This is a genomic window from Thioalkalivibrio thiocyanodenitrificans ARhD 1, assembly GCF_000378965.1.
GTDB lineage: Bacteria > Pseudomonadota > Gammaproteobacteria > Ectothiorhodospirales > Ectothiorhodospiraceae > Thioalkalivibrio_A > Thioalkalivibrio_A thiocyanodenitrificans.
On the sequence record NZ_KB900536.1, the window covers coordinates 3,303,049 to 3,360,051 of the forward strand.

56 protein-coding genes and 2 tRNA genes (2 of these 58 cut by a window edge) are annotated in these 57,003 nt (G+C 64.2%); 52 read left to right on the forward strand and 6 right to left on the reverse strand.

The window, feature by feature from the left end; translation table 11 throughout:
• From THITHI_RS0115685 to THITHI_RS0115735, 11 genes are all read left to right on the forward strand, one after another.
• Positions 1-133 carry the final stretch of a PhzF family phenazine biosynthesis protein gene (locus THITHI_RS0115685; RefSeq protein ID WP_018234052.1) on the forward strand. It extends 749 nt beyond the left edge of the window, so the window shows 133 of its 882 coding nt (coding positions 750-882); its start codon lies beyond the left edge, outside the window; its stop codon occupies positions 131-133.
• A gap of 67 nt (positions 134-200) precedes the next feature.
• Positions 201-1,022: a methyltransferase domain-containing protein gene (locus THITHI_RS19890; protein ID WP_051079953.1), complete on the forward strand. Its 822-nt coding sequence runs from the start codon at positions 201-203 to the stop codon at positions 1,020-1,022.
• 48 nt (positions 1,023-1,070) lie between these two features.
• A complete protein-coding gene (locus THITHI_RS0115695) occupies positions 1,071-1,499 on the forward strand; it encodes a VOC family protein (protein WP_026186419.1) in 429 nt (142 codons plus the stop codon).
• Positions 1,500-1,790: 291 nt separating this feature from the next.
• Positions 1,791-2,051: a DUF4282 domain-containing protein gene (locus tag THITHI_RS0115700; protein ID WP_018234054.1), complete on the forward strand. Its 261-nt coding sequence runs from the start codon at positions 1,791-1,793 to the stop codon at positions 2,049-2,051.
• A 94-nt stretch (positions 2,052-2,145) separates the two neighbouring features.
• Positions 2,146-2,937 carry a glutathione S-transferase family protein gene (locus THITHI_RS0115705; RefSeq protein WP_018234055.1) on the forward strand — a complete coding sequence of 264 codons (792 nt, stop codon included), beginning with the start codon at positions 2,146-2,148 and terminating at the stop codon, positions 2,935-2,937.
• A gap of 90 nt (positions 2,938-3,027) precedes the next feature.
• Positions 3,028-3,270 carry a hypothetical protein gene (locus THITHI_RS19650; RefSeq protein WP_018234056.1) on the forward strand — a complete coding sequence of 81 codons (243 nt, stop codon included), beginning with the start codon at positions 3,028-3,030 and terminating at the stop codon, positions 3,268-3,270.
• A 332-nt stretch (positions 3,271-3,602) separates the two neighbouring features.
• Entirely contained in the window at positions 3,603-4,223 is a 621-nt protein-coding gene (locus tag THITHI_RS0115715; RefSeq protein ID WP_026186420.1) for a class I SAM-dependent methyltransferase, read from the forward strand.
• Positions 4,224-4,352: 129 nt separating this feature from the next.
• A complete protein-coding gene (locus THITHI_RS0115720; RefSeq protein WP_018234058.1) occupies positions 4,353-5,231 on the forward strand; it encodes an alpha/beta fold hydrolase in 879 nt (292 codons plus the stop codon).
• Between the two features lie 16 nt (positions 5,232-5,247).
• The gene (locus THITHI_RS0115725; RefSeq protein WP_018234059.1) at positions 5,248-5,694 is read left to right on the forward strand and encodes a GNAT family N-acetyltransferase; all 447 of its coding nucleotides are present in this window, start codon (positions 5,248-5,250) and stop codon (positions 5,692-5,694) included.
• 234 nt (positions 5,695-5,928) lie between these two features.
• The gene (locus tag THITHI_RS0115730) at positions 5,929-6,609 is read left to right on the forward strand and encodes a type 1 glutamine amidotransferase domain-containing protein (protein ID WP_026186423.1); all 681 of its coding nucleotides are present in this window, start codon (positions 5,929-5,931) and stop codon (positions 6,607-6,609) included.
• 14 nt (positions 6,610-6,623) lie between these two features.
• The gene (locus THITHI_RS0115735; protein ID WP_026186424.1) at positions 6,624-7,136 is read left to right on the forward strand and encodes a GNAT family N-acetyltransferase; all 513 of its coding nucleotides are present in this window, start codon (positions 6,624-6,626) and stop codon (positions 7,134-7,136) included.
• A gap of 146 nt (positions 7,137-7,282) precedes the next feature.
• Here THITHI_RS0115735 and smpB read toward each other — a convergent pair whose 3' ends face one another.
• On the reverse strand, positions 7,283-7,756 hold the full coding sequence (gene smpB, locus THITHI_RS0115740; RefSeq protein ID WP_018234062.1) for an SsrA-binding protein SmpB: 474 nt from the start codon (positions 7,754-7,756) through the stop codon (positions 7,283-7,285).
• 86 nt (positions 7,757-7,842) lie between these two features.
• Here smpB and THITHI_RS0115745 point away from each other — a divergent pair, with 86 nt between their 5' ends.
• Genes THITHI_RS0115745 through THITHI_RS0115755 form a run of 3 tightly spaced genes read left to right on the forward strand, consistent with a single transcriptional unit; the run spans position 7,843 to position 9,977 of the window.
• On the forward strand, positions 7,843-9,201 hold the full coding sequence (locus tag THITHI_RS0115745) for a sodium-dependent transporter (RefSeq protein ID WP_018234063.1): 1,359 nt from the start codon (positions 7,843-7,845) through the stop codon (positions 9,199-9,201).
• Between the two features lie 7 nt (positions 9,202-9,208).
• Positions 9,209-9,646 carry a type II toxin-antitoxin system RatA family toxin gene (locus THITHI_RS0115750; protein WP_018234064.1) on the forward strand — a complete coding sequence of 146 codons (438 nt, stop codon included), beginning with the start codon at positions 9,209-9,211 and terminating at the stop codon, positions 9,644-9,646.
• Complete coding sequence (locus tag THITHI_RS0115755) at positions 9,636-9,977, forward strand: RnfH family protein (protein WP_018234065.1); 342 nt, start codon at positions 9,636-9,638, stop codon at positions 9,975-9,977. Before THITHI_RS0115750 ends, THITHI_RS0115755 begins: the two co-directional genes overlap by 11 nt.
• A 114-nt stretch (positions 9,978-10,091) precedes the next feature.
• Here the strand turns inward: THITHI_RS0115755 and THITHI_RS19280 are convergent, their stop codons facing one another.
• Entirely contained in the window at positions 10,092-10,427 is a 336-nt protein-coding gene (locus tag THITHI_RS19280; protein WP_033336967.1) for an outer membrane protein assembly factor BamE, read from the reverse strand.
• Positions 10,428-10,519: 92 nt separating this feature from the next.
• Between THITHI_RS19280 and fur the strand changes: the two genes are divergently transcribed.
• Positions 10,520-10,948, forward strand: coding sequence for a ferric iron uptake transcriptional regulator (fur, locus tag THITHI_RS0115765; RefSeq protein WP_018234067.1), 429 nt, complete (start codon positions 10,520-10,522; stop codon positions 10,946-10,948).
• 81 nt (positions 10,949-11,029) lie between these two features.
• Here fur and recN read toward each other — a convergent pair whose 3' ends face one another.
• Complete coding sequence (recN, locus tag THITHI_RS0115770) at positions 11,030-12,733, reverse strand: DNA repair protein RecN (protein ID WP_018234068.1); 1,704 nt, start codon at positions 12,731-12,733, stop codon at positions 11,030-11,032.
• 169 nt (positions 12,734-12,902) lie between these two features.
• Positions 12,903-13,787 carry an NAD(+) kinase gene (locus THITHI_RS0115775; RefSeq protein WP_018234069.1) on the reverse strand — a complete coding sequence of 295 codons (885 nt, stop codon included), beginning with the start codon at positions 13,785-13,787 and terminating at the stop codon, positions 12,903-12,905.
• 231 nt (positions 13,788-14,018) lie between these two features.
• Here THITHI_RS0115775 and hrcA point away from each other — a divergent pair, with 231 nt between their 5' ends.
• The 8 genes from hrcA to greA all read left to right on the forward strand — a co-directional run bounded on the left by hrcA (position 14,019) and on the right by greA (position 25,234).
• Entirely contained in the window at positions 14,019-15,071 is a 1,053-nt protein-coding gene (hrcA, locus tag THITHI_RS0115780; protein WP_018234070.1) for a heat-inducible transcriptional repressor HrcA, read from the forward strand.
• A gap of 168 nt (positions 15,072-15,239) precedes the next feature.
• Positions 15,240-15,800, forward strand: coding sequence for a nucleotide exchange factor GrpE (grpE, locus tag THITHI_RS0115785; protein WP_018234071.1), 561 nt, complete (start codon positions 15,240-15,242; stop codon positions 15,798-15,800).
• A 120-nt stretch (positions 15,801-15,920) separates the two neighbouring features.
• Positions 15,921-17,858, forward strand: coding sequence for a molecular chaperone DnaK (gene dnaK, locus THITHI_RS0115790; RefSeq protein ID WP_018234072.1), 1,938 nt, complete (start codon positions 15,921-15,923; stop codon positions 17,856-17,858).
• Between the two features lie 175 nt (positions 17,859-18,033).
• Positions 18,034-19,173 carry a molecular chaperone DnaJ gene (gene dnaJ, locus THITHI_RS0115795; protein ID WP_018234073.1) on the forward strand — a complete coding sequence of 380 codons (1,140 nt, stop codon included), beginning with the start codon at positions 18,034-18,036 and terminating at the stop codon, positions 19,171-19,173.
• Between the two features lie 143 nt (positions 19,174-19,316).
• A complete protein-coding gene (gene dapB, locus THITHI_RS0115800) occupies positions 19,317-20,120 on the forward strand; it encodes a 4-hydroxy-tetrahydrodipicolinate reductase (protein ID WP_018234074.1) in 804 nt (267 codons plus the stop codon).
• A gap of 201 nt (positions 20,121-20,321) precedes the next feature.
• The gene (gene carA / locus THITHI_RS0115805; protein ID WP_026186425.1) at positions 20,322-21,449 is read left to right on the forward strand and encodes a glutamine-hydrolyzing carbamoyl-phosphate synthase small subunit; all 1,128 of its coding nucleotides are present in this window, start codon (positions 20,322-20,324) and stop codon (positions 21,447-21,449) included.
• A gap of 90 nt (positions 21,450-21,539) precedes the next feature.
• Positions 21,540-24,761, forward strand: a complete 3,222-nt coding sequence (gene carB, locus THITHI_RS0115810; protein WP_018234076.1) for a carbamoyl-phosphate synthase large subunit — start codon at positions 21,540-21,542, stop codon at positions 24,759-24,761.
• The gene (gene greA / locus THITHI_RS0115815; protein ID WP_018234077.1) at positions 24,758-25,234 is read left to right on the forward strand and encodes a transcription elongation factor GreA; all 477 of its coding nucleotides are present in this window, start codon (positions 24,758-24,760) and stop codon (positions 25,232-25,234) included. The genes carB and greA overlap by 4 nt, the downstream gene beginning before the upstream one ends.
• A gap of 80 nt (positions 25,235-25,314) precedes the next feature.
• On the opposite strand, the gene THITHI_RS0115820 is transcribed toward greA, so the two are convergent.
• On the reverse strand, positions 25,315-25,614 hold the full coding sequence (locus THITHI_RS0115820) for a YhbY family RNA-binding protein (protein WP_018234078.1): 300 nt from the start codon (positions 25,612-25,614) through the stop codon (positions 25,315-25,317).
• 197 nt (positions 25,615-25,811) lie between these two features.
• Here THITHI_RS0115820 and rlmE point away from each other — a divergent pair, with 197 nt between their 5' ends.
• The 29 genes from rlmE to pnp all read left to right on the forward strand — a co-directional run bounded on the left by rlmE (position 25,812) and on the right by pnp (position 55,948).
• The gene (gene rlmE / locus THITHI_RS0115825) at positions 25,812-26,435 is read left to right on the forward strand and encodes a 23S rRNA (uridine(2552)-2'-O)-methyltransferase RlmE (protein WP_018234079.1); all 624 of its coding nucleotides are present in this window, start codon (positions 25,812-25,814) and stop codon (positions 26,433-26,435) included.
• A 101-nt stretch (positions 26,436-26,536) separates the two neighbouring features.
• A complete protein-coding gene (ftsH, locus tag THITHI_RS0115830; protein ID WP_018234080.1) occupies positions 26,537-28,447 on the forward strand; it encodes an ATP-dependent zinc metalloprotease FtsH in 1,911 nt (636 codons plus the stop codon).
• Between the two features lie 326 nt (positions 28,448-28,773).
• Entirely contained in the window at positions 28,774-30,120 is a 1,347-nt protein-coding gene (glmM, locus tag THITHI_RS0115835) for a phosphoglucosamine mutase (RefSeq protein ID WP_026186426.1), read from the forward strand.
• A gap of 132 nt (positions 30,121-30,252) precedes the next feature.
• Complete coding sequence (gene tpiA, locus THITHI_RS0115840) at positions 30,253-31,014, forward strand: triose-phosphate isomerase (protein WP_026186427.1); 762 nt, start codon at positions 30,253-30,255, stop codon at positions 31,012-31,014.
• Between the two features lie 4 nt (positions 31,015-31,018).
• The gene (secG, locus tag THITHI_RS0115845; protein ID WP_018234083.1) at positions 31,019-31,378 is read left to right on the forward strand and encodes a preprotein translocase subunit SecG; all 360 of its coding nucleotides are present in this window, start codon (positions 31,019-31,021) and stop codon (positions 31,376-31,378) included.
• A gap of 15 nt (positions 31,379-31,393) precedes the next feature.
• Positions 31,394-31,478 (forward strand) — tRNA-Leu (locus THITHI_RS0115850).
• Between the two features lie 213 nt (positions 31,479-31,691).
• On the forward strand, positions 31,692-32,048 hold the full coding sequence (locus tag THITHI_RS0115855) for an NADH-quinone oxidoreductase subunit A (RefSeq protein ID WP_018234084.1): 357 nt from the start codon (positions 31,692-31,694) through the stop codon (positions 32,046-32,048).
• The gene (locus THITHI_RS0115860) at positions 32,039-32,515 is read left to right on the forward strand and encodes a NuoB/complex I 20 kDa subunit family protein (RefSeq protein WP_018234085.1); all 477 of its coding nucleotides are present in this window, start codon (positions 32,039-32,041) and stop codon (positions 32,513-32,515) included. Before THITHI_RS0115855 ends, THITHI_RS0115860 begins: the two co-directional genes overlap by 10 nt.
• 26 nt (positions 32,516-32,541) lie before the next feature.
• Positions 32,542-33,267, forward strand: a complete 726-nt coding sequence (locus THITHI_RS0115865; protein ID WP_018234086.1) for an NADH-quinone oxidoreductase subunit C — start codon at positions 32,542-32,544, stop codon at positions 33,265-33,267.
• Positions 33,260-34,513 carry an NADH-quinone oxidoreductase subunit D gene (locus THITHI_RS0115870; RefSeq protein ID WP_018234087.1) on the forward strand — a complete coding sequence of 418 codons (1,254 nt, stop codon included), beginning with the start codon at positions 33,260-33,262 and terminating at the stop codon, positions 34,511-34,513. Before THITHI_RS0115865 ends, THITHI_RS0115870 begins: the two co-directional genes overlap by 8 nt.
• Positions 34,513-35,019 carry an NADH-quinone oxidoreductase subunit NuoE family protein gene (locus THITHI_RS0115875; RefSeq protein ID WP_018234088.1) on the forward strand — a complete coding sequence of 169 codons (507 nt, stop codon included), beginning with the start codon at positions 34,513-34,515 and terminating at the stop codon, positions 35,017-35,019. Before THITHI_RS0115870 ends, THITHI_RS0115875 begins: the two co-directional genes overlap by 1 nt.
• 7 nt (positions 35,020-35,026) lie before the next feature.
• Positions 35,027-36,304, forward strand: a complete 1,278-nt coding sequence (nuoF, locus tag THITHI_RS0115880) for an NADH-quinone oxidoreductase subunit NuoF (protein WP_018234089.1) — start codon at positions 35,027-35,029, stop codon at positions 36,302-36,304.
• Positions 36,305-36,341: 37 nt separating this feature from the next.
• Positions 36,342-38,717: an NADH-quinone oxidoreductase subunit NuoG gene (gene nuoG, locus THITHI_RS0115885; RefSeq protein ID WP_018234090.1), complete on the forward strand. Its 2,376-nt coding sequence runs from the start codon at positions 36,342-36,344 to the stop codon at positions 38,715-38,717.
• A 19-nt stretch (positions 38,718-38,736) separates the two neighbouring features.
• Positions 38,737-39,804 (forward strand): NADH-quinone oxidoreductase subunit NuoH, encoded by a 1,068-nt coding sequence (gene nuoH / locus THITHI_RS0115890; RefSeq protein ID WP_018234091.1) that lies wholly within the window; start codon positions 38,737-38,739, stop codon positions 39,802-39,804.
• A 10-nt stretch (positions 39,805-39,814) separates the two neighbouring features.
• Positions 39,815-40,303, forward strand: coding sequence for an NADH-quinone oxidoreductase subunit NuoI (nuoI, locus tag THITHI_RS0115895; protein WP_018234092.1), 489 nt, complete (start codon positions 39,815-39,817; stop codon positions 40,301-40,303).
• 24 nt (positions 40,304-40,327) lie between these two features.
• Positions 40,328-40,921: an NADH-quinone oxidoreductase subunit J gene (locus tag THITHI_RS0115900; protein ID WP_018234093.1), complete on the forward strand. Its 594-nt coding sequence runs from the start codon at positions 40,328-40,330 to the stop codon at positions 40,919-40,921.
• Between the two features lie 82 nt (positions 40,922-41,003).
• Complete coding sequence (nuoK, locus tag THITHI_RS0115905) at positions 41,004-41,309, forward strand: NADH-quinone oxidoreductase subunit NuoK (RefSeq protein WP_018234094.1); 306 nt, start codon at positions 41,004-41,006, stop codon at positions 41,307-41,309.
• Positions 41,310-41,313: 4 nt separating this feature from the next.
• On the forward strand, positions 41,314-43,299 hold the full coding sequence (gene nuoL, locus THITHI_RS0115910) for an NADH-quinone oxidoreductase subunit L (protein WP_018234095.1): 1,986 nt from the start codon (positions 41,314-41,316) through the stop codon (positions 43,297-43,299).
• Between the two features lie 63 nt (positions 43,300-43,362).
• Entirely contained in the window at positions 43,363-44,877 is a 1,515-nt protein-coding gene (locus THITHI_RS0115915) for an NADH-quinone oxidoreductase subunit M (RefSeq protein WP_026186428.1), read from the forward strand.
• Between the two features lie 16 nt (positions 44,878-44,893).
• On the forward strand, positions 44,894-46,336 hold the full coding sequence (gene nuoN, locus THITHI_RS0115920; protein ID WP_018234097.1) for an NADH-quinone oxidoreductase subunit NuoN: 1,443 nt from the start codon (positions 44,894-44,896) through the stop codon (positions 46,334-46,336).
• A gap of 9 nt (positions 46,337-46,345) precedes the next feature.
• A complete protein-coding gene (locus tag THITHI_RS0115925) occupies positions 46,346-46,663 on the forward strand; it encodes a DUF2818 family protein (protein ID WP_018234098.1) in 318 nt (105 codons plus the stop codon).
• 218 nt (positions 46,664-46,881) lie between these two features.
• Positions 46,882-46,958, forward strand: a tRNA-Met gene (locus tag THITHI_RS0115930).
• A 148-nt stretch (positions 46,959-47,106) separates the two neighbouring features.
• On the forward strand, positions 47,107-47,565 hold the full coding sequence (rimP, locus tag THITHI_RS0115935; RefSeq protein WP_018234099.1) for a ribosome maturation factor RimP: 459 nt from the start codon (positions 47,107-47,109) through the stop codon (positions 47,563-47,565).
• A gap of 124 nt (positions 47,566-47,689) precedes the next feature.
• The gene (nusA, locus tag THITHI_RS0115940) at positions 47,690-49,192 is read left to right on the forward strand and encodes a transcription termination factor NusA (RefSeq protein ID WP_018234100.1); all 1,503 of its coding nucleotides are present in this window, start codon (positions 47,690-47,692) and stop codon (positions 49,190-49,192) included.
• A gap of 126 nt (positions 49,193-49,318) precedes the next feature.
• A complete protein-coding gene (gene infB / locus THITHI_RS0115945; protein WP_026186429.1) occupies positions 49,319-51,868 on the forward strand; it encodes a translation initiation factor IF-2 in 2,550 nt (849 codons plus the stop codon).
• 22 nt (positions 51,869-51,890) lie between these two features.
• Positions 51,891-52,277: a 30S ribosome-binding factor RbfA gene (gene rbfA / locus THITHI_RS0115950; protein WP_018234102.1), complete on the forward strand. Its 387-nt coding sequence runs from the start codon at positions 51,891-51,893 to the stop codon at positions 52,275-52,277.
• Positions 52,278-52,361: 84 nt separating this feature from the next.
• The gene (gene truB / locus THITHI_RS0115955; RefSeq protein WP_018234103.1) at positions 52,362-53,291 is read left to right on the forward strand and encodes a tRNA pseudouridine(55) synthase TruB; all 930 of its coding nucleotides are present in this window, start codon (positions 52,362-52,364) and stop codon (positions 53,289-53,291) included.
• A gap of 275 nt (positions 53,292-53,566) precedes the next feature.
• Positions 53,567-53,836 carry a 30S ribosomal protein S15 gene (gene rpsO, locus THITHI_RS0115960; RefSeq protein ID WP_018234104.1) on the forward strand — a complete coding sequence of 90 codons (270 nt, stop codon included), beginning with the start codon at positions 53,567-53,569 and terminating at the stop codon, positions 53,834-53,836.
• 30 nt (positions 53,837-53,866) lie between these two features.
• The gene (pnp, locus tag THITHI_RS0115965) at positions 53,867-55,948 is read left to right on the forward strand and encodes a polyribonucleotide nucleotidyltransferase (RefSeq protein ID WP_018234105.1); all 2,082 of its coding nucleotides are present in this window, start codon (positions 53,867-53,869) and stop codon (positions 55,946-55,948) included.
• A 929-nt stretch (positions 55,949-56,877) separates the two neighbouring features.
• Here the strand turns inward: pnp and THITHI_RS0115970 are convergent.
• On the reverse strand, positions 56,878-57,003 hold the end of the coding sequence (locus THITHI_RS0115970; RefSeq protein ID WP_018234106.1) for a hydrolase. It continues 831 nt past the right edge of the window; the window shows 126 of its 957 coding nt (coding positions 832-957); its start codon lies off the right edge, out of view; its stop codon occupies positions 56,878-56,880.

Here is a 57,003-nt window from a genome sequence, read left to right on the forward strand (position 1 = left end):
ATTGCGCATCGAGCAGGGATACGAGATCCGCCGCCCGTCACTGGTGCGGCTGCGCGTCCGGGCCGGCGGCGATGCGCCGGAGGTGAACGTCGGCGGCTCCGTGATTCCCGTGGTCAGGGGCGAACTGCTCTGATCCGAAGGCAGGGGCCTGATGACGCAGGTAACACCCATAAACATTGAGTCTGTTGAGGAGATGACCCGTGGCTGCACGTGATCCGCACCGCTTTGTGAACGAACTCGATGATGCCGCGCTCGAGCGCATCGTCGCGCGCCTCGAGAACCGGGCAAAGGACCAGGTCTTCGCCCGCCTGTTCGACAAGTATGCGGAGCGCCTGGATCTGCCGCCTGTCGCTCAGGTCCTGGAGGTGGGTTGCGGCACGGGCGCCATGATGCGCTTTCTCGCCCGCCGGATGGATTTTTCGGGCACGGGACTTGGTGTCGATCAGAGTCCCGTGCTGATCGAGGCCGCGAAGAAGTATGCACGGGACGAAGCAGTCGCCGATCGGGTGGACTTCCGGGTCGGTGATGCCCACAGCCTGGATCTTCCCGGCGATACATTCGATGCGGTGATCGCACACACGCTGATCAGTCACGTGACGGACCCCGCCGAAGTGATCGGCGAGATGGCCCGGGTGGTGAAGCCGGGCGGCACCGTGGTCATCTTTGACGGCGATTATTCCTCGTTGACCTACGGCTGTCCCGATCATGATCTCGGTCAGCGGATGGATGCGGCACTGGCGACGGCGACCTTCAACAATCCGCTGATCATGCGGGATCTTCCACGCCTGCTGCCGGAGTTGGGGCTGGTGATCCACGAGGCCTGGGGCGATGCCGTGGTGGAGATCGGCGGCGGCAGTTTCTTCAAATCGTTCGCGGAGACGTATGCGCCGGCCGTCATCAAGGCCGGTCTTGTGCCGGCAGAGGCGGTGGAGTCCTGGCTGAAGGCCCAGCTGCAGGCCATGGATGAGGGGAAGTTCTTCGGGGCGTGCAACTACTATACGTATATGGCTCGCCGTTCCTAGCCGGTTTGCGGATCTCATGGAATGCCTGCCACGGGGGAGGATCGAATCATGGAACAGCGAATGAGCGTGGTGACCCTCGGGGTCAACGACCTCGCCCGATCGAAGGCCTTCTACCAGCAGGCATTGGGCTGGACGATCAGTGCAGATGAAGGTCAGATCGCCTTTTTTCAGCTCAACGGCGTGGTCCTCGCGCTCTACCCGCGTGATGCGCTCGCCGACGATGCGCAGGTGTCCGGCGAGGGCGCCGGGTTCGCGGGCGTCACACTGGCGTACTGCACCCGGTCCAGAGAGGAAACGGACGAGATCCTGAGGCAGGTGGAACGGGCGGGTGCCCGGATCGTGAAGCCTGCCCAGGAGGCGTTCTGGGGTGGCTACTCCGGCTACTTTGCCGATCCGGACGGCCACCTCTGGGAGGTGGCTCACAATCCGTTCTGGACGCTCGACGAAAAGGGCAATGTCCATCTGGAAGCGCCTTGATCCGACCGCGGGCAGGCATGCGCCGGCCCGAAGGAGCCGGTAGTCATTGCTTGCGGTGAGCGGGCCGGCGGGCCGGTTGAAGCGCGGCGCGCGGGGTGTCCGGCAGCTGTGGGCGGGGGATGGGCCGTGCACCCCCGTGCAACGGGGTATGATGCGGTTCGCGACCACGGCAGGTACTGCGGCGTTCAGGGAGTGAGCGTCGACCGTCCGGCCCATGCCGGGAAGGCGGTGCCCACGGAGGGCGGGAGGGGAGTCGGGGAAAGTCCTCAATAACCAGAACGGAGAATCGATATGAGAGACATCCTGTTCTTTGATTCAATGCTGACGCCGAAGATCATCACCGTGGTGTACTGGCTCCTGTTGTTCTTTGCGGTGGTCGGCGGGATCGGATCCATGTTCGCCGGTTACGGTGGCATGAGCTTCGGCTCGTTCCTGACGGGCCTGGGGATGATTGTCCTCGGCGTGATCGGGGCGCGGATCTGGTGCGAACTGCTGATCGTGCTGTTCAAGATTCACGAAAACATCAGGAAGCTTGCGGACCGGGAGGCGTAGCACGCGGGAACGGCGGACCCGGCGACCCGGTTCTCGGGTCCGCCGCCCCTGACGCGGCTCGCCATCGCCGGGGCAAGCCTGGAGTATGCCGCAGATGTCCGGTCCGACCGTCTATCATATCCCCGTCTGTCCCTTCTGCCAGCGCCTGGAGATCCTGTTGTCTCTGAAGGGCAAACGGCAGCAGGTCGACTTCCACGTGGTCGACATTACCCGGCCCCGCCCCGAGTGGCTGTTGCGCAAGACGCGCGGCACGACAGTGCTGCCGGTCATGGAGACAGCCGACGGGTACATCATCAGGGAAAGCCTGGTCATCCTGGCCTATCTCGAGGATATCTTCCCGGAGCTCCCGGTCGCACAGCGTGACCCGTACCGCCGTGCGGTGGAGAACATGCTGACGATGATGGAGGGGGCGTTCGGCACCCAGGGCTATCTCTGGGTGATGAACCAGGATCCCGGCCGCCGGGATGCCCTCAGGGCGGCCATGCTGAAACAGTATGAACGGCTCAATGAGTTTCTCGTCGAGCATGCGCCCCGTGGTCCGTTCCTGTTCGATGCGTTCGGGTGGGCGGAGGCTGTCTTCACCCCGTTGTTCATGCGGTTCTGGTTTCTGGAATATTACGAGAATTTCCGGCTTCCCGATGGGCCACGGTACACGCGTGTGCACCAGTGGGTCGACGCGTGCCTCGCTCATCCGGCGGCACAGCAGGTGACCCGGGAAGAGGTGATCAAGCTCTACTATGATTATGCACAAGGGGCGGGCAACGGCGAGCTTCTCCCGGGCCGAAGCCGATCGTCCTTTGCCTTCGAACCTGACTGGCGTCTGCGCCCGTGGCCGCCGAAGGACAAGTACACATACAGCGCGACCGATGCGGAACTGGGTCTGTGACGCATGCGGGTTGCGTGGGCTGTCCGGTCCCGCCACACCGTAATGGCGCGAACCGGCACGGATGGGACATGCATGGGAGGTGCAAAGCCAATGGACCTCTTGCCCCTCGCGGGCGTCTGGCGCAGGGCGATGGTGCTTGCGGCCGCCTGCAGTATGCCCGCGACAGTCGCGGCGCAGGATTTTGATCCCGGCCGTGCGTTGTATGAAAACCACTGCCAGGGGTGCCACGCTCAATGGATTCATACCCGGGAGGGTCGCAAGGTCAAGAGCCTCGGCGATCTGCGCGAGCGTGTGGGCGCGTGGAGCGTGCATGCGGGGTTGCGGTGGACCTAGGAAGAGGTCGATCTTGTGACCCGCTATGTCAACCGGCGTTACTACCAACTTACCGAATAGCGCCTCCGGATCCGGACAACCAGCGATCGTTTACGGGCATCGGAACCGGCCACGGTTCCGTGTCCGCCGCATGCCGTTTGATCGCGACAGCGGATCCCGCCGCGGATGGGTCCGTGTATCCGGGACTCCATGTATTTGCCGATTCATTGACCGGGCGCAACAGGTTGCGGCCGGCGCGATGCTATGTATTGAGAATCGGGACAGCGGGGGTCGCGGCCCCTGCATGACCCCGGATCTGATCACGTCCGTCGCCGAGTCGGAGCGGAGGCGCCATGCAATCGAAGGAACACTGGGAACAAGTCTACGCCACCAGGGCGATGGATGGTGTCAGCTGGTTCCAGGAACACGCCGAGCAGTCGTTGCGTTTCATACGGTCCGCGGATCTGCCGCTGTCCGCATCCATCATTGACGTGGGCGGCGGCGCCTCCACGCTGGTGGACGATCTTCTGGAAGACGGCTACACCGCGCTCACCGTACTTGACCTGTCCGGCGCGGCCCTTGCCGCATGCCGGAGTCGACTGGGCGAGGATGCAAAGAAGGTTCGATGGATCGAGGGAAACATCACCGAGGTGGTGCTTCCCATCCACGCCTTTGACGTGTGGCACGACCGGGCCGTATTTCATTTCCTCACCTCGGCGGAGGATCGCCGCAAGTATGTCGACGCCGTGCTCCGGGCAGTGAAGCCCGGCGGTCATGTGATTGTCGCCACCTTTGCCGAGGACGGTCCCACCCGCTGCAGCGGCCTTCCCGTCATGCGCTACAGTGCGGATCAGTTGCACGCTGAATTCGGCGCCCCGTTCACGCTGCTTGCGCATGAGAAGGAAGCACACCACACGCCGTCCGGCAGGATCCAGAAGTTCGTCTACTGTTACTACCGCAGGGATGCGTCGTAAGCCAAGGCCCTGATTACCCCGGGGAACTCTTGTCCCGGGGCCGTGCATCGCGCGCTCAGGTATCATGGGACGTTCGAGGGGCGTTGGTCATTCCCGACCTGCCCCTGATCGACCATGAGGGCCTCCCGTATGGCACAAGTGCGGCAGCGCCGCAGCGGAACCGTGGAGGTGGGGGGCGCCCGGTTGCGCTATGTGGTGGAGGGGCGCGGCACCGCCGTGCTGGTGGTGGGCTCCTGCGTCTACTATCCGCGCACCTTCTCCCGGCGGCTTGGCGCATCGTGCCGGCTGGCCTGCTCGGATCTGCGGCACTTCGCGGCCGGGGGCGGGCCCGGCGATGCACAGCGGATCACGCTGCGGACCTACGCGCAGGACATTGACGCCGTCCGGGCAGCGCTGGGGTTCGAGCGGGCGGTGCTCGTGGGCCATTCCCATCACGGCAATGTGGCGCTCGAGTATGCAGCGCGATTTCCGCAGCGGGTGTCGCACGTGGTGCTGGTGGGCACGCCGCCCTGCGACGTGCAACAGACGATCACCGCGGGAGACGCCTATTGGGAAGCGCACGCATCCGACGCCCGCAAGGCGGTTCTGCGGCGCAATCTGACGGCACTGCGGGCAGGGGCATCCGAGGGCGCGTCTCCCGGAGAGGACTTTGTCTCCCGGTACGTGGCGGAGGGCCCCAGGTACTGGTGTGATCCCGCATACGATGCAGCGTGGCTTTGGCGGGACGTCCCGATCAACATGCCCATGCTGCGCGTGTTTCGTGATTTCTTCAGCAATTACTCCCTTTCGGCGAGTTGGCCGGAGTCCGGCACGCCGGTGCTGGTGATCATGGGCCGGCACGATTACGTGGTTCCCCACGTGCTGTGGGACGGGATACGATCCACGTTGCCCGATCTGAGCTTTCGATTGTTCGAGCACAGCGGGCATACCCCCCAGCTGGAGGAGCCGGTATTGTTTGACGGGGTGTTTATGAAATGGCTTGATGCCCACGGCGACAACCGGACGTGATGAGAGGGTATCCCGGATGACCATGGAGATTCGCATTGCCTCGACCGATGAGGAGATTGCCGCCTGCTTCCCCGTGATGCAGACACTTCGCCCGCACCTGGTCGAGTCCGGGTTCGTCCCCCTGGTGCGGCGTCTGGAGGCAGGGGGGTACCGGCTTGCCTACCTGGAGGAGTCGGGACGTCCTGTCGCGGTCGCCGGCCTGCGCACCGGCGAGAACATCCCGTGGGGCCGCTTCATGTACGTGGACGACCTGGTCACCGACCCGGCGCATCGTTCCAGGGGGCATGGCGCCAGGATGCTCGCATGGCTGCGCGAGTACGCCCGGGCGGCCGGCTGTGAGCAGCTGCGCCTGGACTCCGGGCTCCAGCGCAAGGACGCGCATCGGTTCTACGAGCGCGAGGGCATGACCCTGGCGAGCTATCACTTCTGCGAGATCCTTGCTTCCGGCCCGGACCGGCGGTGACGGGACCGGCCGTGCGCCGTTAACCCTATGAAATCACTTGGGTATCGGACCCGGGTCACGGGGGATGCGGGTGATTTGAGGGCGATTCCCCTTTGAAATGAAGGCCCTGCAAGCGCCTCTCCGCATGGCGGCTCATTGGCCAAGCCCGCGGCAACGGCTATGCTTAGGACCTATGACCAGACCCTCAGGGCCGTCCACAAGGCCTTCAAGGGGGCAGACGAGAGGGGTAATCACATGTCCGGCATACCTTCCATTCTCATGGTGGTGACCAGCCACTCCCGCATCGACAAGGGGCATCCCACCGGGCTCTGGTTCGAGGAGTTCGCAGTGCCCTATACCCTGTTTCGCGAACAGGGATATGACGTCACGGTGGCCAGCCCCGGGGGTGGAGATGCCCCCATCGATCCGGCCAGCCTCGAGGGGTACGAGCCCACGCCCGAGAACGAGGCGGCCCGGGCCGCGCTGAAAGAGACGCGCCGGGTGGATGCCTCGCTGCAGGCCGACGATTTCGCGGCGCTCTTTTTCCCGGGTGGCCACGGGACCATGTTCGACCTGCCGGACAATCCGGAGATCCGGCGCCTTGTTTCGGCATTTGCCCAGGCGGACAAGGTGCTCGCCTCGGTGTGCCATGGCCCGGCCTGCCTGGTGGGGGCGATGCTGAGCGACGGGACGCCGCTGGTGAAGGGGCGGCGGGTCACGGCCTTCACCGACAGCGAGGAACGGGCGGTGGAGCTGGACGGGTTGATGCCCTTTCTGCTGGAGACGCGACTTCGCGAGCTGGGTGCGCAGTTCGTGCCCGGGGTGAACTGGCAGGACAACGTGGTGGTCGACGGTCGTCTGGTCACCGGCCAGAACCCCCAGTCCAGCGCCAGCGCTGCGCGTGCGGTGATCGGCCTGCTCTCGGAACACGGCTGAGGGAGACGCCGGCGATGCCATGGCAGGGAGAGGGCACAGGCAACCATTGGGGGCACATGATCCGCGAGTACCGGGACGATGATCTGGACGCCGTGCTGGAGGTGTTCCAGAGCGCGGTTCGCCAGGTTGCCGCGCGAGACTACATCCCCGAGCAGGTGGAGGCCTGGGCACCCGACCCGCCGGACAGGGAGCAATGGCGCAGGCGGCTGGCCCGCTGCGCGGTTTTCGTCTGCGAGGTCGCCGGCCGGGTGGTGGGCTTCATCGCCCTGGACGCCACCCGGCACGTGGACCTCTTGTTCGTCCACCCCTCGCACCTGCGCCGGGGGATCGCCACCGCGCTGATGAGTCACGCCAAGGCCTGGGCGCTAGAGCGGGGTGTGCGCCGGTTGACCGCCGACGCCAGCATCACGGCGCGGCCCTTTTTCGAGCAGGCGGGGTTCCGAGTCATGGAACGCCGCATCGTGCCGCTCAGGGGCATGATGTTCCGCAACTTCCACATGGCGCTGGATTGCCAGGGGGAGTCGTAGATTTTTGGTCCGCGTCCCGCACGTTCATCTGCCACCGCAGGTTCCTGGCGGTCGCCGGGCCGGCACACACGGCACACCGGTTGTCCGCATGTGCCGGCTGACGGGCATTGCCGACGCGGTGAAGGAGGGCGATCCGCCTTGAACCCTTATCCGTGTTTCAGCGCCCTTTCCTTCTCTCGCTGCCAGTCCCGTTCCCGGGCCACCGCACGCTTGTCGTGTTCCTTCTTGCCCTTCGCGAGGCCGATCTCCAGCTTGGCCCGGCCGCGTTTCCAGTAGAGGGCCAGTGGCGTGAGCGTGTAGCCGCGCCGTTCCACCTGGCCGATGAGCTTGTTGAGTTCTTCCCGGCGCAGCAGCAGCTTGCGGGAGCGCACCGGGTCGGGGTGGATGTGGGTGGAAGCGGTGGGCAGGGGGCTGATGTGGGCCCCGAACAGCCAGGCCTCACCGCCCTTGATGAGCACGTAGCTTTCGCTCAGCTGCACACGGCCGGCGCGCAGGCTCTTGACCTCCCAGCCTTCCAGGGCCAGGCCCGCCTCGAAGCGATCCTCGATAAAGTACTCGTGGCGCGCCTTCTTGTTGAGCGCGATCGTGCTGCCACCGGATTTCTTCGCTTGTCTTGACATGGGACGGGATTATACGCGATGGGGTGGCAGTTGAGCGGGGGAGACGGATTGCTCACAATAGCCGCCACGCCCGGGGAGGAATAACGGTGAGAAAAGAATCTTCCATTCACGGCCAGTGGTCATCCAAGCTGGTGTTCGTTCTGGCGGCCACCGGCTCCGCAGTGGGGTTGGGCAATATCTGGCGTTTCCCCTACATCGCGGGCGAGCATGGAGGCGGCGCCTTCGTGCTGGTGTACCTGGGCTGTATCCTGCTGATCGGACTGCCCATCATGATGGCGGAAATCCTCATCGGGCGCCGCGGGCGCCAGAGCCCGATCAACACCATGGCCACCCTGGCCAGCGACGAGGGGCTCAACCGCTCCTGGAGCCTGTTGGGCTGGCTCGGCGTGGTGGCGGGCTTTCTCATACTGTCCTACTACAGCGTGATCGCCGGCTGGGCGCTCTCCTACGTGTTCCGTGCCGGTGCCGGCAGCTTTTCCGGGCAGGATGCCGACGGGGTGCAGGCCATGTTCGAGGGGCTGGTGTCCGATCCGGAGCGCCTGCTGGCCTGGCATACGATCTTCATGGTCATGACCATGCTGGTGGTGGCCCGGGGCGTGCGCTCGGGGCTGGAGCAGGCGGTCCGGGTCCTGATGCCCGCGCTGTTGATCATGCTGATACTGCTGGTGGGCTACGCCATGGCCGAGGGCCATTTCATGGACGGTTTCCGGTTCATGTTCCGGCCGGATTTCACCCGCCTGAGCGGAAACTCCGTGCTCGTGGCCATGGGGCAGGCCTTCTTCACCCTGAGCCTGGGCATGGGCGCCATCATGATCTACGGTTCCTACCTGAGTTCACGGGCCTCGATCGCAAAAACCTCGGCCACCGTGGTGGGCGCGGATACGGCCGTGGCCATCCTGGCGGGGCTGGCCATTTTCCCCATCGTCTTCGCCAGCGGGCTGGAGCCGGCCCAGGGGCCGGGCTTGATCTTCATCACGCTGCCCATGGCCTTTGGCCAGATGCCCGGCGGAGTGCTGTTCGGCACGGTGTTCTTCGTGCTGCTGGTGGTGGCGGCCTGGACCTCCTCCATCTCCATCATGGAGCCGGCAGTGGCCTATCTGGTGGAGAACCGGGGCATGCATCGTGTGGGGGCGGCCGCGGCAGTCGCCGGCGTGGCCTGGTTGCTGGGCATCGGCACGGTGCTTTCCTTCAACCACTGGTCCGGCTACACCCTCTTTGACAGGACCTTCTTCGATCTGGTGGATTACCTGACATCGAACATCCTGCTGCCCCTGGGCGGACTGCTGATCGCGTTGTTCGCCGGTTGGCGCATGACGGAGCGTTCGGTGATGGAGGAACTGGGGATCCGGCGGCCCCTGCTGTTTCGCACATGGTATTATCTGGTGCGGTTCGTGGCGCCCATCGGCATCCTGCTGGTGTTCCTGCGCGCCATCAACCTGATCTGACCCCGCCATGCCCTCTATCCAACGCAGCGCCCTGGTGCCTTACAGTCCGGCCCAGATGTTCGATCTGGTCAACGACATCGAGTCCTATCCGCAGTTTCTGCCCGGCTGCCGCAGCGCGACCGTGCATGCCCGCGACAACGACACCATCAAGGCGAGCCTGGAACTGGCCAAGGGTGCGGTGCACAAGTCGTTCACCACCTGTAACCGCCTGCAGAAGAACAAGATGATCGAGGTGCGTCTGGTGGAGGGCCCGTTCCAGCATCTGGAGGGGTTCTGGCGTTTCGACGCCCTGAATAGTGGCGCAACCCGGGTCTCGCTGGATCTGGAGTTCGAGTTCTCGAATCGTCTGGTGGGCCTGGCCATCGGGCCCGTGTTCATCCAGGTCGCCAACACCCTGGTGGATTCCTTCGTGCGCCGGGCGCGGGAGGTCTACGGTGGCCGATGAGCAGATATCCGTCGAGGTGGCCTACGCCCGGCCGGATGTGCAGGTGATCGTGCCGGTCTCGGTACCGCCGGGGGCCACCGTGGAAGATGCACTGCGGGCATCGGAGATTCGCGAACGCTTCCCCGAGATCGATCTGGAGAAGGTCAAGGTGGGTATCTTCGGGAAGCTCACCAAGCGGGACACAGTGCTCAAGCCCAGGGACCGGGTGGAAATCTACCGGCCGCTCATCGCCGACCCCAAGGAAGTGCGGAAGCAACGGGCCGCTGCCGGAAAGCGCATGAAGAAGGGCGGTGGGGACATCGAACCAGAGGGTGGGGAGTCACAGGGGTAGGGGAGAGGGGGGTCAGGATTCAAAATTCAAAGTTCAAGATTCAAAGGAGGGACGCGGTGCACCTCAGAAATTGGTTGCCAACGGACGCCGCCCCTTTGAATCTTGAATTTTCCCTTACCGCTTCAATCCGCTGTCCTCGAAGCGATCCACGCGGTTGGTTTGGTCGAAATACACCGTCACGCGCCGGCGCTCGGGCGCCCCGTCGCCGGGCTTGAGGTAGTAGACGTATTCCCAGCGGCGATCGCCATGAAAGGGATCGCGAAGCAGCGGGTCGCCCAGCAGAAAGCGCACCTGTTCCGGCGTCATGCCCACCTCGAGCTGGGCGATGCGGTCATCCTCCAGGGCATTGCCCTGCTGCACGTCGGGACGGTGTACGGAGAACAATCCGGAACCGCACCCCTGCAGGAGCAGGCTTGCAATCAACACGACACCGGTGAGATTCTTTCTCATATGAGAATGGATATCCTGTGCCCGGAAACGGGGTGTGAATGGAAAGGCCGGATTGTACACGGAATCCTTCCTGGCCTGAACGGAGGAGTGTCTTGGAAAGCCAGAATCTGAAAAAGGCCGGACTGAAGGTGACGCTGCCCAGGATGAAGATCCTGGAGCTGCTGGAGCGTTCGGAGGACCGCCACCTGAGCGCGGAGGCCATCTACCGCCAACTGCTTGAGGACGGCGAGGAAATCGGCCTGGCGACGGTGTACCGGGTGCTTACCCAGTTCGAGGCGGCGGGGCTCGTCAATCGCCATCACTTCGAGGGCAATCAGGCGGTGTTCGAACTGGAACGCGGCCGCCATCATGACCACATCGTGTGCGTCAATTGCGGCCGCGTGGATGAGTTCATGGACGACATCATCGAGGAACGCCAGAAGGCCATCGCCGACAAGCTCGGATACACGATCAAGGACCACGCCCTGATCCTGTACGGCGAGTGCAACAAGCCGGATTGCCCGCATCGGCCGAAGGGGTAGAGGCAATTCAAGATTCAAGATTCAAGATTCAAGATCCAATGAAGCTGTCGCGGCCGCACGTTCAGCCGGCGGTGTAGGGTGTCACCCCTTTGAATCCTGAACTTTGAATCTTGAATTGTCTTTCGCCTTTTCAACCATCTCGCGGGCGTGCGCCACGGTCTGGTCGGTGAGTTCCACGCCGCCCAGCATGCGCGCCACTTCCTGCACGCGGCTGTCGGCATCCAGCACCTGGATGCGGGTGCGCGTGTCCGCCGTGCCCTTGTGCTTGCTGACCTGGAGGTGGTGGTGAGCCTGGGCCGCCACCTGAGCAAGATGGGTGACGCACAGCACCTGCCGGTGTTCCCCAAGGGCCCGAAGCTGGCGGCCCACCACCTCGGCCACAGCGCCGCCGATGCCCGCGTCCACCTCGTCGAAGATGAGGGTGGGGATGGGCAGGGATCGGGCTGCGATCATCTGGATCGCCAGGCTGATACGCGAGAGTTCGCCCCCGGAGGCCACCTTTGAGAGCGGCTGCAGGGGCTGGCCGGGATTGGCCGTGACCTGGAACTCGATGCGGTCGAGGCCATGGGCGGCGGGGCGCATCTCCGGGTCGGCTTCCACGCTCACCTGGAACCGGCCGCCCTCCATGCCAAGCCCCTGCATGGCGTCGGTCACCAGTTTTCCGAGCTTCTTCGCTGCTGTGCGCCGGGATCGGGTCAGCGCGGCGGCCGCCTCCCGGTAACGGGCTTCGGCGGCCCGCGCCTTCTGCGTCAGGGCATCGAGATCCTCATCGTCACTGTCGAGCCGCGCAAGCTCTTCCAGCAGGGTCCGGGTCAGTTCCGGCAGGGCCTCCGGAGAAACCCGATGCTTGCGGGCGAGATCGTGGATGTCCGACAGGCGCTGCTCCACGAATGCGAGCCTGCCCGGATCCAGTTCCACCCGGTCCGCGTAATGACGCAGGCTGTCCGCCGCCTCCCTGAGCTGGATCCGGGCGCTGGTGATCAGCTCCAGGGGCTCCTTCAGCGCCGGATCGAGCCGCGTGACCTCCTCCAGCCGGTGGTGATACGACCCAAGAAGGGTATCCACGGACTGTTCGTCCGCGTACAGGCCCTGGTGCACCGATGCGGTCACTTCCAGCAGGCGCCCCGCGTGGGCGAGCCGCCGCTGTTCCTCGTCCAGGCCCGCCACTTCATCATCACCCAGTTCGAGCGCCTTCAGCTCGCCGGTCTGAAAGCGGAGAAGATCGCGCCGGGCGGTGCGGGCCTCGTCGTTGTCCGAGGCCTGCGCCAGGCGGTTCTGCAGTTCCCGCCATTCCCGGAAGCATTCCCGTACGTCGTCCGGAAGTTTCGGGTGATCCGCAAACTCGTCCAGGATATGCCGCTGCACCTCCCGGCGGGTGAGCGACTGATGGGCGTGCTGGCCGTGGATGTCCACCAGCAGTTCGCCCAGGGCCTTCATGTTCTGCAGGGTGGTGGGGGTGCCGTTGATCCAGGCACGGCTCCTGCCGTCACTGCCCACCACGCGTCTGAGCAGGCAGTCATCTCCGGCCTCCAGGGACTGTTCCGCCAGCCATGCCCGGGCGTCCGGGTCGTCCGCCACCTCGAAGCCGACGCTGACCTCCGCGCGTTCCGCCCCCGTGCGTACCGTGGCACTGTCCGCCCGGTCCCCCAGTACGAGCCCCAGGGCATCCACCAGAATCGACTTGCCGGCCCCCGTCTCGCCCGTGAGCGCCGTCATGCCGGGACCCAGTTCCAGCCCCAACTCGTCGATGATGGCGAAATCGCGGATGTGGAGGGAGGTAATCATCCAGATTGGGGAGTTGGAACCGGGAAGGGGGGAGTGAAGTGGGAAGTGTGAATTGGGAAGTGAGAAGTGAAACCAGCCTCACCCCGAGGTGTCGCCTGAGGGAGAGGGAGGGCAACACCTTTCTCCCGCTTCCAGGTTCCGACTTCCCAATTCACACTTCCCACTTCAGTCACGGTTGTTCCCCCCACCCCAGCTTCGCCCGCAGGATCTGCAGGTAGTCGTAGCCCGTGGGGTGAATGAGCCGCAGGCGGGTCTTCTTGCGCCGCACGATCAGGCGGTCACCGGGGCCCAGGGTGGTACTGTTCTGCCCGTCGAAGGCGGCATGGGCGTGACGGCGGTTGAATTCGCAGACGCGGATCTCCACCTCGCTGTCGCCGTGCACCACCAGGGGTCGGTTGGACAGGCCGTGGGGACAGATGGGTACCAGTACGAGGGCATCCAGGCTGGGGGCCAGGATGGGACCGCCCCCCGAGAGCGCATAGGCGGTTGAACCCGTGGGGCTGGCCACCACCAGTCCGTCCGCGCGCTGGGTGTTCACATGGCGGCCGTCGATGCGGGTTTCGAACTCGATCATGCGGACCACGTCATGGATATGCAGCACCACGTCGTTCAGGGACAGGCGTTCCACGGGTTCGGCGCCGTTGGTGACGACCCGGGTGGCCAGCAGGCTGCGGTGGTCCTCGTCGTACTCGCCGGCCAGGATCTCGTCCAGCCGGCTGATCATCTCGTGGGGGGAGACGTCCACCAGGAACCCCAGCCGGCCGATGTTGATGCCCATCAGGGGCACCTGGTGATCCACCATCGCCCGTCCGGCGGCCAGGAAGGTGCCGTCACCGCCGATGACGATGGCCAGATCCGCCTGTTGGCCGAGTGCGTCGAGGTCGACCTGCTCGCAGCCATGGTCGTTCTCCAGCCACCCGCGGGCGCTGTCATCCAGGAGCACCCGGCAGCCGTGGCCGAGCAGGTGATCGATCAGGGAAACGAGAATATGCACCAGACGCTCGTCACTGCGCTTGGTGATGATGCCAACGGTCCCGAAGTGTGGTTTGCCCATGATCCGGCATTATCCGCAAAAGCCGGGGCCGATGTATATGTTGCGAGCGTGAGGCGTGAGGCGTGAGGCGTGAGGCGTGAGGGGTGAGGGGTGAGGGGGTACGCCCCCGCTCACGCCTCACCCCTCACCCCTAACGGCATACCCTTGACTCCTGCCCCCGCGGCTATACTATTGATTGGCACTCTCGCGAAGAGAGTGCCAAAGCCGTAACCCCCTGAAACCAGAGCCTCCATGACCGAGACGCCGTCCATCACCGACCTCAGCGATCGCGCCCGGCAGTTGCTTCGCACCCTGGTGGAGAGCTATATCCGCGATGGTCAGCCGGTGGGTTCGCGCACGCTCTCGCGCACTGCGGGGCTGGACCTGAGCGCGGCCTCCATCCGCAACGTGATGGCGGACCTGGAGGACATGGGGTTGGTCAGTTCACCGCACACCTCGGCGGGTCGGGTGCCCACGCCTGCCGGGTACCGCCTGTTCGTGGACAGTCTGCTGGAGATCAAGCCCCTGGACAGCCGGGAGGTGGCGCAATTGCGCGAGCGCCTGAGTCCGGAACTGGAGACCAAGGTGCTGGTGGAATCCGCTTCGGGGCTGCTTTCGGCCGTAACCCAGATGGCGGGCATGGTGCGGGTGCCGCGCCCCGAGCGTGCCGCGTTGCGCCAGATCGAGTTCATGAAGCTCTCCGAGCGGCGGGTACTGGTAATCCTTGTGATGAACAAGAACGAGGTGCAGAACCGCATCCTCGAGCTGGACCGGGACTATTCCGCCGGCGAACTGCAGCAGATGGCCAACTACCTCAACGACCGGGTGGTGGGCCGTGATCTGGCCTCTGTGCGCCAGCAGCTCCTGCGTGAAATGAAGGCCGTGCGCGAACACATGAACTCCCTGATGCTGGCGGCCATCGAGCTGGGTGAACAGGCGGTTGCAGCCGGGCAGGACGCGGACGACGTGGTGCTGGCCGGGCAGTTTCACCTGCTGGATTATGCGGAACTCACCAGCGTGGAGAAGCTCCGCCAGCTGTTCGAGGCCTTCAATGAGAAGCGCGAGATCCTGGGGCTGCTGGACCAGTGCATCCATGCCCAGGGCGTGCAGATCTTTATCGGCCAGGAGTCGGGTCATCGCATCCTGGACGACTGCAGCGTGGTTACCGCCCCCTACGAGGTGGGCGGCCACGTGGTGGGGGTCTTGGGGGTGATCGGCCCGACCCGCATGCCCTACAATCGCGTCATTCCGGTCGTGGACATCACCGCCCGCCTGCTGGGCGCGGCCTTGAATTCCAGGGACTGAATCCCACATTGAAACCAGTGACTCCCGGAGCGGCCGGCTCCGGGAAGGCTGTGACTTGCCCGGGGCGGCACGTCAATGCACGGCCGGTCCGTTCGCAGACGGCGGCCTTGAACGAACGCATGCCGACGGGCATCGCCGGTTTTTTTGAATCACGAGTGGAGACGACCCATGTCCAACGAGGAACAGCAGCCAAAACCCGACGGTGAAGCGCCGGAGGCGACCCCGGTCGAGGGTGCGGGGCCGGAGTCCGATCCGGCTGCCGTGCTCGGTCAGCTCGAGGAAGCGCGGGCCAAGGCCGAGGAGAACTGGGACAAGCTGCTGCGCGTACAGGCCGAGATGGAGAACCTGCGCAAGCGCACGGCCCGGGATCTGGAGAATGCCCGCAAGTACGCCCTGGAGAAATTCGCCGGAGAACTGCTGGCGGTGCGCGACAGCCTTGAGATGGGTCTGGACGCCGCGCGGGGTGAGACCGATGTGGAGAAGATCCGCGAGGGCACGGAACTGACGCTGAAGATGCTGGCCCAGGTCATGGAGAAGTTCGGCGTCGAGCCAGTCGACCCCCAGGGCGAGCGCTTCGACCCGGATCGCCACCAGGCCATGTCCATGCAGGAGAATGCAGAGCTGGAGCCCAACACGGTCATGACCGTGATGCAGAAGGGGTATCTGCTCAACGACCGGCTCCTGCGCCCGGCCATGGTGATCGTCAGCAAGGCGCCTTCGGGCGAATAGGCGCGCGCCGGAGCGGCGGCGCGAATCCCGGGGAAGCCCTTGAAATCCCCGGAGATGCCCCAAATCTAGCCGTTAACCGGAACATTTCGCACAGAATTCAGACATTTTTGGAGACACACCATGGGCAAGATCATCGGTATCGACCTGGGCACCACCAACTCCTGCGTGGCGGTGATGGAAGGCGACAAGGCCAAGGTCATCGAAAACGCCGAAGGCACCCGCACCACCCCGTCCATCGTGGCGTTCTCGGAAGACGGCGAGGTGCTGGTCGGTCAGTCCGCCAAGCGTCAGGCCGTCACCAATCCCAAGAATACCCTGTTCGCCGTCAAGCGCCTGATCGGCCGCCGGTTCGAGGAGCCGGAGGTACAGAAGGACATCAAGCTGGTGCCTTACGAGATATTCAAGGCCGACAATGGCGACGCCTGGGTGCGCGTGCATGACAAGAAGATGGCGCCGCCGGAGATCTCGGCCCGTGTGCTGCAGAAGATGAAGAAGACCGCCGAGGACTACCTGGGGGAGCCGGTCACCGAGGCCGTCATCACGGTGCCTGCCTACTTCAACGATTCCCAGCGCCAGGCCACCAAGGATGCCGGCAAGATCGCGGGCCTGGAGGTCAAGCGCATCATCAACGAGCCCACCGCGGCGGCCCTGGCCTACGGCCTGGACAAGAAGCGCGGCGACCGCAAGGTGGCCGTCTACGATCTGGGCGGCGGCACGTTTGATGTCTCCATCATCGAGATTGCCGATGTGGACGGCGAGCACCAGTTTGAGGTGTTGGCCACCAACGGTGACACCTTCCTGGGCGGCGAGGATTTCGACAGCCGTCTGATCGACTACCTGGCCGATGAGTTCAAGAACGAGCAGGGCATCGACCTCAGAGGCGACCCGCTGGCCATGCAGCGTCTGAAGGAGGCGGCCGAGAAGGCCAAGATCGAGCTGTCCTCCAGCCAGCAGACCGACGTGAACCTGCCCTACATCACCGCCGACCAGTCCGGTCCGAAACACCTGAATATCAAGGTGACCCGGGCCAAGCTGGAATCCCTGGTGGAGCAGCTGATCAAGCGCACTATCGAGCCCTGCAAGGTGGCCCTGAAGGACGCCGGCCTGTCCGTGTCCGATGTGGACGACGTGATCCTGGTAGGCGGCCAGACCCGCATGCCCAAGGTGCAGGAGGCGGTGAAGGATTTCTTCGGCAAGGAGCCCCGCAAGGATGTCAACCCCGACGAGGTCGTGGCCATCGGCGCGGCGATCCAGGCGGGCGTGCTGGGCGGCGAGGTCAAGGACGTGCTGCTGCTGGACGTCACTCCCCTGTCGCTGGGCATCGAGACACTGGGCGGCGTGATGACCAAGCTCATCGAGAAGAACACCACCATCCCCACCAAGGCGACCCAGGTGTTCTCCACCGCCGACGACAATCAGACTGCCGTCACGGTGCATGTGCTCCAGGGTGAGCGCGAGATGGCCAGCGCCAACAAGTCCCTGGGCCGTTTCGATCTGACGGATATCCCGCCGGCGCCGCGCGGCGTGCCGCAGATCGAGGTCATGTTCGACATCGACGCCAACGGCATTCTGAACGTGTCGGCCAAGGACAAGGCCACGGGCAAGCAGCAGTCCATCGTCATCAAGGCATCGTCCGGCCTGTCCGAGGAGGAAGTGGAGCGCATGGTGCGTGACGCCGAGGCCCACGCCGATGAGGACAAGCGTTTCCACGAACTGGTGGCGGCCCGCAACCAGGCAGACAATCTGGTGCACGCCACCGAGAAATCCCTCAACGAGCTGGGTGACCAGGTGGAGGCCGAGGAAAAGCAGGCCATCGAATCCGCGCTGTCCGAGGTGCGCGAGGCCCTGAAGGGGGATGACAAGGACGAGATCGAGGCCAGGACCCAGAAGCTGGCGGAGGCCTCCGGCAAGCTGGCGGAGCGCGTCTATGCCAAGCAGTCCGCCGAGGGCGGTGCCGAGGCCGGTGCCGGCGAAACCGCCGGCGGTGAGCAGGCCGGTGCCCAGCAGGACGACGTGGTGGATGCAGAGTTCGAGGAAGTGGACGACAAGAAGAAGTAAGCGCGTCGGGGCTGTCCCGCGGCGCCGGCGGATAACGCAGAGGTCGCAGAGGCGCGGAGGCCGCAGAGGTTTTTCTTGATCATGAAAACCTTTCTCTGCGCCCTCTGCGTTTCCTTTGCGCCCTCTGCGTTCGGCTTTTGACTCTCAGATCACGAAACACGGGCACTGAAGCTTCATGGCAAAGCGCGACTACTACGAAATCCTCGGCGTGGCGAAAAACGCCAGCGAGGCGGACCTGAAAAAAGCGTTCCGGCGCCTGGCCATGAAGTATCACCCGGATCGCAACCCCGGCGACAAGGAGGCGGAGGAGCGCTTCAAGGAGGCCAAGGACGCCTACGAGATTCTTGCCGACCCGCAACGGCGTGCCGCCTACGATCAGTTCGGTCATGCCGGTGTGGACCCGTCCGCCGGCGGAGGAGCCCGGGGCGGGGCGAACTTCAGCGACATCTTCGAGGACATCTTCGGCGACATCTTCGGCGGTGGCCGCGCTGGCCGCGGCGGCAGCCGGGTCTACCGTGGTGCCGATCTGCAGTACAACCTGGAGTTGACCCTGGAGGAGGCGGTATTCGGCACCGAGGTGAAGATCCGTGTGCCGACGCTGGTGGAATGCGCAGCCTGCAACGGCAGCGGCGCCGAGGAGGGCACGACGCCGGAGACCTGCGGCACGTGCGGCGGCGTCGGCCAGGTCCGCATGCAGCAGGGCTTCTTCTCCGTGCAGCAGACCTGCCCCCGTTGCCACGGGACAGGCAAGGTGATCACCGACCCCTGTCATGCCTGTCATGGCCAGGGGCGCGTGGAGGAACACAAAACGCTCTCCGTGAAGGTGCCGGCCGGTGTGGACAGCGGCGACCGGATCCGGCTCTCGGGCGAGGGTGAAGCGGGCATCAACGGCGGCCCGCCCGGCGACCTATACGTGCAGATCCATGTCAAGCCGCATAATCTGTTTGCGCGCAAGGGCAACGACCTGTTGTGCGAGGTGCCCATCAGTTTCGCCGCCGCGGCGCTAGGGGGGGATCTCGAGATTCCCACCCTGGACGGGCGCGTCAATCTCAAGATCCCCGAAGAGACCCAGAGTGGGCGTCTGTTCCGCCTGCGCGGCAAGGGGGTGAAGTCAGTGCATGGCGGTGCCCAGGGCGACCTGATCTGCCGCGTGAACGTGGAGACCCCGGTCAAGCTCACCAGGCGCCAGAAGGAATTGCTCCGGGAGCTGGACGAGACCATGAAGGCCGGCGGCACCCGGCACAGCCCCCAGGAGGAAAGCTGGCTGGATGGGGTCAAGGGGTTCTTCGAGGACCTCAGGTTCTGGAATAAGTAAGCGCGGCCTTTGGCCGCGCAGAGGCAAGATACAAGAGGCAAGATACAAGTCACTTCGGTTTTTCTTGTATCTTGTATCTGGTCCACGGGCCTTGTCGAAGCCTCCGCCCATAAACCCACTGCACAAGACCTGAAGAATTCACCATGACCAACATCGCTATCGTCGGCGCCGGCGGGCGCATGGGGCGCACCCTGATCGAGGCCGTGCAGCAGGCGGAGGGGCTCGTGCTCACGGTCGCCACCGAGCAGCCGGGCAGTACCCTGTTGGGCTCGGACGCGGGCGAGCTGGCCGGCGTGGGGCGCTTGGGCGTGACCATCACCGACGACCCCGCGGCCCGCGCCGATGCCTTCGACGTGCTGATCGACTTCACACGCCCCGAAGGGACCCTGAAGCACCTTGAGATCTGCCGGGAGGCCGGGCGGGCCATGGTGATCGGCACCACCGGGTTTAGCGAGGACCAGAAGCAGGCGATCCGTGAAGCCGCGAAGGAGATCCCGGTGGTGTTCGCCCCGAATATGAGCGTGGGCGTGAATCTCTGCCTTAAGCTCCTGGACCTGGCCGCCCGGGTGCTGGGCGACGAGGTGGACATCGAGGTGATCGAGGCGCACCACCGCCACAAGGTGGATGCGCCTTCCGGCACGGCGCTTCACATGGGTGAGGTGGTGGCCGGAGCCCTGGGCCGTGACCTGGCCGAATGCGCGGTGTACGGCCGGGAGGGCCACACCGGCGAACGGGATCGCCGGACCATCGGTTTCGAGACCATCCGTGCCGGCGATATCGTGGGTGAACACACGGTCATGTTCGCGGGGCCGGGCGAGCGCGTGGAGATCACCCACAAGGCCTCCAGCCGCATGACCTTCGCCAGGGGCGCCGTGCGGGCTGCCGCCTGGCTCAAGGACCGGGCCGCCGGACTTTACGATATGCAGGATGTGCTCAATCTGGGTTGATGCCGGATGAGGCGGGGCGGATGGTTTCCGGTCCGTCCGATTGTGTGAGCCAGGTGGCGGCGCATGCGCCCGGCATTGGACAAGAGCCCCGCAAATCGCGTAAAATTCAACGCATTAAATCCCCTGCTCACACCAATCCCCGGCGGGATGGCTCTGTCAATCATCGTCCCGCTCGTCCCATACGCGCCGGAGGTTTTCCCCTTGAGTTCCACACCCGCTTTGCTGGCACTGGAAGACGGCAGTCTGTTCCGTGGCGTTTCCTTTGGCGCCCCGGGCCGGACCGTCGGCGAGGTGGTGTTCAATACCGCCATGACCGGCTACCAGGAGATACTGACGGACCCGTCCTACGCCCGTCAGATTGTCACCCTGACCTACCCCCACATCGGCAACACCGGAGTGAATCCGGAGGACGAGGAGTCCGGCGCAGTGCATGCGGCGGGGCTTGTGATCCGGGATCTGCCGCCACTGGTGAGCAACTGGCGCAGCCGGGAGGCCCTGCCCGATTACCTGGGTCGCCATGGCGTGGTGGCCATCGCCGGGATCGACACCCGGCGCCTGACGCGGATCCTGCGGGAGAAGGGCGCTCAGAACGGGTGCATCATGGCCGGTGATCCCGACGAGAACGCGGCGCTTGAGGCGGCGCGAGGCTTCCCGGGTCTCAAGGGCATGGATCTGGCGAAGGAGGTCTCGGCGGCGGAAGCGTATGACTGGAACGAGGGCACCTGGCGGCTGGAAGGCGGCCATGCGCCGGCACCCGGAAAGGCGCCCTATCGGGTGGTGGCCTACGACTTCGGCATGAAGCGCAATATCCTGCGCATGCTGGTGGACCGTGGCTGCCGGATCACCGTCGTGCCCGCGCAGACGCCGGCGAAGACGGTCCTTGAGATGAAGCCCGACGGGGTATTCCTGTCAAACGGCCCCGGTGACCCGGAGCCCTGTGACTACGCCATCTCCGCCATTGGCGAGATCGTCGACGCGGGCGTGCCCACCTATGGTATCTGCCTGGGTCATCAGCTGCTGGGTCTGGCCAGTGGCGCACGCACGGTCAAGATGAAGTTCGGTCATCACGGTGCCAACCATCCCGTTCAGGATCTGGAGACGAAGCGGGTGATGATCTCCAGTCAGAACCACGGGTTCGCCGTGGACGAGGACACCCTGCCGGACAATCTGAAGGCGACGCACCGCTCCCTTTTCGACGGGACCCTGCAGGGCATCGCCCGCACCGACCGCCCGGCCTTCAGCTTCCAGGGCCACCCCGAGGCGAGCCCCGGGCCCCACGACGTTGCGCCGCTGTTCGACCGTTTCGTTGAATTGATGGAAAACCGTTAAGCCACAGAGGACACAGAGTTCACAGAGCAAGAGCAGAGATCTTTCACCTCTGTGACCTCTGTGAACTCTGTGGCTAAGCGACTACAACACATGCCAAAACGCACAGACATCGAAAGCATCCTCATCATCGGTGCCGGGCCCATCGTCATCGGTCAGGCCTGCGAGTTCGATTACTCCGGGGCCCAGGCCTGCAAGGCGCTGGGCGAGGAGGGTTACCGGGTCATTCTGGTGAATTCGAACCCGGCCACCATCATGACCGATCCGGAGATGGCGGATGCCATCTACATCGAGCCGGTGGAATGGAAGACCGTCGCGCGCATCATCGAGCGTGAGAAGCCCGACGCGGTACTGCCGACCATGGGCGGGCAGACGGCGCTCAACTGTGCGCTGGATCTCGCCAGGCACGGTGTGCTGGAGAAGCACGGCGTGGAGCTGATCGGCGCCAGCGAGGATGCCATCGACATGGCCGAGGACCGGGAGCGCTTCCGCGAGGCGATGTCGGAGATCGGCCTCGAGTCGCCGGTCGCCTACATGGTCAATTCGTGGGAGGAGGCCCAGGAAGCCCAGCCGAAGATCGGTTTTCCGGTGATCATCCGGCCGTCGTTCACCATGGGTGGCAGCGGAGGCGGCATCGCCTATAACCGCGAGGAATACGAGGAGATCGTCAAGCGCGGTCTGGATCTTTCCCCCACCAATGAGGTGCAGGTGGAGGAGTCCGTGCTGGGCTGGAAGGAGTTCGAGATGGAGGTCGTCCGTGACAAGGCGGACAACTGCATCATCATCTGCTCCATCGAGAACCTGGATCCCATGGGCATCCACACGGGTGACTCCATCACCGTGGCGCCGGCCCAGACGCTCACCGACAAGGAATACCAGATCATGCGCAACGCCTCCGTCGCGGTGCTGCGCAAGATCGGCGTCGACACCGGCGGCTCCAACGTGCAGTTTGCCGTGAATCCGGAAGACGGCCGCCTGGTGGTGATCGAGATGAACCCCCGCGTGTCGCGCTCCTCTGCGCTCGCCTCCAAGGCCACCGGTTTTCCCATCGCCAAGGTGGCAGCGAAGCTCGCCGTGGGTTACACGCTGGACGAACTGCGCAACGAGATCACCGGCGGCGTGACACCGGCGTCGTTCGAGCCATCGATCGATTACGTGGTCACCAAGATCCCGCGCTTCACCTTCGAGAAGTTTCCCCAGGCGGAGGCCAGGCTCACCACCCAGATGAAATCCGTGGGCGAGGTGATGGCCATCGGCCGCTCCTTCCAGGAGTCCTTCCAGAAGGCCCTGCGCGGGCTGGAGACCGGCAACGACGGTCTCAACGAGCAGTTGATTCATGGTGACGCGGATGCCGAAGCCATCGTCCGTCGCGAGCTGGTGGCCAACGGGCCGGATCGCATCTTCTACGTGGCCGAAGCCTTCCGGCTCGGATTCAGCATCGAACAGGTATACGAGTTGACCTGCATCGATCGCTGGTTCCTGGCCCAGATCAATGAACTGATCTTCCTGGAGCAGGATCTCAGGGACAAGGACATCAGGGACCTCGACCGCGACACACTGTTCGATCTGAAACGCCGCGGTTTTTCCGATCGCCGGCTTGCGCGGCTGCTCAACGATACCGAGAAGGAGGTGCGCCAGTATCGACACGAACTGGGTGTGCGTCCGGTCTACAAGCGGGTGGACACCTGTGCCGCGGAGTTCGCATCCGGCACCGCCTACCAGTATTCCAGCTACGACGAGGAGTGCGAGGCCGCGCCCTCGGACCGCGAGAAGATCATGGTGCTCGGAGGCGGGCCCAACCGCATCGGCCAGGGTATCGAGTTCGATTACTGCTGCGTGCATGCCGCGCTCGCCATGCGCGAGGATGGCTACGAGACCATCATGGTCAACTGCAATCCCGAGACGGTGTCCACCGATTACGATACCTCCGACCGCCTCTATTTCGAGCCACTCACCCTGGAGGATGTACTCGAGATCGTCGAGGTCGAGAAGCCGAAGGGAGTGATCGTGCAGTACGGCGGGCAGACGCCGCTCAAGCTCGCCCGGGACCTGGAGGCCGCCGGCGTGCCCATCATCGGCACGACACCCGATTCCATCGACCTCGCCGAGGACCGGGAGCGCTTCCAGCAGCTGATCGACAAGCTGGAACTGGTCCAGCCTCCGAACCGCACGGCCCGCAGTGTCGAAGATGCCATCAGCAAGGCCGAGGAGATCGGCTATCCGGTGGTGGTGCGTCCGTCTTACGTGCTGGGCGGCCGCGCCATGGAGATCGTCTATAACGAGGAGGATCTGCGCCGCTACATGCGCGATGCCGTGCAGGTCTCCAATGACGCCCCTGTGCTGCTGGACCGCTTTCTGGATGATGCCGTGGAGGTGGACGTGGACGCCATCTGCGACGGCGAGGACGTGTTCATCGGCGGCGTCATGCAGCACATCGAGCAGGCCGGCGTGCACTCGGGTGATTCTGCCTGCTCCCTGCCGCCTTACTCATTGGGTGCGGAGGTTCAGAAGGAACTGCGCGAGCAGGTGCGCAAGATGGCCTTCGGCCTGAAGGTCGTGGGTCTGATGAACACCCAGTTCGCGGTGCAGGCCGACAGGATCTACGTGCTGGAGGTCAATCCGCGCGCCTCGCGTACCGTGCCCTTCGTCTCCAAGGCCATCGGTCTGCCGCTCGCCAAGATCGCCGCACGCTGCATGGCCGGTCGCAGTCTCAAGGATCAGGGTGTCGGAGACGAGGTGATCCCGGATTACTACTCGGTGAAGGAGGCGGTGTTCCCCTTCATCAAGTTCCGGGGCGTGGATACGATCCTGGGCCCCGAAATGAAATCCACCGGCGAGGTGATGGGCATGGGCCGGAGTTTCGCCGAGGCCTTCGCCAAGAGCCAGTTGGGGGCGGGGGTGAATCTGCCCATGCGCGGCAAGGCTTTCGTCAGCGTACGCGATGCCGACAAGGAGGGCGTGGCCGAGGTGGGCCGCGAACTGGTCAAGCAGGGCTTCCAGGTGATCGCCACCCGCGGTACCCAGGCGGTGCTCGAGGCCGCCGGTATCCAGTGCGAGCAGGTGAATAAGGTCACCGAGGGCCGTCCGCATATCGTCGACATGATCAAGAATGATGAGATAAGCCTGATCATCAACACGACCGAGGGCCGGCAGGCGATCGCGGATTCCTTCACCATCCGCCGCGAGGCGCTGCAGCACAAGGTCAGCTATACGACTACTCTGGCCGGATCGCTGGCCACCGTCGCAGCCCTGGGGTATCTGGATCACGAACAGGTCTATCGCCTGCAGGATATGCACAAGGAGAACCAGCGATGAGCAAGACCCCGCTGACCGTCAATGGTGCGAGCAAGCTCAAGGCTGAGTTGCAGCGGCTCAAGACCGAAGAACGGCCGCGCGTCATCGCTGCCATCGCCGAGGCCCGGGAACACGGCGATCTGAAGGAGAATGCCGAGTACCATGCGGCCCGCGAAGAGCAGGGTTTCATTGAAGGTCGGATCAAGGAGATCGAGAGCAAGCTCTCCAACGCCCAGATTATCGATGTCACGAATCTCAATGCCGGTGGAAAGGTGGTGTTCGGTGCCACGGTGGACCTGACGGACGAGGATACGGGTGCCGAGGTGACCTATCAGATCGTCGGCGACGATGAGGCGGACATCAAGCAGGGCATGATCTCCATCAATTCCCCCATTGCCCGTGCCCTCATCGGCAAGGAAGAGGGGGAAGTGGTGACCGTCAAGGCCCCGGGCGGGGACAAGGATTACGAGATCGTGGCAGTCAAGTACATATAGAAGGGCAGATGCAGGAGGGAGCACGAGGGGTCGATCCATCGCCCGGTTTGACGATGCCGCCCCACCCATGCCCGGTCTTTTCAGACCTGGATCCTGTCTTCATCACTCTTGTTCGGATTCGGGCGGAACAGGGTCGCGATGAAACCGATGCGCTGCACGAGGTCGGCGCCGGTACGGTCGCAGATCCGCTGTACGGCGATATCGCGGCTGTCGCGGTCCGAGACGTTGACCTTGACCTTCACGAGTTCATGGTGACTCAGTGCCAGCCGGATCTCCTCAATCACACTGTCGGTCAGCCCCTTCTGCCCCACGGTGACGATGGGTTTGCGGGGATGGGCCAGGGTGCGGAGTCTTTTGCGCTGCTGGTCGGATAGGGCCATGGGTTCGTCGGGTTGTCGCTGGAAGCGCGAGCTTAGCACGGGTTGAAGGCGTGTTCATGGGTTGGCGCGCCGGACACGGGCATTGGCGACGGGGCGCTGCTCCACCGGCATCCATCGAACCGCCCCCGGCCTTGACCTGGACACGATCACCAAAAGGCACAAGTCCGTCGGCACTGAAACGACCCGAGACCAACCCCATGGCCAGAAGCAAAACCAGCCACCGCTGGCTCAAGGAGCATTTTGACGATGAGTTCGTCAAACGGGCCCAGCAGGAGGGCTACCGTTCCCGCGCCGTGTACAAGCTCCAGGAGATTCAGGCGAAGGACCGTCTCCTGCGCCCGGGCATGACCGTGGTGGACCTGGGCGCAGCCCCGGGGGGCTGGGCCCAGTATGCCGCCGAGCTTGTGGGCCGGAACGGCCGTGTGGTGGCCAGCGATATCCTGCCCATGGACCCCATCCCGGGCGTCACCATCCTCGAAGGGGATTTCCGGGAGCCCGAGGTGCTGGAGAAGCTCCTCTCGGTTCTGGGGGAGGGCGGGGCGGACCTTGTGATGTCGGATATGGCCCCCAATATGAGTGGTGTGGACGCCGTGGATCAGCCTCGTGCCATGCACCTGGCGGAACTGGCCGCAGACCTGGCCCGTACGGTGCTGAAACCGGGCGGAGATTTTCTGGTCAAACTTTTCCAGGGCACCGAATTCGATGATTACGTCCGGAATCTGCGAGGCGACTTCGATAAGGTCAGCATGCGAAAGCCCAAGGCCTCAAGACCCCGCTCCCGTGAGGTGTATGCGGTGGCCCGGGGCCGCAAACTGGTGTAAGGTCCTAGCGAACTGTGTCGTTTTTCCGGGGTTCGGATCGAACCTCACGGCATGATGCAGCACACGGACAGGGTGCACGACGAATTACTTGAGGTGTCGCGTTGAACGACTTGGTCAAAAACCTGATTATCTGGGCGGTCATCGCCATCGTGCTGATGTCCGTTTTCAACAACTTCAGCCCGCGCACCGCCCAGCCGCAATCGCTGTCCTATTCGGAATTCATCAGCGAGGTGAAAGGGGGGCGGATCCAGAGCGTGTACATCGAGGACAACACCATCGAGGGCACCACGCTCAATGGTGAGAAGTTCACCACGTACAGCCCCAATGATCCGGGTCTGATCGGCGATCTTCTTGCCAATAATGTGGAGATCCGCGCCCAGGAGCCTCAACGCCGCTCCCTGCTGATGGATATCCTCATCAGCTGGTTCCCCATGCTGCTGCTGATCGGGGTGTGGATCTACTTCATGCGCCAGATGCAGGGCGGAGCCGGCGGCCGCGGTGCCATGTCCTTCGGCAAGAGCAAAGCCAAGATGATGAGCGAGGACCAGGTCAAGGTCACCTTCGCCGACGTGGCCGGCTGCGACGAGGCCAAGGATGAGGTGGCGGAACTGGTGGAGTTTCTGCGTGATCCCACCAAGTTCCAGAAACTGGGCGGCAAGATTCCCCGCGGCGTGCTCATGGTGGGCTCGCCCGGTACCGGCAAGACCCTGCTGGCCAAGGCCATCGCCGGCGAGGCCAAGGTGCCGTTCTTCAGCATCTCCGGCTCCGATTTCGTGGAAATGTTCGTGGGCGTCGGCGCGAGCCGCGTGCGCGACATGTTCGAGCAGGGCAAGAAGCATGCCCCCTGCATCATCTTCATCGACGAGATCGACGCGGTGGGTCGCCACCGCGGCGCGGGTCTGGGCGGCGGTCACGATGAGCGCGAGCAGACGCTTAACCAGCTGCTGGTGGAGATGGACGGCTTCGAGGGTACGGAAGGCGTGATCATTATCGCCGCCACCAACCGCCCCGACGTGCTCGATCCGGCACTGCTGCGCCCGGGCCGCTTCGACCGCCAGGTCGTGGTGCCGCTGCCCGACGTGCGCGGGCGCGAACAGATTCTCAAGGTGCACATGCGCAAGGTCCCCGTGGCCGAGAACGTGCGTGCGGACTTCATCGCGCGCGGCACCCCCGGCTTCTCAGGGGCCGATCTGGCCAACCTGGTCAACGAGGCGGCGCTGTTCGCCGCCCGGGGCAACAAGCGCCTGGTGGACATGAGCGATTTCGAGCGTGCCAAGGACAAGATCATGATGGGCGCCGAGCGCAAGTCCATGGTCATGAGCGACGCGGAGAAGAAACTGACCGCCTACCACGAGGCGGGTCACGCCATCGTCGGACGCCTGGTGCCCGAGCACGATCCCGTCTACAAGGTCAGCATCATCCCGCGCGGCCGCGCCCTGGGTGTGACCATGTTCCTCCCCGAGGAGGATCGTTACAGCCACAGCAAGACGCGGCTCGAGAGCCAGATCTGCTCCCTGTTCGGCGGACGTATCGCCGAGGAGATCATCTTCGGGCACGACAAGGTGACCACCGGCGCCTCGAACGACATCGAGCGGGCCACCGCCATCGCCCGCAACATGGTCACCAAGTGGGGCCTGTCAGACCGCCTGGGCCCGCTGTCGTATGGTGAGGACGAGGGCGAGGTGTTTCTGGGTCGTCAGGTGACACAGCACAAGCAGATGTCCGACGAAACCGCCCACGCCATCGACGAGGAGATCCGCCGCGTGATCGACTCGAGTTACGACAGGGCCAGGACGATTCTCGGGGAGAACATGGACAAGCTTCACACCATGGCCGAAGCCCTGATGAAGTACGAAACCATCGACGTGGATCAGATTAACGACATCATGGAGGGCAGGACACCGCGCCCGCCCATGGACTGGAGCGACGATGAACCGCCCGCCGGGGGTGCCCCCGCCGAGGACAAACCGCCCGAGGGAGGTATTATCGGCGGGCCGGCGGGCCAGCACTGACACGGGCCCCGCCCGGCCGATATCAAAGGCCGCCTCCGGGCGGCCTTTTTTGTCGGCGCGCAACCGAACGGGCGTGACCAACCACGCAGGGGCATGACTCGCGGATCGCGGGAAACGTTCGAGCGTCTGAGTTCACTTCCGGCCCCTGCTCCTGGATGCTCCGTGCCCCTCCCCCGGCCGGTGGCAGGCGGGATCCGGTACCCGCCACCGCGGGGCCGGCCGTGCCCCGCAGGCGGGGGAGAGGCTTGTACGTGTGCCTCATGCGGTAGAATCCGGGGTGTCCCTGCCACCGGTCAGGGGCGTGATCCGAAAGGGAGGTACACGGGGTGGAAAGACGCTATTTCGGCACTGACGGTATGCGCGGACGGGTGGGCCGCGTCCCCATGACCCCGGATTTTGCGCTCCGGCTCGGGTGGGCCGCGGGCAGGGTGCTGGCGCCCGGCGGGCAGGGGCCGGTGATCATCGGCAAGGACACCCGGGTGTCCGGTTACATGTTCGAATCCGCCCTTGAGGCAGGCCTGTCGGCCGCCGGGGCGGATATCCGTCTCCTGGGGCCCATGCCCACACCGGCCGTGGCGTACCTGACACGGACGTTTCGCGCCGCCGCCGGTATCGTCATCAGCGCCTCCCACAATCCGTACTTCGACAACGGCTTCAAGTTCTTCTCCTCGGAAGGGACGAAACTGCCGGACCACGTGGAACTGGCCATCGAGGCGGAACTTGAGCGCCCCATCGAGACGGTGGATTCCGCGCAAATCGGCAAGGCCGAACGGATACACGACGCCCCGGGCCGCTATATCGAGTTCTGCAAGAGCACCATTCCCTCCGGGACCGCCTTCCACGGCATGAAGGTGGTGGTGGATTGCGCCCACGGAGCGAGTTATGCGGTAGCCCCCAGCGTGTTCGAGGAACTGGGCGCGGAGGTGGTGGCCATCGGTGATCAGCCTGACGGGTTCAACATCAACGAGGACGCCGGTTCCCTGCACCCGGACAACCTGCGTACCGCGGTACTCGATCACCGGGCGGACGTGGGCATTGCCCTGGACGGGGACGGTGATCGGGTGATCCTGGTGGACGAGCAGGGTGAGGTGGTGGACGGGGACGAGGTCCTATGCATCATCGCCCTTGGGCGTGCACGGGACGGGTTGTTGAACGGCGGCGTCGTGGGAACCCTCATGAGCAATCTCGGGCTTGAACTGGCCCTGGGCGAGCAGGGTATCCCATTCAGGCGTGCGGCGGTGGGTGACCGCTACGTGATGGAGATGCTGCATGCGGAGGGATGGACCCTGGGTGGAGAGTCCTCCGGGCACATTCTGTGCCTGGATCGAACCACGACCGGGGATGGTGTCGTGTCGGCGCTGCAGGTCCTGCATATCATGCGCAGGACCGGTCAGGCGCTTTCCGGATTGCGCCGCGTCATGACCAGGTTTCCCCAGACCCTGATCAACGTGCCGCTGGGCGGCGCGGCGGATCGCAACGCGGTGATCAGGGCGGATGCGGTGGCGGCTTCGGTGCGCGCGGCGGAGCGCGTGCTGGGTGATCAGGGCCGTGTGCTCCTGCGTCCTTCCGGGACCGAGCCTCTGGTGCGGGTCATGGTTGAGGGCCGCGATCCGCGCCAGGTCCAGGAGATCGCCCGCGGCATCGCGGAAGCGGTGCGAAGTGCGGCCGGGTGAGAGACCTCGGGCATCCCTTCGAAAAATGCACGGGCAAACCCCGTTCACACGCCCGCGAAATTGATTTATCGGGTCCCGAGAGTTAAGCTTGCGCGCTTTGCTCAGACTGCGAAACGTAACGGGGGACAAGGCATGCGTCAGCCGATGGTGGCCGGAAACTGGAAGATGAATGGCTCCAGGAAGGCCAATGAGGGCCTCCTGGCCGAGGTGCGTGAAGCCCTGTCTTCGCCGGTTGAGGCCGAAGTGGTGGTCTGTCCCCCGTACGTTTATCTGCCTCAGGTCGCCGGCCTGGTGGACGGCTCGGCCGTCCGCCTGGGTGCGCAGGACGTCTCCGACCAGGATTCCGGTGCGTATACCGGCGAGGTCTCGGGCGAGATGCTCAAGGACGTGGGTTGCCGTTACGTCATCGTCGGGCACTCCGAGCGCCGCGGCCTTTACGCCGAGGACGATGCCTTCACTGCCCGCAAATTCGCCGCCGCCCGGCGCCATGGGCTCAAGCCCATCCTGTGCGTGGGTGAACTGCTGGAGGAGCGCGAGTCCGGTGTCACCGAGCAGGTGGTGGCCCGTCAACTGGATGCGGTCATGGATCTGGAGGGCGTCGAATCCCTCAAGGACGCCGTGGTTGCCTACGAGCCCGTCTGGGCGATCGGCACCGGCAAGACCGCCACCCCCGGACAGGCCCAGGCAGTGCACGCCTTCATCCGTGCCCGCGTGGCCGAGCGCGACGCCGGCGTGGCGGAGGGGTTGCGCATCCTCTACGGCGGAAGCGTCAAGGCGGACAACGCGCAGGAACTGTTCTCGCAGCCCGATATCGACGGAGGCCTGATCGGCGGCGCCTCCCTGAAGGCCGCGGATTTCATGGCGATTTGCCGAGCGGCCGTTCCGGCGGACTAACTCTATGTTGTATGGCATTTTATTGGTGGTGCAGGTAGTCTTGGCCCTTGGCCTGATCGCGCTGGTGCTGATCCAGCACGGCAAGGGAGCCGATGCCGGCGCCGCCTTCGGGAGCGGTGCCTCCTCGACGGTCTTCGGTGCCCGGGGTTCCGCCAATTTCCTCAGTCGCGCCACAGCCGTGCTGGCGGCACTGTTCTTCGCGAACAGCCTGGGCCTGGCCTACATGGTGTCCAATCAGCCCACTCCGACCAGCGTGATCGACATGATGTCTCCGGCGCCTCAGGTGATCGAGGAGCAGCGCCCGGTACCCGTGGAACGCCCGGTGGACGAGCAAGCGGACGGACCGGTGGATGTACCGCGCTGAGTCGAAAAACCAGCCGCAGATGTGGTGGAATTGGTAGACACGCCGTCTTGAGGGGGCGGTGGCGAAAGCCGTGTCGGTTCGAGTCCGACCATCTGCACCATTTTTCCCGCGCGCCGGTTTCGGGCCCCGGTCCACGAGCCCTGCCGACGGGTGGACAATCCGGCGCCCGAGTTGACGGCGGAGGGATGCATGGATCCGGGGACAGTCGTCCGGATCGCGAGAGATTAGGGACGATCCGCCGGGCAGGCCGGTCGGATGCAACAGCCGAATCCCGCTGTACCGTGAAAAAACGCGCGGCGGAGGGAGCGACAGCATGCTGGAAAACTATCTGCCAGTCCTCATCTTCATCGGTGTGGGTCTGCTCGTCGGTGTGATTCCTCTCCTGCTGGGGATGGCGGTGGGTCCTCATCGCCCGGATAGCGCCAAGAACTCTCCTTACGAATGCGGTTTCGAGGCCTTTGAGGACTCCCGCATGAAGTTCGACGTCAGGTATTACCTGGTCGCCATCCTGTTCATCATCTTCGATCTCGAGATCGCCTTCCTGTTCCCCTGGGCCGTGGTGCTCGAGGATATCGGCCTGTTCGGCCTGCTTGCCATGGCCCTGTTCCTGGGGATTCTGGTGATCGGCTTCATCTATGAATGGAAGAAGGGGGCACTGGAATGGGAATAGAAGGCGTCCTTGAGAAGGGATTTGTCACCACCTCCGCCGACAAGGTCATCAACTGGGCCCGTACCGGCTCGCTCTGGCCCGTGACCTTCGGCCTGGCCTGCTGCGCGGTGGAGATGATGCATGCCGGTGCGTCCCGCTACGATCTGGACCGCTTCGGCGTCGTCTTTCGGCCCAGCCCGCGCCAGTCCGATCTGATGATCGTTGCCGGTACCCTGGTCAACAAGATGGCGCCGGCGCTGCGCAAGGTCTACGACCAGATGGCTGAACCCCGGTGGGTGATCTCCATGGGTTCCTGCGCCAACGGTGGTGGCTACTATCACTATTCCTACGCGGTGGTGCGCGGCTGCGACCGCATCGTGCCGGTGGATATCTATGTCCCCGGTTGTCCGCCCACGGCGGAGGCGCTGCTCTACGGTATCCTGCAGTTGCAGAACAAGATTCGCCGCACCAATACCATCGCCCGTTAACCCCTGTCCCACGGCGGATTCGAACCATGACGGATCGACTCGACAGACTGGCCGCGCGCCTGCAGGAACACGTCAAGCCTGCCGACGGCAAGCTGTGTCGGGCCCATGGTGAACTGACCCTCGAGGTGGAGGGCGGTGACCTCCTGGCGGTGGCCGGGCGTCTGCGCGACGACGAGGGGCTCAGATTCGAGACGTTGGTGGATGTCTGCGGGGTGGATTATCTGGAGTACGGCGTCGCCGAGTGGTCCACGGAGACGTCTTCCAGCGAGGGCTACAGCCGCGGTGTGGAGAAGGCCACCTTCGGACGATTCACGTTCGACGATGCGCCCGACAGGGGCGGGCGCGAGGGGCCTCGCTTCGCCGTGGTCTATCACCTGCTGTCGGTGAGTCTCAACCAGCGCCTGCGGGTGCGGGTGTTCTGCGAGGACGACGAGTTCCCGGTGGTGCCCTCGGTGACCGGGATCTGGACCTCGGCCAACTGGTACGAGCGCGAAGCCTTCGACCTGTTCGGCATCATGTTCGAAGGCCACCCGGATCTGCGCCGCATCCTCACCGACTACGGTTTTGTGGGCCATCCCTTTCGCAAGGATTTCCCGCTCGTCGGTCACGTGGAGATGCGCTACGACCCCGAGCAGGCCCGCGTCATCTATCAGCCAGTGAGCATTGAACCCCGGGTGCTGGTGCCCAAGGTGATCCGGGATGACCACCGTTATGTCGACGAATCGGCCGAGGAGAAACCCGCCGATGCCTGAGATCCGCAACTACACCCTGAACTTCGGCCCCCAGCATCCCGCAGCCCACGGTGTGCTGCGCCTGGTACTGGAGCTGGACGGCGAGGTGCTGCAGCGGGCCGACCCGCACATCGGGCTGCTGCATCGCGGCACCGAGAAGCTCGCCGAGAGCAAGCCCTACAACCAGAGCATCGGCTACATGGACCGGCTCGACTACGTGTCCATGATGTGCAATGAGCACGGCTATGTGCTGGCCATGGAGAAGCTTCTGGGGATCGAGCCGCCGGTGCGCGCGCAATACATCCGGGTGATGTTTGACGAGATCACCCGGATCCTCAATCACCTGCTGTGGCTCGGCGCCCACGGCCTCGACATCGGCGCCATGACGATCTTCATCTACGCGTTCCGCGAACGCGAGGACCTGATGGATTGTTACGAGGCGGTCAGCGGGGCCCGCATGCATGCCACCTACTACCGGCCCGGCGGCGTCGCCCGTGACCTGCCGGACTCCATGCCCAGGTACCAGGCCTCCCGCTTCAAGAGCCAGAAGGAGGTGGATGCCCTGAACGAGATTCGCCAGGGCTCCCTGCTGGATTTCATCGAGGCCTTTACGGAGCGCTTCCCGCGCTGCGTGGACGAGTATGAGACCCTGCTCACCGACAACCGCATCTGGAAGCAGCGTACCGTGGGGGTCGGCGTGGTCTCCCCGGAGCGAGCCCTGCAGATGGGGTTCACCGGGCCGATGCTGCGCGGCTCCGGCGTGGAATGGGACCTGCGCCGTAAGCAGCCCTACGAGGTCTACGACCGGCTGGATTTCCAGATTCCGGTCGGCGTGAACGGCGACTGCTACGACCGCTATCTGGTGCGCATCGAGGAGATGCGGCAGTCCAACCTCATCATCAGGCAGTGCGTGGACTGGCTTCGCAGCAACCCGGGCCCGGTGATGCTGGAAGACCACAAGATCGCCCCGCCGCGCCGCGAGGAGATGAAGGCGGACATGGAATCGCTGATCCACCACTTCAAGCTGTTTACCGAAGGGTTCTGTGTGCCCGAGGGTGAGGCCTATGCCGCGGTGGAGCACCCCAAGGGCGAGTTCGGCGTGTATCTCGTCTCCGACGGCGCCAACAAGCCCTATCGCGTGAAGGTGCGCGCGCCGGGGTTTGCCCATCTGGCCGGCCTCAACGAGATGGCGGTGGGCCACATGCTTGCCGATGTGGTCGCCATCATCGGGACCCAGGATATCGTCTTCGGGGAGATTGACCGCTGATGCCTAAGACCCGGAACGAGGACAAGGCGGAACTGCTCAACGAGCATCTGCGCGCGGAGATCGATGACTGGCTGCGCCGCTTTCCGGAAGACCGGCGCGAGTCCGCTGTATTGGGCGCGCTGCGCGCCGTGCAGCATGAGCACGGGTACCTCAGTACCGAATTGATGGACGCGGTTGCCGCGTACATCGACATGCCGGAGATCGCCGTCTATGAGGTGGCAAGCTTCTACTCCATGTACGAGTTGAAACCCGTGGGGCGCCACACCATTGCCGTATGCACCAATATCTCGTGCATGCTGCGCGGCTCCGACAGGATCGTCGAGCACATCGAAAACAGGCTGGGCATCAGGACCGGTGAAAGCACGCCGGACGGAAGGTTCTATCTGAAGCGCGAGGAAGAATGCCTCGCGGCCTGCTGCGGAGCGCCCATGATGCAGGTCAATCACGTTTACCACGAGCATCTCACCCCCGAGCGGGTGGACGAGATACTCGACAGTCTCGAGTGAGCACGCGATGAACCGGATCTGCTTCACCACGCTTCAGTTCGATGAGCCATGGACGCTGGAGAACTACGTCAAGGTGGGAGGCTACCAGGCGTGGAAGAGAATCCTCACCGAAAGGATTTCCCAGGAGGACGTGATCGAGGAGGTGAAGAAATCGAACCTGCGAGGCCGCGGCGGCGCGGGATTTCCCACGGGACTGAAGTGGAGCTTCATGCCGCGCAATGCTCCGGGGCAGAAGTATGTGGTGTGCAACTCGGATGAATCCGAACCCGGCACCTGCAAGGACCGGGATATTCTGAGATTCAACCCCCACGCCCTTGTGGAGGGCATGGCCATCGCCGGCTACGCCATCGGCGCCACCGTGGGTTACAACTACATGCGCGGCGAGTTCATGGATGAACCCTATGAGCGTTTCTGCCGGGCGGTGCGCGAGGCGTACGAACAGGGTTACCTGGGCAGGGACATACTGGGCTCCGGCGTGGATTTCGATCTGCATCCGACCCTGGGCGCCGGCGCCTACATCTGCGGCGAGGAGACCGCCCTGCTGGAATCCCTGGAGGGCAAGAAGGGCCAGCCCCGCTTCAAGCCTCCGTTTCCGGCAAACTTTGGTCTCTACGGCCGGCCCACCACCATCAACAACACGGAATCCCTGGCATCCATCCCTGCCATCATCCGCGAGGGTGGCGAGTGGTTTGCGGAATTGGGGATCCCCAAGTCGGGCGGCGAGAAGCTCTTCTCCGTGTCCGGCCATGTGAACAAGCCGGGCAACTTCGAGATTCCCCTGGGTACGCCGTTCAGGGACCTGCTGGATATGGCCGGCGGCATGCTGGAAGGTCGTCAGATCAAGGCAGTGATCCCGGGAGGCTCGTCCGTGCCGGTCTTGCCCGGCGACGTGATGCTCGAGGTCAACATGGACTACGACTCCATCGCCAAGGCAGGCTCCATGCTGGGTTCCGGCGCCGTGATCGTGATGGACGAGACCACCGATATGGTGAAGGCCCTGCAGCGCATTTCGCGCTTCTATTTCTCCGAGTCCTGCGGACAGTGCACCCCCTGCCGGGAGGGCACCGGCTGGCTGTACCGCATGCTCACCCGCATCGTGGAAGGCAAGGGCCGCCCGGAGGATCTGGAGCGGCTGGACGACGTGGCCAGCAAGATCGAGGGACGCACGATCTGCGCCCTGGGTGATGCCGCGGCCATGCCGGTGCGCAGTTTCGTCAGGCATTTCCGCCACGAATTCGAACACTACATCGAGCACGGGCACGGCCTTGTCGCGAACGCGACCTGAAGCCCCCGGACGAATCCAGCGAGTCGAGACATGCGGCATGAGTGAGGATCTGGTCAACATCGAGATCGACGGCGTTCCCCTGCAGGCGCGCAAGGGGGCCATGCTGATCGAGGTGGCGGACGAGGCGGGTGTGCGGATTCCCCGCTTCTGCTATCACAGGAAGCTGTCGGTGGCGGCCAACTGCCGCATGTGCCTGGTGGAGGTGGAGAAGGCACCCAAGCCCCTGCCCGCCTGCGCCACGCCGGTGATGGACGGCATGAAGGCCTATACGCATTCGCCCAGGGCACTGGCCGCCCAGAAGGGCACCATGGAATTCCTGCTCATCAACCACCCGCTGGACTGCCCCATCTGCGACCAGGGCGGCGAGTGCGAACTGCAGGATGTGGCCATGGGTTATGGCGAGAGCGTGTCCCGCTACAGCGAGGCCAAGCGGGTGGTGAAGGACAAGGACATCGGTCCGTTGATCGCCACCGAGATGACCCGCTGCATCCACTGCACCCGCTGTGTGCGTTTCGGCGAGGAGATCGCCGGGATCCGCGAGTTGGGCGCGACCGGGCGCGGGGAATTCATGCAGATCGGGACCTTCATCGAAAAATCGCTCAGTTCCGAGATGTCAGGCAACGTGATCGACCTCTGTCCGGTGGGTGCGCTCACCGCCAAGCCCTCGCGTTACACGGCGCGGCCGTGGGAGCTGATTCAGCATCCTGCGGTGGCACCCCATGACAGTATCGGCTCCAATATCTTCCTGCATACCCGTGAGGGCCGCGTCATGCGCGCCGTGCCCCGAGACAACGAGGCAGTCAACGAGACCTGGATCTCCGACCGGGACCGCTTCAGCTACACGGGCCTGTATGCGCCCGACCGGCTTGCCGGTCCCATGGTCAAGGAAAACGGGAAGTGGATCGATACCGACTGGGAAACCGCCCTGACGCGGGTGGTCGAAGGCCTGCGGGGCACGGCGCCCGCGGAGATCGGAGCGCTGCTCTCGCCCCACGCGACCCTCGAGGAACTCTACCTGGCCCAGAAATTCCTGCGTGCCATGGGCGTCCTGAACCTCGATCATCGGCTGCGTCAGAGCGACTTCAGTCGTGCCGATGCCGATCCCCTGTTTCCTTATCTGGGGCTGTCCATCGAGGCGCTGGAGAAGCTGGATGCCGCCCTGCTGGTGGGTTCCAACGTGCGCAAGGAACAGCCCATTGCCCACCACCGGCTGCGCAAGGCGGCGTTGGCCGGGGCCGCCGTGATGGTCATCAACACCCGGGATTACGGTTTCGCCTTCCCCGTGGCCGGACAGGTGATCGTGGATCCCCAGGCCATCTTGCGTCACCTGGCCGGTGTGGCCGCTGCGGCACTCAGGGCCGCCGGTGCACCGGCGCCCGCGGCCCTGGCCGGTGTCCTCTCCGAGGCCGAGATCGGCGATGAGGAACAGGCCATCGCCGCAGCGCTCAGGGGCGCGGGATCAGCGGCGATACTGATGGGCAGCCAGGCCCTGGCCCATCCCCAGGCCAGTCTGATCCGGGCGTTGTGCGCCGTCATCGCAAAGCACACGGGCGCGACCCCGGGCTATCTGCCGGAGGCGGCGAACAGTGCCGGTGCGTGGCTGGCCGGTGCGGTGCCCCATCGGGGGCCCGCGGGCGCGCCGCTGGAATCACCGGGGCTGGATGCGGCAGCCATGCTGGAGAAGCCGCGTCAGGCGTACATGCTGCTGGGTGTGGAACCCCACCTGGATTGCGCCGACGGACCGCGGGCCCGTGCCGCGCTGGAAGCGGCGGGTTTCGTCGTGGCACTCAGTGTATTTGCATCCAATGCTCTGAAGGATGTGGCGGATGTGCTGCTGCCGGTGGCCGCGTTCGCCGAGACCTCCGGCACCTTCGTCAACGCCGAAGGCCGATGGCAGTCCTTCAAGGGTGTGGCACCGCCCCCGGGCGATGCGCGTCCCGGCTGGAAGGTCGTGCGGGTGCTGGGCACCATGGCCGGTCTGCCGGGGTTTGACTACGTATCCTCGGAACAGGTCCGTGACGAACTCAAGGCGCGATTCGGCGAGGACACGGCCTTTTACAACCGGGTCTCCCTGGAAGGGGAGGCCTTTGACCTGCCGCCCAGGATCACCGGTCTGCAACGCGCGGGGGGCGTGGCCATCCACGGTCTCGATCCGCTGGTGCGCCGGGCGGAACCGCTTCAGGCCACCGCCGACGGTCTGCAGGCCGGGGCCTATATCTGCGAGGCCCAGGCCAGGGCCCTGGACCTGACGGGCACCGGCCGGGTGCTGGTGCGTCAGGGCGGGCATACGGCGCATCTGGATCTGGTGATCGACAACAGCGTGGCCATGGGCAGTGTGTGGATTCCGGCGGGGATGGCGCAGACCTCATCTCTTGGCCCCCCTCACGGGGCCGTGGAACTGCAGAAGCTCTAATGCATCAGGGATACGACAAATGATGGAAGCCATCATCAATTTCTGGGAAGGTCTGCCCGTGGTCATGCAGATCATGACCAAGATCACCTTCATCGTCGCGCCTCTGATGCTGGCGGTCGCCTATGTGACCTATGCCGAGCGCAAGATCATCGGCTACATGCAGGTTCGCCTGGGGCCGAACCGGGTGGGGCCCAAGGGGTGGCTGCAGCCGATCGCCGATGCGCTGAAGTTGCTGACCAAGGAAGTCATCGTCCCGACCAACGCCAACCGCTTCCTGTTCCTGAGTGCTCCGGTGCTGGCCATCGCGCCGGCGCTGGCCGCCTGGGCGGTCATCCCCTTCGACGACGGCATGGTGCTGGCTGATATCAATGCGGGCCTGCTCTATATCCTGGCGCTGAGCTCACTGGGCGTGTACGGAGTGATCATCGCGGGCTGGGCATCCAATTCCAAGTACGCGCTGCTGGGCGCCATGCGATCCGCCGCCCAGATCGTGTCCTACGAGATTGCCATGGGCTTCGCCCTGGTGGGCGTATTGATGGCCGCCGGCAGCCTGAATCTGGGCGACATCGTGCGGGCCCAGCAGGGCATGTCCGTGGCGGGCTGGTTCGCGTGGCCGCTGATCGGGCTTTTCCTGGTGTTCTTCATCTCCGGTGTGGCCGAGACCAACCGCGCGCCGTTCGACGTGGCGGAGGGCGAGTCGGAGATCGTGGCCGGTTTCCACGTGGAGTACTCCGGCATGGCCTTCGCCGTGTTCTTCCTGGCCGAGTACGCCAACATGATCCTGATCGCGGCGTTGACCGCCGTGCTGTTTTGGGGCGGATGGCTCTCGCCGTTGGCGGGCCTGGTGTCCGAGTCGTGGCTGGCCGTCCCCCTGCTGGGCTGGTTCCTGGGAGACGGCATCCACTGGTTCCTGGCGAAGACCGCCTTTTTCCTGTTCTGCTTCCTGTGGTTCCGGGCCACCTTTCCGCGTTATCGCTATGACCAGATCATGCGTCTCGGCTGGAAGGTGCTGATTCCAGTGACTCTGGTGTGGCTGTTCGGCATCGGTGTGGCAGTGGCCCTGGGCTGGCAGCCCTGGACGGTGTGAGGAGCGTGTCATGAACGCCGTACGCAATTTCGTCAAAAGCTTCCTGCTCTGGGAACTGCTGCTCGGCATGCGCCTGACGGGCCGTTACCTCTTCTCCGGAAAGATCACCGTGCAGTATCCCGAGGAGAAGACCCCCATATCGCCCCGCTTTCGCGGCCTGCATGCCCTTCGCCGCTATCCCAACGGCGAGGAGCGCTGCATCGCCTGCAAGCTCTGCGAGGCGGTCTGCCCGGCGCTTGCCATCACCATCGAGTCCGAGCAGCGCGCCGACGGTACCCGGCGCACCACCCGCTACGACATCGATCTGTTCAAGTGCATCTTCTGCGGTTTCTGCGAAGAGGCATGCCCCGTGGACTCCATCGTGGAGACGCACCTGTTCGAGTACCACTTCGAAAATCGCGGCGAGCAGATTATGACCAAGGAAAAGCTGCTCGCCATCGGTGATCGTTACGAGCAGCAGATCTCCGCGGCACGTGCGACCGATGCACCGTATCGATAGCGCGAAACAGACCAGGGATACCCAATGAGCTTCGAGGTCTTTTTGTTCTACTTCTTCGCCGTGCTCCTGGTGGGCGCGGCGGTGGCCATGATCACTGTTCGAAATCCGGTGCATGCCGCCTTGTTCCTGGTGCTCACGTTTGTCACCAGTGCAGCCTTGTGGATCATGCTGGAGGCGGAATTCCTTGGCATCGTGCTGGTGCTCGTCTACGTAGGCGCGGTGATGGTGCTGTTCCTGTTCGTCATCATGATGCTTGACATCAACATGGCCAGGCTGCGCGAGGGCTTCATCCGCTTTCTGCCGGTAGGCATCCTGGTGGCGGTGGCCATGGCCACGGTGATGGTGCTGGTGGTGGTGCGTCACTTCCATGTAAAGCCTCCGGCACGGGCGGCCGCGGATTACAGCAATACCGAGGCCCTGGGCCGCATCCTGTATACGGAATACGTCTATCCGTTCGAGATCGCGGCGGTGATCCTGCTGGTCGCCATCATCGCTGCCATCGCGCTCACGCTGCGCCGCCGGCCAGGGACCAAGGCCATCGACCCGGCCAGGCAGGTGCATGTTTCCCGAAAAGGCCGGGTCCGCATGGTGGACATGAAATCCGAAGGCAAGTCCTGACATGACACGGATATAGAGGGAAGGGCGGAGACAACGAGGCGGCCCCGTCAGGGCCGTCCGGGAACAACAAACGGGACCCAACATGATTTCCTTGTCGCACTATCTGGTGCTCGGAGCGATTCTGTTTTCGCTCAGCATTGCCGGCATCTTCCTCAACCGGAAGAACGTGATCATCCTGCTCATGTCCATCGAGCTGATGCTGCTGGCGGTGAATATGAATTTTGTCGCCTTCTCCTATTTCTCCGGGGATATGGCCGGGCAGGTCTTCGTATTCTTTATCCTTACGGTGGCCGCCGCCGAGGCGGCCATCGGTCTCGCCATCCTCACCCTGCTGTTCCGCAACCGCCAGACCATCAACGTCCAGGATCTGGACGAGATGAAGGGATAAGGTCATGGAGAACGTCTATCTCGCCGTCGTCCTTGCCCCGCTGCTCGGCGCCATCGTGGCCGGCCTGTTCGGCCGTCAGATCGGCAGAACAGGCGCCCATACGATCACCATTCTGAGTGTCGCGGTCTCTTTTGTGCTGTCCGTATGGGTGTTCAAGCACCATGTATTCGACAACGCGGCGATTCACAACGCCACCGTCTACACATGGATGGTGAGCGACGGGATCCGCTTCGAGATCGGCTTCCTGGTGGACAACCTCACCGCCATGATGATGCTGGTGGTGACCTTCGTGTCCCTGATGGTGCACATCTACACCATCGGCTACATGCACGACGACCCGGGCTACCAGCGCTTCTTCGCCTACATCTCACTGTTCACCTTCTCCATGCTCATGCTGGTGATGGCGAACAACTTCCTGCAGCTGTTCTTCGGCTGGGAAGCCGTCGGTCTCGTCTCCTACCTGCTGATCGGCTTCTGGTTCAAACGGCCCACGGCCATCTACGCCAACATGAAGGCGTTTGTCGTCAACCGGGTCGGGGACTTCGGCTTCATCCTTGGGATCGGCGCGCTGCTGTTCTACGCGGGCAGCCTCGATTACTGGGAGGTGTTCGCCGAAGCCGAGGGCATGTCCCGAGCGACCATCGGTATTCTGCCGGGCAGTGAATGGTCCCTGCTCACGGTGGCCTGCATCCTGCTGTTTATCGGAGCGATGGGCAAGTCCGCGCAGGTGCCCTTGCATGTCTGGCTGCCGGATTCCATGGAAGGCCCGACCCCCATCTCCGCTCTGATTCACGCCGCCACCATGGTGACCGCCGGCATCTTCATGGTGGCGCGCATGTCGCCCCTGTTCGAGTTCTCCACCGTGGCGTTGTCCTTCGTGCTCATCATAGGCGCGATCACCGCCTTCTTCATGGGGCTGATCGGCATCGTGCAGAACGACATCAAGCGGGTGGTGGCCTACTCGACGCTCTCCCAGCTGGGTTACATGACCGTCGCCCTGGGCGCCTCGGCCTATGCGGCGGGTATGTTTCACCTGATGACCCACGCCTTCTTCAAGGCCCTGCTGTTCCTGGCCGCGGGCTCGGTGATCATCGCGCTGCACCACGAGCAGGACATGCGCCGCATGGGCGGGCTTCGCAAGTACATGCCGATCACCTACATCACGGCCCTGGTCGGTTCGTTGGCGCTGATCGGCTTCCCGTTCTTTTCGGGCTTTTTCTCAAAGGATGGCATCATCGAGGCCGTCGCCCACTCCACCACGCCGGGCGCCGGCTTTGCCTACGTCCTGGTGCTGGCCGGCGTGTTCGTCACGGCGCTCTACACCTTCCGCATGTTCTTCATGGTGTTCCACGGGGAGGAGCGTTTCCGCCATGAGGGACACCACGGCCATGAGAGGGAGCGCGATGCGCATGGCCATGTGCACGAGCCCCGGGAGTCCCCCTGGGTGGTGACCGTGCCTCTCATCCTCCTGGCCATTCCCTCGGTGGTGGCCGGTTACGTGGTGGGGCCGGTGCTTTTCGGTGATTTCTTTGCCGATTCCATCTTCGTGCTGGAGGACAACGACGTGCTGGCCCGCCTCGGCGAGGGCTACACCGGGGTCCTGGGCTACGTGGTCCATGGCATCATGATGCCGCCTTTCTGGCTGGCCATGGCGGGCCTTGCCACGGCCTGGTACGTCTACATGCGCAGGCCGTCCATTGCCGCCGGGGTCAAGGCACGCCTGGAGTGGTTTTACAGGGTGCTTGACCGCAAGTACGGCTTTGACGAATTCAACGCCCTTGTGTTTGCGGGCGGCGGCGTTGGTCTGGGCCGCTTCCTGTGGCGCTTCGGCGACGTCCTGTTCATCGATGGCCTGCTGGTCAACGGCAGCGCCAGGACCGTGGGTTTTATCTCCCGCTACGCCCGCCTCGGCCAGACCGGTTATCTGTATCACTACGCCTTCGCCATGATCATCGGCCTGCTGGTGCTCCTGACGGTGTTCATCCTTTGAGCGCCGCGACAACAACAAGACGATCAACATGGATCGAAATGCGGAATCAATCGGGACTGATCAATGTTTGCTGACTGGCCACTACTGAGTCTGGTGATCTGGACGCCGATCATCGGCGGCTGCATCGTGCTGATGTCGGGTGACAGGATGCCCGGCGGCGCGCGCCGTCTGGCATTGTTCTTTTCGGTTGCCACCTTCCTGGTCAGCATCCCGCTGTTCATGGGTTTCGACCGGGGCACCCACGAGATGCAGTTCGTGGAGCTGCTGCCCTGGATCAGTACCTTCAATGTGAACTATCACCTCGGTGTCGACGGCATCGCGATGCCGCTGATCCTGCTGACCACGTTCACCACCGTGCTGGTGGTGATCGCGGCCTGGGAGGTGATCCAGCACCGCGTGTCCCAGTACATGGCCGCCTTCCTGATCATGGAAGGCTTCATGAACGGCGTGTTCGCGGCACTGGACTCCGTGCTCTTCTACGTGTTCTTCGAGGGCATGCTGATCCCCATGTTCCTGATCATCGGCCTGTGGGGCGGGCCGAACCGGGTGTACGCCACCATCAAGTTCTTCCTGTATACCTTCCTCGGATCGGTGTTCATGCTGGTCGCGCTGATCTACATGTACACTCGCTCCGGCAGCTTCGCGATCCTGGACTTCCACCAGCTGCAGCTGGGCATGACCGCGCAGGTCCTGATATTCCTGGCCTTTCTCGCCGCCTTCGCGGTGAAGATCCCCATGTTCCCGGTGCACACATGGCTTCCGGACGCCCACGTGGAGGCGCCCACCGGCGGATCCGTGGTGCTGGCGGCGATCATGCTCAAGATCGGTGGCTACGGTTTCCTGCGCTTCAGCCTGCCCATCACCCCGGACGCTTCCCAGGCGCTGGACTGGCTTCTGATCACCCTGTCGCTCATTGCCGTGGTCTACATCGGGTTCGTGGCGCTGGCGCAGCAGGACATGAAGAAGCTCATCGCCTACTCGTCCATCGCCCACATGGGTTTCGTGACCCTGGGCATCTTCATCGTATTCATGATCCACGGCAGCACCGGCAACTGGCAGGGCGCGGCGCTGGGTGTACAGGGCGCCATGGTGCAGATGATCTCCCACGGCTTCATCTCGGCGGCCCTGTTCCTTTGTGTGGGCGTGCTCTATGACCGCATGCACAGCCGCCAGATCGCGGACTACGGCGGCGTGGTCAACACCATGCCCTGGTTTGCCGCCTTCTTCGTACTGTTCGCCATGGCCAACACGGGCCTGCCGGGCACTTCGGGCTTCGTCGGCGAGTTCATGGTGATCCTGGCGAGCTTCCGGGCCAGTTTCTGGATCGCCTTCCTGGCTGCCACCACCCTGATCCTCGCCGCCGGCTACACGCTGTGGCTTATCAAGCGCGTGGTGTTCGGGGAGATCGCCAATGACAACGTGGCAAAGCTCGAGGACATCAACCGCCGGGAGTTCCTGGTACTGGGCATCCTGGCCTTCGTCGTGTTGCTGCTGGGCGTGTGGCCCGCGCCACTGCTGGAGGTGATGCACGCCACGGTGGACAACCTGATTCAGCACATCGCTGTATCCAAGCTTTGAGTACCCGGACAACAATATGAGCTTCGAAATCCCAGATTTCATGCCGGTGATCCCCGAGATGTTCGTGCTCGGCATGGCCTGCGCGATCCTCGTGATCGACCTGTTCGTGCCCCAGGCCCGGCGCGACATCACCTATGGCCTGTCCCAGTTCACGCTGTTGGGCGCCGCGGTGTTGACCCTGATCCTGGCCGCCCCGGAGGCACGGCTCACCTTCAACGGCACCTTCATCGCCGATGCCCTGTCCGACCTGCTCAAGGTGGTGGTGTATGTCATCACCGCGGCGGTGTTCCTGTACTCGCGCCCCTACCTCAGGGACCGGGATATCTACAAGGGGGAGTACTACGTGCTCGGCCTGTTCGGCGTGCTGGGCATGATGATCATGATTTCGGCCTACAGTTTCCTGACCCTGTACCTGGGTCTTGAATTGCTGTCGCTGTGCCTGTACGCCCTGGTGGCGTTCGACCGGAATTCGGGCCGCGCCTCGGAAGCGGCCATGAAGTATTTCATCCTGGGGGCCATTGCCTCCGGCATGCTGCTCTACGGCATGTCCATCCTGTACGGCATCACCGGCAGCCTGGATATCATCGAGGTGAGCAACCACCTGATCACCGCCGGCAGCGGGCTCAACGTACCACTGGTGTTCGCGCTCTCCTTCGTGGTGGTGGCGCTGGCCTTCAAGCTGGGCGCCGTGCCGTTTCACATGTGGGTGCCCGATGTCTATCACGGCGCGCCCACATCGGTGACGCTGTTCATCGGCACCGCGCCCAAGCTGGCCGGGCTGGCCATCGTCATGCGTCTGCTGGCGGATGGCCTCGGTCCCCTGCACGGGGACTGGCAGGGGATGCTGATGATCCTGGCGGTGCTCTCGCTGGCCGTGGGCAACGTGGTGGCCATCGCCCAGACCAATATCAAGCGCATGTTCGCCTACTCCACCATCTCCCACGTGGGCTTCATCCTCATGGGCATCCTGGCGGGCACTGCCGAGGGCTACGGCGCGGCGCTTTTCTATGTGATCACCTATGCCATCGTGGCCGCCGGTGGCTTCGGCATGATCATCCTGCTCTCGCGCAGGGGTTTCGAGGCGGAGAACCTGGACGATTTCCGGGGCCTGAACGAGCGCAGCCCCTGGTTCGCCTTCATCATGCTCCTGATCATGTTCTCCCTGGCCGGGGTGCCGCCCACCGTGGGCTTCTACGCCAAGCTCTCGGTGCTGCAGGCCGTGATTCAGGTGGATATGATCTGGCTCGCCGTGTTCGCGGTGATTTTTGCCATCATCGGTGCCTTCTACTACCTGCGGGTGGTCAAGCTCATGTACTTCGACAAACCGGAGGATGAGACACCGCTGCCCAGGGCCCTGGGCATGAACGTGGCGCTGAGCATCAACGGCCTGCTGGTGATCGTGCTGGGGATCTTTCCGGGGCTGCTGATGTCTCTTACTACCGGTGTCATAGGGTGGTAGGACTGTTACATGTCTTCCGATTGGCTGGTTTGGGTGTACTTCTCCATGGCGTTCGTGGCGGCGAACCTGCCCTGGTTCAGTGAGCGGGTGTTTTTCCTGCTGGAGCCGAAGGGCGGGGAGAAGGGGGCTGCCATGCGCCTGGTTGAGCTGCTGGTGCTGTACTTCATCATCGGCGGCATCGGGCTCGGTTTCGAACGTCAGGTCACCGGCGGCATCCACGGTCAGGGGTGGCAGTTCTTCGCCATCACCGGCGCTCTTTTCCTGGTGTTCGCCCTGCCGGGCTTTATCTACCGCTACGACCTGCGCAAGCACCTGCGCCACCGCTAGGCCACCATGATCGCGTCGGATCCGTTCCGGGTTGGACGTGTTTGAGCCACAGAGGTCACAGAGAGCAATGCCGGGGGCTCCGAAGATCCAGCGATCCCTTTTCTCTGTGGCCTCTGTGCCCCCTGTGGCAAGAAATGGTTTGTCCCGCGGTCGCGGCCCCGCAGCCCCCATCGGCCTTGAAATCCCCCGCCCGAACGGCTATATTATGCAACCTCTGATGCGGGGTGGAGCAGTCTGGCAGCTCGTCGGGCTCATAACCCGAAGGTCGCAGGTTCAAATCCTGCCCCCGCTACCAAGGATGATAAAAAAGGCCCCGGATGGGGCCTTTTTGTTACCGGCCTTCCGTGGTAACGGCTGACGGGAGGCGGACAAGCTTTGGTGTTTTCATATGGGCCGTGAGCCCATTTTTTGTTTGCGGTGGTGCCGTGACACAACAGGACTCCTTGCAACTCAAGGCCTTGCTGGCCCCGCTGGTGGCCCGCATGGGCTATGAGCTCTGGGGCCTGGAATACCGTGCCGGCAAGCGAAGCGCCCTGTTGCGGCTGTTCATCGACAGCGAATCGGGCATTACGCTGGATGACTGCACCGAGGTGAGCCGGCAGGTGAGCGCCGTGCTGGACGTGGAAGATCCCATCCGGGTGCCCTATACCCTTGAGGTGTCCTCCCCCGGGGTGGACCGCCCCCTGTTCGAGGCCGCTCAGTATGCCCGTTACGTGGGCCGGCAGGTCCGGGTGCGAACCCAGTGGCCGGTGGGCGGACAGCGCAACTTCTCCGGCGAGATCGTGGCCGCGGACGAGCAGTCCGTCACCCTGCAGGTGGAAGGCGAGCCGGTGCGCGTACCCCTGGAGTCCATTGCCAGGGGCCGGCTGGTGGGCCGGTTGCGCGATGCAGGTGGAGAATGATCACAGGTTGCGAGGATTTTCGCCCCGAACGGCGCAGTGACGGTCGGGGCATGCTTGAGTTGCCGGGCCCGGGTGCCTTTGCGCCCGGGGAATCGGTACCGGAAGGTGTACAGGAGAGGCTGTCATGAACAAAGAGATCCTGATGGTGGTGGACGCCGTTTCCAACGAGAAGGGCGTCGAGAAGGATGTGATCTTCGAGGCCATCGAGGCTGCGCTTGCGTCCGCCACCAAGAAGAAGCATGGCGGCGAGATCGACGTGCGCGTCAGTATCCACCGGGAGTCTGGCGACTACGAAACCTACCGGCGGTGGCTGGTGGTGGACGATGAAGATCCGGAATTCGAGTCTCCGGAGCGCCAGATCCTTCTCTCCTACGCCCGTCAGAGGCACCCGGACATCGAAGTGGGCGAGTATATTGAGGAGCCCATGGAGTCTGTGGATTTCGGCCGAATCGCGGCGCAGACAGCCAAGCAGGTGATCGTGCAGAAGGTGCGCGAGGCCGAGCGCGCCAAGGTGGTGGACGAGTTTCAGGACCGGGTGGGGGAGCTGGTCATGGGCACGGTCAAGCGCACCGAGCGCAGCGGCGTGTTCCTGGACCTGGGCGGCAATGCAGAGGCCTTTATTCCCCGGGAGGATATGATTGCCCGGGAGACGGTGCGGGCCAATGACCGTCTGCGGGGCTATCTCAAGGAAGTGCGCACCGAGGCGCGCGGCCCCCAGCTGTTCGTAAGCCGCACGGCACCCGAGTTCCTCGTGGAGATGTTCAAGCTCGAGGTGCCCGAGGTGGGCCAGGGGCTCATCGACATCATGGGCGCCGCCCGCGACCCGGGCCTGCGTGCCAAGATCGCCGTGCGGTCCAACGATCCGCGCCTTGATCCCGTGGGTGCCTGCGTCGGCATGCGCGGTTCGCGGGTGCAGTCCGTGTCCAACGAGCTGGCCGGCGAGCGGATCGACATCATCCTCTGGGACGAGAACCCGGCCCAGTTCGTGATCAACGCCATGTCGCCGGCTGAGGTCCTGTCCATCGTCATGGACGAGGATCGCCACAGCATGGACATCGCCGTGGCCGAGGACAAGCTTTCCCAGGCCATCGGCCGGGGCGGGCAGAACATTCGCCTGGCGTCCCAGCTCACGGGCTGGGAGCTTAACGTGATGAATGAGGCGGAGGCCGCCGAGAAGAGCGAGGCAGAGGCCACCGAGCTTCAGCGCATGTTTCAGGAACAGCTGGACGTGGACGAGGAGGTGGCCGCCATCCTGGTGCAGGAAGGTTTCTCCAGCATCGAGGAAGTGGCCTATGTGCCTACCTCGGAGATCCTGCAGATCGAGGAGTTCGACGAGGATATCGTCGAGGAGTTGCGCGCCAGGGCGCGTGATGCGTTGCTCACCAGGGCCATTGCCACAGAGGAAGAAGTCTCCACTGAGCCTGCCGAGGATCTGTTGGGCATGGAGGGCATGGACCGGGAGCTGGCATTCAGGCTGGCGGCCCAGGGCATCTGTACCATGGAGGATCTTGCCGAGCAGGCGGTGGATGACCTGGTGGACATCAGCGGACTCGATCCGGAGAAGGCCGGTGAACTGATCATGACCGCGCGGGCGCCCTGGTTCGAGGATGAGGCGAAGGACGCGTGAAGCGAAGGGACAGGAAATATCAAGGGTCGGAGCGCGGTGTCACTGTTGTGTGGGGAGAAGGTGACGCATGTTTGCTCAGGCACGATCTGCCGCTCCGGCGTGGAAAGTTTGTGGAGGTGATGGAAGATGACCGATGTAACGGTTAAGCAATTGTCAGAGGTAGTGGGCACCCCCGTGGAGCGGCTCCTGGAGCAGCTCAGCGAGGCGGGTGTCAGCGTCTCGAGCGCCGAACAGATGGTCACCGAGGAGCAGAAGCTTCAGTTGCTGGAGCACCTTCGCAAGAGCCACGGCAAGGCCACCGGTGGCGAGGGCAAGAAGATCACCCTGCGCCGCAAGAGCACCACGGAACTCCGGGTCACCGGATCCCAGGGTCGCTCCAAGACTGTGAGCGTGGAGGTGCGCAAGCGCCGGACCTACGTGAAGCGTGATGAGGCCGAGACTGTCACGGAGCCGGAACCGGCGCCGGAGGTGTCCAGCAGGGCCGCGCAGGTTGCCAAGCAGGTGGAAGAGGAACGCCAGGCTGCCATGGATGCCTCGCGCCGCGCCGAGGAAGAGCGCAAGACCGCAGAGGCGGAACGCAAGGCGGAGCAGGAGCGAAAGGCCGAGGAGGCCGCACGTCTCGAGGCCGAGGAAGCGGCGCGCCGCAAGGCTGAAGAGGAGGCCCGGGCAGAACGCGAAACGGCCGCGCCCGAGGTGTCGCCTCCGCCTCCGCCTCCGCCCTCCGACGCGGAGGGCGCCAAGCCCGGCCGCCGCCGTCGTGCGGCCGGCAAGGAACGCGAGGAGAGTCCGGCCGCCCGCCGGGAGGAACTGCACGTGGCCAGCGACAAGCGCGGCCGCCGCAAGGGCAAGGGCAAGGGCACCCGCGTGGCGGCTGCCGCGGTGGCCAGCAAGCATGGCTTTGAGCGGCCCACCGCGCCGGTGGTGCGCGAGGTCGCTCTGCCCGAGTCCATCACCGTGGGCGAGTTGGCCCAGAAGCTGGCCGTCAAAGCGCCTGAATTGATCAAGGCGCTCATGGGCATGGGTGTCATGGCCACCATCAACCAGAGTGTCGACCGGGATACCGCCACCCTCGTGGTGGAGGAACTGGGTCATGTGGCCGTGCCCATGCAGCAGGCGGACCTGGACGAAGAACTGGTGGTTGCGCACGCCGAGCCCACCGGTGAGTTCAAGCCGCGTCCGCCGGTGGTGACCATCATGGGCCACGTGGACCACGGCAAGACTTCCCTGCTCGATTACATCCGCTCCACCCGCGTGGCCTCCGGGGAGGCCGGCGGCATCACTCAGCATATCGGCGCCTATCACGTGGAGACCGACCGCGGCGGCATCACCTTCCTGGACACCCCGGGCCATGCCGCGTTCACGGCCATGCGCGCCCGCGGCGCCAAGGTGACCGATATCGTCATCCTGGTGGTGTCCGCGGACGATGGCGTCATGCCCCAGACCGTCGAGGCCGTCCAGCATGCCAAGGCCGCCGGGGTCCCTATCGTGGTCGCCGTGAACAAGATCGACAAGCCGGAAGCCGATCCCGAGCGGGTCAAGAACGAACTCACACAATATGAGGTCATCCCGGAAGAATGGGGTGGTGACACCCAGTTCGTGCATGTGTCCGCCCTCAAGGGTACCGGTGTCGATGCACTGCTGGAGGCGGTCAACCTTCAGGCCGAGGTGATGGAACTGAAGGCCCCTGACGAGGGCGCTGCCCAGGGCGTGGTGATCGAATCGCGCCTGGACAAGGGACGTGGTCCCGTGGCGACGGTGCTGGTCCAGCGCGGCACGCTGAACAAGGGTGACGTGATTCTCACCGGTCAGGAGTTCGGCCGCGTGCGCGCCATGTTCGATGAACGCGGCACGCCGGTGAAATCCGCGGGGCCGTCCATGCCCGTGGAGGTGCTGGGCCTGTCCGGCACGCCCAACGCCGGTGACGACGTCCTGGTGCTGGAGGATGAGCGCAAGGCACGGGAGGTGGCGCTTTTCCGGCAGGGCAAGTTCCGCGAAAGCAAGCTGGCCACCCAGCAGGCGGCGAAGTTGGAGAACCTTTTCAGCCAGTTGCAGGAGGGCGAGGTCGGCACGGTCAACATCCTGCTCAAGGCGGACGTGCAGGGCAGTGCCGAGGCGCTTCGCGATGCCATGGAGAAGCTGTCCACCGACGAGGTGAAGGTCAAGATCGTGGCTGCCGGTGTAGGTGGCATCACCGAATCGGACATCAACCTGGCCAAGGCGTCCGAGGCGATCGTCATCGGCTTCAACGTGCGTGCCGATGCGGGTGCCCGCAAGGCCGTGGCCGATCAGGACGTGGACCTGCGTTACTACAGCGTTATCTACGAGGCCATCGACGACGTGAAGCAGGCGCTTTCGGGTCTGCTGTCGCCGGAGATGCGCGAGGAGATCATCGGTCTGGCCGAGGTGAAGGACGTGTTCAAGTCCTCGCAGTTCGGCGCGGTGGCCGGTTGCCTCGTGGTCGACGGCACCATCAAGCGCGGCAACCCCATTCGTGTGCTGCGCGACAATGTGGTGGTCTACGAAGGCGAACTGGAATCCCTGCGCCGCTTCAAAGACGACGTGAACGAGGTGCGCTCCGGTACCGATTGCGGCATTGCCGTGAAGAACTACAATGACGTCAAGCCGGGTGACCAGATCGAGGTCTACCAGCGTGTCGAGGTGGCCCGCAGCCTTTGACCGATACGGGACACGACACCAGATGCCCAGAGATTTTTCAAGGACCGAGAGGGTAGGCGACCAGATCCAGCGGGAACTGGCCGATCTCATTCGTCTCGAAGTGAAGGACCCGCGCGTGGGCATGGTGACCCTCGCCGGCGTCGAGGTCAGCCGTGATCTGGCCCACGCCAAGGTCTGGTTCACGGTACTGGGCGATGCGAAGCAGGTGGCGGATACCACCGAAGGTCTGCAGCGCGCGGCGGGATTCCTGCGCCGGGAACTGGGCCGGCGCATGCGGCTTCGCATGGTGCCTCACCTGCACTTTCACTACGACGACACCCAGGAGCGCGGCGCGCGCCTGTCCGCCCTCATCGACCAGGCCGTGGCCGAGGATCGTGCCAGGCACCCGGACGATGAGGAAGACCTGTAAATCCGCATTTGTCCTGTTCATCCTGTCCATTGGTTTTTCTTCGCCTGAACGCCTCTGCGGCCACTCCTTTCGAGCCAGCACCCGATGAACAAACCGAAGATCCAGCGCCGGGACGTGCACGGTATCGTGCTGCTGGACAAGCCCCAGGGCTACACTTCCAACCAGGCGCTTCAGCGGGTGAAGTACCTGTTCCGGGCCCGAAAGGCCGGGCACACGGGCAGCCTGGATCCCCTGGCCACCGGCCTGCTGCCCATCTGCCTCGGCGAGGCCACCAAGGTATCCGGATTCCTGCTGGATGCGGACAAGCATTACCGCACCCGCTGCCGCCTGGGCGTCACCACGAACACGGCGGATTCGGAAGGCGAGGTCCTGCGGGAACGCCCGGTGCCGCCGCTCGACGCCACGCTGATCGAGGCGGCACTGGCGCCGTTTCGCGGCCCCATCCGGCAGGTGCCGCCCATGTACTCGGCGCTCAAGCATCAGGGCCGGCGGCTCTACGAACTGGCCCGCAAGGGCGAGCAGGTGGAGCGTCCCCCGCGCGATGTCACCATTCATGAACTGACCTGTCCGGGCTTCTCGGCCGACACCCTGGAACTGGACGTGCGCTGCTCCAAGGGCACCTATGTCCGGACTCTGGTGGAGGATATCGGCGAGCGCCTGGGCTGCGGTGCCCACGTGATCGAACTGCGGCGACTGGGACTCGGACCCTACGACGGGCGCGCTATGGTGACACTGGATGAGATCGAAGCCCGGGCCGCGGAGGGAGAGGCGGCCCTGGACGCGCTGCTGACACCCGTCGACAGCGCCCTGGAGCATTGGCCGGCGGTGAGCCTCGATCGGGACAGTGCCTTTTATGTGCGCCAGGGGCAGGCGGTGTTCGTGCCGGGTGCGCCGACCCGGGGCATGGTGCGTATCTATGGCCCCGGCCGGGTCTTCCTGGGCATGGGGGAGATCCTGGATGACGGCCGGGTGGGCCCTCGCCGGCTGATGGTACCGGGGGCCCGGGAGGCATGAAATGGACAGGATTCAGGGGATCCTTCCGGGAAGGACAGGATGTTTCCGGGACCATTTCTGCGGTGGGTATGTGCCGCCGGTCCTGACGAGGCGGTCCGGCACTCCGCGGCCCCGCCCCGGGGGAATAAGACCCTGTTAATCGGGAGAAATCCCGCAGATCCGGTCCATCGGGTTTTCCCCTGTCAGCCCTGTTCCATAAGCCCCCCGCGTGATAGAATTCCCGACCTTTACCAAGAGCACAGCCTTCTCGCGAGATCTTCAGGAGTGATTGCAGCATGTCTCTGAACACAGAAACCAAGGCGGGCATCGTCGAAAAGTACCGCCGTGATCCGTCCGACACGGGCTCTCCCGAGGTCCAGGTCGCGCTGCTGTCCGCGCGCATCGAACACCTCATGGGCCATTTTGCCTCCCACAAGAAGGACCATCATTCCCGCCGCGGACTGCTGAAGATGGTCAACCAGCGCCGCAAGCTGCTGGATTACCTCAAGAGCCAGGACAAGCAGCGTTACCAGGATCTGGTCAGCAGCCTGGGTCTGCGTCGCTAAATTCTTCATCGGAAACAGCCGGGAGTCACCGTGACAGCCATCAAGAAGTCCTTCCAGTACGGTCAGCACACCGTCACCCTCGAAACCGGAGAGATCGCACGCCAGGCAACCGCTGCGGTCATGGTCAACATGGCGGATACCGTGGTGCTGGTGACTGCGGTTGGCCAGAAGGAGACGACTCCCGGCCGGGATTTCTTCCCGCTCACCGTCAACTACCAGGAACGCACCTACGCCGCCGGCCGCATCCCCGGCGGCTTTTTCAAGCGTGAAGGGCGCCCCACGGAGAAGGAGACGCTGACCTGCCGGCTCATCGACCGCCCGGTTCGTCCTCTCTTCCCCAAGGGCTTCCAGAACGAGGTGCAGGTGGTGGCCACGGTCATGTCCGTGAATCCGGATGTGGACCCCGATATTCCCGCCATGCTCGGCGCCTCCGCTGCCCTGAGCCTCTCGGGCATGCCCTTCAAGGGGCCCATCGGTGCGGCCCGCGTGGGCTATATCAACGGTGAGTATGTACTCAACCCGGGCATTTCCGCCCTCAAGGATTCCGACCTGGACCTGGTGGTCGCCGGTACCGAGAAGGCCGTGCTGATGGTGGAATCCGAGGCCAAAATGCTTTCCGAGGAGGTCATGCTCGGTGCCGTGATGTTCGGCCACGAACAGTTGCAGGCCGCCATCCGTGTGATCAACGAGATGAAGGCTGAGGCGGGCAAACCCGACTGGGACTGGACGCCGCCCGAGGACAACGTTGCCCTGAAGGAGGCGGTTGCGGCCGCCTGCGAGACAGAGCTTTCCGCCGCCTACCAGATCGCGGAGAAGCAGGCCCGCACCGAGCGGGTCAATGCCCTGCGCGACGAGGCCGTGGAGAAACTGGCCACCGGCGAGGAAGGGGCCCCGACCCCGGAGCAGGTCAAGGCCGCTTTCGGCTCCCTGGAAAAGCGCCTGGTCCGCGGCCGCATCATCGACGGGCATCCCCGCATCGATGGTCGCGACACCCGCACCGTGCGTCCGATTACCGTGCGAACCGGTGTGCTGCCCCGTACCCATGGCTCCGCCCTGTTCACCCGTGGGGAGACCCAGGCCCTGGTGGTCACCACCCTGGGTACCGATCGGGATGCCCAGTTCATCGAGGCCCTGGAGGGTGAGCGCCGCGAGCGGTTCATGCTGCACTACAATTTCCCGCCCTATTGCACCGGCGAAACCGGCATGGTCGGATCACCAAAGCGCCGAGAGATCGGTCACGGGCGTCTGGCCAAGCGCGGCGTACAGGCCGCCCTGCCGGCCGAGGAGGATTGCCCCTACGTGCTGCGGGTGGTCTCCGAGATCACCGAGTCCAACGGCTCCAGTTCCATGGCCTCCGTGTGCGGCACCAGCCTGGCGCTGATGGATGCCGGCGTCCCGCTCAAGGCCCCGGTCGCGGGGATCGCCATGGGTCTGATCAAGGAAGAGAACGGCTTTGCCGTGCTCACCGACATCCTGGGTGACGAGGACCACCTGGGCGACATGGACTTCAAGGTGGCCGGCAGCACGGACGGCGTGACCGCGCTGCAGATGGACATCAAGATCGACGGCATCACCCGCGAGATCATGGAGAAGGCCCTGGAGCAGGCCAGGGAAGGGCGCCTGCACATCCTCGGCAAGATGAACGAGGTGATCAGCGAGCCGCGCACCGAGGTGTCCGCATTCGCGCCGCGCTTCACCACCATCAAGATCCACCCGGACAAGATCCGCGACGTGATCGGCAAGGGTGGCGCCACCATCCGCGCGCTGACCGAGGAGACCGGCGCCAGCATCGATATCTCCGATGACGGCACGGTGAAGATCGCCTCCGTCGACAAGGCCGCCGGCGAGGAGGCCCGTCGCCGCATCGAGGAGCTGACCGCCGACGTGGAGGTGGGCCGTATCTACGAGGGTCGAGTGGCCAAGATCATGGATTTCGGCGCCTTCGTGAACATCCTTCCCGGCCGCGACGGCCTCGTGCACATCTCCCAGATCTCCGAGGAACGGGTGGCCAGCGTGAGCGACCGCCTTTCCGAGGGCGAGACCGTTCGGGTCAAGGTACTGGAAGTGGACAAGCAGGGGCGCATTCGCCTGAGCATGAAGGAAGTGAGCTGACGGGTGCTGTTCCGATCTGTCGAGTGAAAGAAGGGGCCTTGGGGCCCCTTCTTTTTTGGAGTCTCTGGCCTGGTTTTCCTTTCTGTCCGTGTCAGTGGGAAGGCAAAGGCGTTTCGATCCGGCTTGCAGCCGGCTCGAGTTACTTTTGTTCGGCGCGTCCATGCGCCTCACCCCTTCGGGGCTGGCGCGCAAAATCGCTCCCGGTGATTTTGTCTTGCTTGTCCAAGAAAAGTAACCAAAAGAAGGACACCCCGATGCCGCACCCGCTGTGGCGGGTGCCCTGCGTTGCTCGGCTTCGAGGGGGTCGGCAGACAGGCCGTCCCTGGCCTGACTGCCGACGCGCCGCGTCCGTGCGGCGCCCCTTCGGGCTTTTACCCTCGAAGCCTGCGCTACTCGGTGCGTCATAGGGGAGAAGGTCAAAACCGCTTCGACGGAGTTCGGTACGAGCGACGCCCTCGTCGCGAATACTTAAGCTCTGCATTCCACCCCCCCGTTCGGCCCGAAGTCGAGCCTTCTGTGGCAAGGTCGATCGAAGTCCAGGCGCGTGAGGCTCGGCGGATCTCGACCGCAAGCGGTCTTGATCTTCCCCCGTATGGCTCGCCGAGCACGGGGCTGTCCCGGGGTCAAAGCCCGTCAGGGGCGCCGCACGGACGCGGCGCGTCGATCGTCAGGCCAGGGAAGGCCTGTCGATCGACCTCCCCGGGGCAGCTCCGCGCGCAGGGCACCCCGAAGGGGCGAGACATCCGTGGTGTCTTTTCTTTGGTTACTTTACTTTGGACAAGCAAAGAAAGTAACTCGAGCCCCGTGCAACGGGGATCGAAAGCCTTTGACTTTCCAAAGACTCAGGCAAGAGAACCCGCTCCAGACACATCCCCCCCCACCAAACCGCCTCTGATGCCAACCCGCTCGTCGCAGTTCTCCGGACGACCCTACCGACCGGCAGGAAACCGCTCCCCCAGCCACGCAAGACACCGCTTCTCCAGCCACCGCCCCCCGAAGCTGTCCATGAACCCCGCATGCCCGCCACCCGCCGCCACCTCAAGCCGGACTGCCTC

Coding starts and splice junctions, on each gene's coding strand:
- THITHI_RS0115695 (WP_026186419.1), top strand. CDS start 1,071: ATGGAACAGCGAATGAGCGTGGTGACCCTCGGGGTCAACGACCTCGCC.
- nuoN (WP_018234097.1), top strand. CDS start 44,894: ATGAGCTTCGAAATCCCAGATTTCATGCCGGTGATCCCCGAGATGTTC.
- THITHI_RS0115865 (WP_018234086.1), top strand. CDS start 32,542: ATGACGGATCGACTCGACAGACTGGCCGCGCGCCTGCAGGAACACGTC.
- smpB (WP_018234062.1), bottom strand. CDS start 7,756: ATGTCAAGACAAGCGAAGAAATCCGGTGGCAGCACGATCGCGCTCAAC.
- THITHI_RS0115870 (WP_018234087.1), top strand. CDS start 33,260: ATGCCTGAGATCCGCAACTACACCCTGAACTTCGGCCCCCAGCATCCC.
- THITHI_RS0115855 (WP_018234084.1), top strand. CDS start 31,692: ATGCTGGAAAACTATCTGCCAGTCCTCATCTTCATCGGTGTGGGTCTG.
- dnaK (WP_018234072.1), top strand. CDS start 15,921: ATGGGCAAGATCATCGGTATCGACCTGGGCACCACCAACTCCTGCGTG.
- THITHI_RS0115900 (WP_018234093.1), top strand. CDS start 40,328: ATGAGCTTCGAGGTCTTTTTGTTCTACTTCTTCGCCGTGCTCCTGGTG.
- THITHI_RS0115725 (WP_018234059.1), top strand. CDS start 5,248: ATGACCATGGAGATTCGCATTGCCTCGACCGATGAGGAGATTGCCGCC.
- carB (WP_018234076.1), top strand. CDS start 21,540: ATGCCAAAACGCACAGACATCGAAAGCATCCTCATCATCGGTGCCGGG.
- THITHI_RS0115820 (WP_018234078.1), bottom strand. CDS start 25,614: ATGGCCCTATCCGACCAGCAGCGCAAAAGACTCCGCACCCTGGCCCAT.
- THITHI_RS0115775 (WP_018234069.1), bottom strand. CDS start 13,787: ATGGGCAAACCACACTTCGGGACCGTTGGCATCATCACCAAGCGCAGT.
- infB (WP_026186429.1), top strand. CDS start 49,319: ATGACCGATGTAACGGTTAAGCAATTGTCAGAGGTAGTGGGCACCCCC.
- nuoI (WP_018234092.1), top strand. CDS start 39,815: ATGAACGCCGTACGCAATTTCGTCAAAAGCTTCCTGCTCTGGGAACTG.
- rpsO (WP_018234104.1), top strand. CDS start 53,567: ATGTCTCTGAACACAGAAACCAAGGCGGGCATCGTCGAAAAGTACCGC.
- dapB (WP_018234074.1), top strand. CDS start 19,317: ATGACCAACATCGCTATCGTCGGCGCCGGCGGGCGCATGGGGCGCACC.
- THITHI_RS0115750 (WP_018234064.1), top strand. CDS start 9,209: ATGCCCTCTATCCAACGCAGCGCCCTGGTGCCTTACAGTCCGGCCCAG.
- THITHI_RS19280 (WP_033336967.1), bottom strand. CDS start 10,427: ATGAGAAAGAATCTCACCGGTGTCGTGTTGATTGCAAGCCTGCTCCTG.
- dnaJ (WP_018234073.1), top strand. CDS start 18,034: ATGGCAAAGCGCGACTACTACGAAATCCTCGGCGTGGCGAAAAACGCC.
- recN (WP_018234068.1), bottom strand. CDS start 12,733: ATGATTACCTCCCTCCACATCCGCGATTTCGCCATCATCGACGAGTTG.
- nuoK (WP_018234094.1), top strand. CDS start 41,004: ATGATTTCCTTGTCGCACTATCTGGTGCTCGGAGCGATTCTGTTTTCG.
- secG (WP_018234083.1), top strand. CDS start 31,019: ATGTTGTATGGCATTTTATTGGTGGTGCAGGTAGTCTTGGCCCTTGGC.
- nuoF (WP_018234089.1), top strand. CDS start 35,027: ATGAACCGGATCTGCTTCACCACGCTTCAGTTCGATGAGCCATGGACG.
- THITHI_RS0115925 (WP_018234098.1), top strand. CDS start 46,346: ATGTCTTCCGATTGGCTGGTTTGGGTGTACTTCTCCATGGCGTTCGTG.
- rbfA (WP_018234102.1), top strand. CDS start 51,891: ATGCCCAGAGATTTTTCAAGGACCGAGAGGGTAGGCGACCAGATCCAG.
- THITHI_RS0115730 (WP_026186423.1), top strand. CDS start 5,929: ATGTCCGGCATACCTTCCATTCTCATGGTGGTGACCAGCCACTCCCGC.
- grpE (WP_018234071.1), top strand. CDS start 15,240: ATGTCCAACGAGGAACAGCAGCCAAAACCCGACGGTGAAGCGCCGGAG.
- THITHI_RS0115735 (WP_026186424.1), top strand. CDS start 6,624: ATGCCATGGCAGGGAGAGGGCACAGGCAACCATTGGGGGCACATGATC.
- THITHI_RS0115700 (WP_018234054.1), top strand. CDS start 1,791: ATGAGAGACATCCTGTTCTTTGATTCAATGCTGACGCCGAAGATCATC.
- THITHI_RS0115715 (WP_026186420.1), top strand. CDS start 3,603: ATGCAATCGAAGGAACACTGGGAACAAGTCTACGCCACCAGGGCGATG.
- greA (WP_018234077.1), top strand. CDS start 24,758: ATGAGCAAGACCCCGCTGACCGTCAATGGTGCGAGCAAGCTCAAGGCT.
- nuoL (WP_018234095.1), top strand. CDS start 41,314: ATGGAGAACGTCTATCTCGCCGTCGTCCTTGCCCCGCTGCTCGGCGCC.
- nusA (WP_018234100.1), top strand. CDS start 47,690: ATGAACAAAGAGATCCTGATGGTGGTGGACGCCGTTTCCAACGAGAAG.
- hrcA (WP_018234070.1), top strand. CDS start 14,019: ATGACCGAGACGCCGTCCATCACCGACCTCAGCGATCGCGCCCGGCAG.
- rlmE (WP_018234079.1), top strand. CDS start 25,812: ATGGCCAGAAGCAAAACCAGCCACCGCTGGCTCAAGGAGCATTTTGAC.
- nuoG (WP_018234090.1), top strand. CDS start 36,342: ATGAGTGAGGATCTGGTCAACATCGAGATCGACGGCGTTCCCCTGCAG.
- THITHI_RS0115860 (WP_018234085.1), top strand. CDS start 32,039: ATGGGAATAGAAGGCGTCCTTGAGAAGGGATTTGTCACCACCTCCGCC.
- nuoH (WP_018234091.1), top strand. CDS start 38,737: ATGATGGAAGCCATCATCAATTTCTGGGAAGGTCTGCCCGTGGTCATG.
- THITHI_RS0115875 (WP_018234088.1), top strand. CDS start 34,513: ATGCCTAAGACCCGGAACGAGGACAAGGCGGAACTGCTCAACGAGCAT.
- truB (WP_018234103.1), top strand. CDS start 52,362: ATGAACAAACCGAAGATCCAGCGCCGGGACGTGCACGGTATCGTGCTG.
- THITHI_RS0115705 (WP_018234055.1), top strand. CDS start 2,146: ATGTCCGGTCCGACCGTCTATCATATCCCCGTCTGTCCCTTCTGCCAG.
- THITHI_RS0115915 (WP_026186428.1), top strand. CDS start 43,363: ATGTTTGCTGACTGGCCACTACTGAGTCTGGTGATCTGGACGCCGATC.
- THITHI_RS19650 (WP_018234056.1), top strand. CDS start 3,028: ATGGACCTCTTGCCCCTCGCGGGCGTCTGGCGCAGGGCGATGGTGCTT.
- THITHI_RS0115720 (WP_018234058.1), top strand. CDS start 4,353: ATGGCACAAGTGCGGCAGCGCCGCAGCGGAACCGTGGAGGTGGGGGGC.
- tpiA (WP_026186427.1), top strand. CDS start 30,253: ATGCGTCAGCCGATGGTGGCCGGAAACTGGAAGATGAATGGCTCCAGG.